Annotated in this window: 34 protein-coding genes and 1 pseudogene; 18 read left to right on the top strand and 17 right to left on the bottom strand. The window is 70.8% G+C overall.

Annotated features, from left to right (window positions below; all coding sequences use genetic code 11):
* Positions 1 to 79: 79 nt before the first annotated feature.
* The 7 genes from pglX (at position 80) to ACLQ24_RS12685 (ending at position 8,679) form a co-directional block, all read left to right on the top strand.
* Positions 80 to 3,574, top strand: coding sequence for a BREX-2 system adenine-specific DNA-methyltransferase PglX (gene pglX / locus ACLQ24_RS12715; RefSeq protein ID WP_425891419.1), 3,495 nt, complete (start codon positions 80 to 82; stop codon positions 3,572 to 3,574).
* 106 nt (positions 3,575 to 3,680) lie between these two features.
* Complete coding sequence (locus tag ACLQ24_RS12710; protein ID WP_425891417.1) at positions 3,681 to 3,881, top strand: hypothetical protein; 201 nt, start codon at positions 3,681 to 3,683, stop codon at positions 3,879 to 3,881.
* A 1-nt stretch (position 3,882) separates the two neighbouring features.
* Positions 3,883 to 4,422 (top strand): DUF6879 family protein, encoded by a 540-nt coding sequence (locus ACLQ24_RS12705; protein ID WP_425891415.1) that lies wholly within the window; start codon positions 3,883 to 3,885, stop codon positions 4,420 to 4,422.
* A 38-nt stretch (positions 4,423 to 4,460) separates the two neighbouring features.
* Positions 4,461 to 4,994: a GNAT family N-acetyltransferase gene (locus ACLQ24_RS12700; protein ID WP_425891413.1), complete on the top strand. Its 534-nt coding sequence runs from the start codon at positions 4,461 to 4,463 to the stop codon at positions 4,992 to 4,994.
* Entirely contained in the window at positions 4,987 to 7,155 is a 2,169-nt protein-coding gene (locus ACLQ24_RS12695; protein ID WP_425891411.1) for an ATP-binding protein, read from the top strand. Before ACLQ24_RS12700 ends, ACLQ24_RS12695 begins: the two co-directional genes overlap by 8 nt.
* 55 nt (positions 7,156 to 7,210) lie before the next feature.
* Positions 7,211 to 7,543, top strand: coding sequence for a hypothetical protein (locus ACLQ24_RS12690; protein WP_425891410.1), 333 nt, complete (start codon positions 7,211 to 7,213; stop codon positions 7,541 to 7,543).
* 302 nt (positions 7,544 to 7,845) lie between these two features.
* Positions 7,846 to 8,679: an exonuclease domain-containing protein gene (locus tag ACLQ24_RS12685; protein WP_425891408.1), complete on the top strand. Its 834-nt coding sequence runs from the start codon at positions 7,846 to 7,848 to the stop codon at positions 8,677 to 8,679.
* A gap of 92 nt (positions 8,680 to 8,771) precedes the next feature.
* Here the strand turns inward: ACLQ24_RS12685 and ACLQ24_RS12680 are convergent, their stop codons facing one another.
* From ACLQ24_RS12680 to ACLQ24_RS12650, 7 genes are all read right to left on the bottom strand, one after another.
* Entirely contained in the window at positions 8,772 to 9,419 is a 648-nt protein-coding gene (locus tag ACLQ24_RS12680; RefSeq protein ID WP_425891407.1) for a hypothetical protein, read from the bottom strand.
* Positions 9,416 to 10,054: a hypothetical protein gene (locus ACLQ24_RS12675; protein ID WP_425891405.1), complete on the bottom strand. Its 639-nt coding sequence runs from the start codon at positions 10,052 to 10,054 to the stop codon at positions 9,416 to 9,418. Before ACLQ24_RS12675 ends, ACLQ24_RS12680 begins: the two co-directional genes overlap by 4 nt.
* Positions 10,055 to 10,072: 18 nt before the next feature.
* Positions 10,073 to 10,333 carry a hypothetical protein gene (locus ACLQ24_RS12670; protein ID WP_425891403.1) on the bottom strand — a complete coding sequence of 87 codons (261 nt, stop codon included), beginning with the start codon at positions 10,331 to 10,333 and terminating at the stop codon, positions 10,073 to 10,075.
* 91 nt (positions 10,334 to 10,424) lie between these two features.
* Complete coding sequence (locus ACLQ24_RS12665) at positions 10,425 to 11,135, bottom strand: hypothetical protein (RefSeq protein WP_425891402.1); 711 nt, start codon at positions 11,133 to 11,135, stop codon at positions 10,425 to 10,427.
* Between the two features lie 76 nt (positions 11,136 to 11,211).
* Positions 11,212 to 11,475, bottom strand: coding sequence for a hypothetical protein (locus tag ACLQ24_RS12660; RefSeq protein ID WP_425891400.1), 264 nt, complete (start codon positions 11,473 to 11,475; stop codon positions 11,212 to 11,214).
* 340 nt (positions 11,476 to 11,815) lie between these two features.
* A complete protein-coding gene (locus ACLQ24_RS12655; protein WP_425891398.1) occupies positions 11,816 to 12,022 on the bottom strand; it encodes a DUF397 domain-containing protein in 207 nt (68 codons plus the stop codon).
* A 14-nt stretch (positions 12,023 to 12,036) separates the two neighbouring features.
* Positions 12,037 to 12,873 (bottom strand): helix-turn-helix domain-containing protein, encoded by an 837-nt coding sequence (locus ACLQ24_RS12650; protein ID WP_425891397.1) that lies wholly within the window; start codon positions 12,871 to 12,873, stop codon positions 12,037 to 12,039.
* A 265-nt stretch (positions 12,874 to 13,138) separates the two neighbouring features.
* Between ACLQ24_RS12650 and ACLQ24_RS12645 the strand changes: the two genes are divergently transcribed.
* The 7 genes from ACLQ24_RS12645 to ACLQ24_RS12615 all read left to right on the top strand — a co-directional run bounded on the left by ACLQ24_RS12645 (position 13,139) and on the right by ACLQ24_RS12615 (position 25,848).
* A complete protein-coding gene (locus ACLQ24_RS12645; RefSeq protein WP_425891395.1) occupies positions 13,139 to 13,453 on the top strand; it encodes a DivIVA domain-containing protein in 315 nt (104 codons plus the stop codon).
* Positions 13,450 to 13,707, top strand: coding sequence for a hypothetical protein (locus ACLQ24_RS12640; protein WP_425891393.1), 258 nt, complete (start codon positions 13,450 to 13,452; stop codon positions 13,705 to 13,707). Before ACLQ24_RS12645 ends, ACLQ24_RS12640 begins: the two co-directional genes overlap by 4 nt.
* Complete coding sequence (locus tag ACLQ24_RS12635) at positions 13,704 to 15,746, top strand: hypothetical protein (RefSeq protein ID WP_425891391.1); 2,043 nt, start codon at positions 13,704 to 13,706, stop codon at positions 15,744 to 15,746. Before ACLQ24_RS12640 ends, ACLQ24_RS12635 begins: the two co-directional genes overlap by 4 nt.
* A gap of 117 nt (positions 15,747 to 15,863) precedes the next feature.
* Positions 15,864 to 19,700, top strand: a complete 3,837-nt coding sequence (locus ACLQ24_RS12630; RefSeq protein ID WP_425891389.1) for a phage resistance protein — start codon at positions 15,864 to 15,866, stop codon at positions 19,698 to 19,700.
* Positions 19,701 to 19,743: 43 nt separating this feature from the next.
* The gene (gene pglZ / locus ACLQ24_RS12625) at positions 19,744 to 22,446 is read left to right on the top strand and encodes a BREX-2 system phosphatase PglZ (protein WP_425891387.1); all 2,703 of its coding nucleotides are present in this window, start codon (positions 19,744 to 19,746) and stop codon (positions 22,444 to 22,446) included.
* A complete protein-coding gene (gene brxD / locus ACLQ24_RS12620; protein ID WP_425891385.1) occupies positions 22,443 to 23,747 on the top strand; it encodes a BREX system ATP-binding protein BrxD in 1,305 nt (434 codons plus the stop codon). The genes pglZ and brxD overlap by 4 nt, the downstream gene beginning before the upstream one ends.
* Before the next feature lies 1 nt (position 23,748).
* A complete protein-coding gene (locus tag ACLQ24_RS12615) occupies positions 23,749 to 25,848 on the top strand; it encodes a DEAD/DEAH box helicase (RefSeq protein WP_425891383.1) in 2,100 nt (699 codons plus the stop codon).
* 10 nt (positions 25,849 to 25,858) lie between these two features.
* Here the strand turns inward: ACLQ24_RS12615 and ACLQ24_RS12610 are convergent, their stop codons facing one another.
* Both ACLQ24_RS12610 and ACLQ24_RS12605 read right to left on the bottom strand, forming a co-directional pair.
* Entirely contained in the window at positions 25,859 to 26,713 is an 855-nt protein-coding gene (locus ACLQ24_RS12610) for an alpha/beta hydrolase (RefSeq protein WP_425891382.1), read from the bottom strand.
* A gap of 335 nt (positions 26,714 to 27,048) precedes the next feature.
* Positions 27,049 to 27,960, bottom strand: a complete 912-nt coding sequence (locus ACLQ24_RS12605; protein WP_425891380.1) for a L,D-transpeptidase — start codon at positions 27,958 to 27,960, stop codon at positions 27,049 to 27,051.
* Positions 27,961 to 28,169: 209 nt separating this feature from the next.
* Between ACLQ24_RS12605 and ACLQ24_RS12600 the strand changes: the two genes are divergently transcribed.
* Together ACLQ24_RS12600 and ACLQ24_RS12595 are read left to right on the top strand one after the other, a co-directional pair.
* Positions 28,170 to 29,762 carry a hypothetical protein gene (locus tag ACLQ24_RS12600; protein WP_425891378.1) on the top strand — a complete coding sequence of 531 codons (1,593 nt, stop codon included), beginning with the start codon at positions 28,170 to 28,172 and terminating at the stop codon, positions 29,760 to 29,762.
* The gene (locus ACLQ24_RS12595; RefSeq protein ID WP_425891377.1) at positions 29,762 to 31,225 is read left to right on the top strand and encodes an NADH-ubiquinone oxidoreductase-F iron-sulfur binding region domain-containing protein; all 1,464 of its coding nucleotides are present in this window, start codon (positions 29,762 to 29,764) and stop codon (positions 31,223 to 31,225) included. The genes ACLQ24_RS12600 and ACLQ24_RS12595 overlap by 1 nt, the downstream gene beginning before the upstream one ends.
* Positions 31,226 to 31,421: 196 nt before the next feature.
* Here the strand turns inward: ACLQ24_RS12595 and serS are convergent, their stop codons facing one another.
* From serS to ACLQ24_RS12570, 5 genes and pseudogenes are all read right to left on the bottom strand, one after another.
* Positions 31,422 to 32,705, bottom strand: a complete 1,284-nt coding sequence (serS, locus tag ACLQ24_RS12590) for a serine--tRNA ligase (protein ID WP_425891375.1) — start codon at positions 32,703 to 32,705, stop codon at positions 31,422 to 31,424.
* A 96-nt stretch (positions 32,706 to 32,801) separates the two neighbouring features.
* Positions 32,802 to 33,932, bottom strand: a complete 1,131-nt coding sequence (locus ACLQ24_RS12585) for a MerR family transcriptional regulator (protein ID WP_425891373.1) — start codon at positions 33,930 to 33,932, stop codon at positions 32,802 to 32,804.
* A gap of 154 nt (positions 33,933 to 34,086) precedes the next feature.
* Positions 34,087 to 34,809: pseudogene (locus ACLQ24_RS12580) on the bottom strand (saccharopine dehydrogenase family protein); the annotation flags it as partial.
* Between the two features lie 51 nt (positions 34,810 to 34,860).
* Positions 34,861 to 36,003, bottom strand: coding sequence for an alcohol dehydrogenase catalytic domain-containing protein (locus ACLQ24_RS12575; protein ID WP_425891371.1), 1,143 nt, complete (start codon positions 36,001 to 36,003; stop codon positions 34,861 to 34,863).
* A complete protein-coding gene (locus ACLQ24_RS12570) occupies positions 36,000 to 36,449 on the bottom strand; it encodes a hypothetical protein (RefSeq protein WP_425891370.1) in 450 nt (149 codons plus the stop codon). The genes ACLQ24_RS12575 and ACLQ24_RS12570 overlap by 4 nt, the downstream gene beginning before the upstream one ends.
* A gap of 67 nt (positions 36,450 to 36,516) precedes the next feature.
* Between ACLQ24_RS12570 and ACLQ24_RS12565 the strand changes: the two genes are divergently transcribed.
* Complete coding sequence (locus ACLQ24_RS12565; RefSeq protein WP_425891369.1) at positions 36,517 to 39,507, top strand: LuxR C-terminal-related transcriptional regulator; 2,991 nt, start codon at positions 36,517 to 36,519, stop codon at positions 39,505 to 39,507.
* Between the two features lie 34 nt (positions 39,508 to 39,541).
* Here the strand turns inward: ACLQ24_RS12565 and ACLQ24_RS12560 are convergent, their stop codons facing one another.
* The 3 genes from ACLQ24_RS12560 to ACLQ24_RS12550 are packed head-to-tail and all read right to left on the bottom strand — an operon-like array spanning position 39,542 to position 41,331.
* Positions 39,542 to 40,090 (bottom strand): DsbA family protein, encoded by a 549-nt coding sequence (locus tag ACLQ24_RS12560; RefSeq protein ID WP_425891367.1) that lies wholly within the window; start codon positions 40,088 to 40,090, stop codon positions 39,542 to 39,544.
* A complete protein-coding gene (locus ACLQ24_RS12555) occupies positions 40,087 to 40,584 on the bottom strand; it encodes a redoxin domain-containing protein (RefSeq protein ID WP_425891365.1) in 498 nt (165 codons plus the stop codon). Before ACLQ24_RS12555 ends, ACLQ24_RS12560 begins: the two co-directional genes overlap by 4 nt.
* Before the next feature lie 60 nt (positions 40,585 to 40,644).
* Complete coding sequence (locus ACLQ24_RS12550) at positions 40,645 to 41,331, bottom strand: BON domain-containing protein (protein WP_425891364.1); 687 nt, start codon at positions 41,329 to 41,331, stop codon at positions 40,645 to 40,647.
* Between the two features lie 426 nt (positions 41,332 to 41,757).
* On the opposite strand from ACLQ24_RS12550, the gene ACLQ24_RS12545 reads away from it, so the two are divergent.
* Positions 41,758 to 44,150 (top strand): xyloglucanase (locus ACLQ24_RS12545; protein ID WP_425891362.1); only part of this gene is annotated, 2,393 nt, incomplete at its 3' end.

Raw genomic sequence — 44,150 nt, 5'->3', positions numbered from 1 at the left:
CACCATCGACATCGCCACCATCAAGATCTGGCTCCGCGACCTCGCCCGCGAAACCTGATCCACAAGACACGGCCTAGCGGTGATCGAGCTGAAGGCGTTGCAAGCGCAGGTCAGGACCCTGGTGGACGATCTGCGCCGGCAGGTCGCGGAGGCGCCGGGCCTGCGGGCGGAGCTGCGCCAGGAGTACGCGGCGGCGAAGGACGCCCAGCGGGTCGGCGGCAGCTTTGAAACCTGGCTCGATGACGTGCTCGACCAGGCCGCGGTGGCCTGGGTGCTCGGCTGCGTGTTCGTCCGGTTCTGCGAGGACAACGCGCTCATCGAGAAGCTCTGGATCGGCGGGGCCGATCCGGCCGCGCCGGCCGAACGGGCCGTGCAGCACCGGCAGGCGTACCTGATCGCCAACCCCCGGCACAACGACCGGCACTGGCTGCGGGAGGCGTTCGGCTACCTGGCCGAGCTGAAGGCCACTGGCAAGATCTTCGACAGAAAGCACAACCCGCTGTGGCGGTTCGACATCTCCGGCCCGGCAGCCGAGGAACTGAGCGACTTCTTCCGGCGCGGCGCGGGCGCTGTCTCGCTTCGTCGCGACGACCTGAACACTCGGTTCCTGGGCGACCTCTACCAGGACATGTCGACGCACGCGAAGAAGACGTACGCGCTGTTGCAGACGCCGGAGTTCGTGGAGGAGTTCATCCTCGACCGCACGTTCGAGCCGGCGGTGAAGGAGTTCGGCCTCGCCGCGACCAGCGTCATCGACCCGACCTGCGGCTCCGGCCACTTCCTGCTCGGCGCGTTTCACCGGCTGGTGGGTAAATGGCGGGAGCGGGAGCCGGCCACGGACGTGAAGGTGCTCGCCGAACGGGCCCTCGGCCAGGTGACCGGTGTCGACATCAATGGGTTCGCGGTGGCGATCGCTCGCTTCCGGCTGCTGATCGCCGCGATGAAGGTGTGCGGGCTGACCAAGCTGGAACGCACGCCGGCCTGGCCGATCCGCGTGGCGACCGGCGACTCGCTGCTGCCATGGGGAGCGTTCAGCTCCCGAGCGCAGGGCGATCTACTCGCCGAGATGGAGGGCAAGGAGGTCTTCGCGTACGAGAGCGAGGACGCCGACCTGCTCAAGGACTACCTAGCCGAAAACCAGTACACAATTGTGGTGGGTAACCCGCCCTATATCACCGTCGCGGACAGCGCCCGCAATGGCCTCTACCGCGAGATCTACAAGACCGTCTGTTGCCGGCAATACGCGCTGACCGTACCCTTTGCGAAGCGTTTCTTTGATTTGGCCAAGCGGTCAGACGAGCACGGCGAGGGTGCTGGGCACGTTGGCCAAATCACCGGAAGTTCATTCATGAAGCGCGAGTTCGGTAAGCATCTGATCGAAAAGTACTTTGCCCACGAGGTTGAATTGACGGAGGTGATCGACACCTCCGGTGCCTACATTCCTGGTCATGGCACTCCCACAGTAATCCTAGTTGGTCGGCCCAATAGCCGCCGCCGTTCCGGCACTGTCCGGGCGGTACTCGGTATTCGAGGCGAACCGTCTCAACCTGCGTTCGCCGCCAAAGGTCTAGTATGGACAGCTGTCGTTGAACAAGTCGCTGTTCCAGGTTCCGAGTCGGATTGGGTTACTGTTGCCGACCTGCCCCGTAGGCAGCTAGCCAATTTCCCGTGGAGTCTTGCCGGCGCAGGTGCCATGGACGTCAAAAGATTCATTGAGAAGAACTCGTCAGGCAAGCTTGGTTCGATGGTCGAGGTTATTGGACTTGTAGCCGAAACGCGGGCCGACGACGCTTATCTGATTGGGCGCTCGATGGCTCGCAGGCTGCGGGGCGATACGCAAATTGCGCCGTTCATTACTGGCACTGCAATTAGAGACTACGTGGCAGATGAAGGCGACAGTATTGTATTTCCATACGACGTCAACGGTTCGCCTGTTGCGGGTCGGGCTGGGTTAAGGCTGCTTTGGAGGTATCGACTCCCACTAAAGGCGCGTCGCGCGCTTTCTGGAACTCAGGAGGAGCGCGGCCTGGCCTGGTTTGAATATTCGGATTTCCACCCAGCAAGGTGGGTGGTGCCTATGAAAATATCATTTTCTTTCGTTTCTACACATAACCGGTTCGTGTTTAATCGTGGCGGAGATATTTTCAATCGCGCCGCGCCGGTGATTTTGCTTCCTGAAGGCGCGGCCGAAGATGAATACTTGGGGCTTCTTGGGGCTCTTAACAGCTCGGCTTCCTGCTTCTGGCTCAAACAGGTCTGCCATGACAAGGGTATTCGTGGCCAGGGTGGTGGTTTCACGAGCGATGACTGGGAGCACTTTTATGATTTCACGGGGACTAAGGTAAGTGAATTTCCGCTGCCTTCGGCGTACCCGTTGGGGCGGGCTCGGGAGATTGATCAGCTGGCGCAGCGGCTCGCTAGCTTGAGCCCGGCGGCGGTGGCCGCTTCGGGGGTGCTGAGCCGGCAGCGGCTCGCGGAGGCTGAGACGGAGTACCGCTCGGTGCGGGCGCGGATGATCGCGTTGCAGGAGGAGTTGGACTGGGAGGTCTACCGGCTCTACGGGCTGATAGACGAGGATCTGACCTGCGATAACCCGCCGGAGCTGGCGTTGGGGGAGCGGGCCTTCGAGATCGTGCTGCACACCAGCGGGGCGCAGACCGAGTGGTTCAACCGGCACGGGTCGAAGCCGATCGACCGGCCGCAGACGCACTGGCCAGCGGAGTACCGGTCCCTCGTGGAGCGGCGAATCGCCACCATCGAAGCCAACCGGCACATCGGGCTGATCGAGCGGCCGGAGTGCAAGCGGCGCTGGTCCACCGACGGGTGGGAGAAGATGCAGTCGGCGGCGCTGCGAGAGTGGCTGCTCGATCGGTTGGAGTCCGCGGAGCTGTGGGCGGGGCAGCCGAAGCCCTTGTCGGTGGCGCAGCTCGCCGACCGGGTCAGTGGCGATCAGGATTTCCGGGCGGTGCTGGACCTGTGGGTCGGGCACGACAGCTACGACCTGACTCGCACGCTGGGGCAGTTGCTCGCCGACGAGCATGTGCCGTACCTGCCGGCGCAGCGTTACAAGCCTGCCGGGCTGCGCAAGCGCGCGCAGTGGGAGCGGACCTGGGCGTTGCAGCGTCGGGAGGACGCGGGGGAGAAGGTCACCATCGAGGTGCCGCCGAAGTACGCCTCGGCGGACTTCGCCCGGCCGTCGTATTGGAAGGCACGCGGCAAGCTCGATGTGCCGAAGGAACGGTTCATCTCGTACCCGCAGGCGGGGCGGGACAACGACGGCAGTGAGCTGCTCGGCTGGGCCGGATGGGATCACCTGGCGCAGGCGCAGGCGCTCGCCACCGTCTACCTGGACCGGAAGACTCAGGAGGCGTGGCCGGCGCACCGGTTGCTGCCGCTGCTCGCCGGGCTGGTCGAGATCGAGCCGTGGCTGCACCAGTGGCACTCGGGTTTCGAGCCTGGGTTCCCCGGATCACCGGCCGAGTTCTTCACCGACTTCATCAACGCCGAGCTGGCCCAGCTCAGCTCCGACCGCTCGGCGCTGGCGCTGCTGCGGGGTGTGCCCGAGTTGCCGTGAACTCCGGCAGGCGGCTCGCTGGAAAGTCGTTCAGATGTGGAAGTCTATTGATTCCCCGCATGCGCCTAACTACTATGCGTAGTTGCCGACCTCTGGAGGAGGAACGATGAAGCTTCGCTTTCTGAAGACGTCGAGCAACTCTGGCTCCTGCCCCACCCTCTACGAGACCGACGAGGGCGACATCGTGGTGCAGGGCTACCAGTTGACCGATCCTGAGGCGCTCGCGCAGTTGCGCGACGTGCTGCCCAACGAGACGTTCGTCGTGGTGCCGCGTGAGCTGATGTCCTGGTTCGAGCAGAAGGGCTGAGATGGGGTCGGTCGTCACTGATCCAGACGCCTTCCAGCGCCTGTTCGAGGACTTCCAACATGCGGCCTTCAAGCTGGAGGTTCGCCGGTCATACGGCCTCGCGTCCGAGGACGAGCCATTCCAGACGTTCCTCGGCGGGGGAGATCCGGGCATCGAGTGGCTTCGGTCGTGGCTGGACCTGATGGAAGCGGAGACCTCGAAGGGCAAGAGGGTGGAGCGGGTGCGGGTCATTGACGAACCCCCGAGCGACTATCTGCGTTTCGAGATATCAGTGACGCCACACAATCTGACAGCGGGTGAGGACATCCGATACCTTGCCCGTGCACGCGCGGCTGAGCTGGCGCTGCCGGAGTACGACTTCTGGCTGTTCGACTCGCAGGTCGTTGCCTTCCTGCACTTCACCGACGATGACCGGTTCGTGGGCTTCAGCACCACCGAAGATCCCGCCGAGGTGTTGATGCACTGCCAGTGGCGGGACCGGGCCTGGACGAGAGCCACCCACTTCACGGAGCTCCCCGCGACCGTGACGGCTGCGAGCTGATTGGCGGTTCCGTGTTCTCTGGATGGTCGGGCAGCCTGGTGAGGCTCCGCGCCATCGAGCCCGAGGACGACGGCTACTACCGAGAGTTCGCCGCGGACGTCGTCGGGGCGCGTGCCGTCTACATGGCCGAACCACCGCGTTCGCGGGGACAACTGCGCAAAGATGTAGAACGCCTCAGCCTGTCCGAGGTGAGCGACGACTGCTTCGCTCTCGCCATCGAGCGAATCGACGACACCGGAATGATCGGTGCCATCTCGACTCATCGCACGAACGCGCGCACCGGCACCTTCAGCTACGGCCTCGCGATCAGCGCGGCACACCGCAGGCGGGGGCACGGCACAGCGGCAGCCCGAATCCTGCTGGCGTACATGTTCGCCGAGCGCCGCTACCACAAGTGCCTCGTCGAGATCCACGCCGACAACGCCGCCTCCCTGCGGCTGCATCACAGTCTGGGATTCACCCAGGAAGGACTACTCAGGGAACAGGAGTACCTGGCGGGTCGCCACCACGATGTTGTGCTCATGGGGCTGATCGGCCGTGAATTCCTGTCGGACATACAGCCCCATGACTGACGACAGGGGCCCGGTCGAGAACGACTTTTCCGGCCACAGCGCGGCGGTGGTGCAGGCCGGCCTCATCCAGGGCAACGTGAACCTGCGCACGGTTACGGAGGTGCCGCTGCCGTCGCCGCGGCAGCTGCCGCCCGCTACCAAGGGCTTCATCGACCGTGAGGTGCACATCCGGCAGCTCGACTCCCTGCTCGACGAGGTCGAACTGATCACCGATGAAGCGCAGCTGCCGGTCGTAACCATCTCGACGATCTCCGGCAGTGCCGGGGTCGGCAAGACCGCGCTGGCCGTGCACTGGGCCTATCGGGTTCGGGAACGTTTCCCCGACGGCGACATCTATATCAATTTGCGCGGCTACGATGCTGTGCCGCCGCTGACTCCGCACGAGGCCCTGGACGGGTTTCTCCGCGCCATGGACGTACCCGCCGAGAAGATTCCGCGGGACCTGCACGGTCGCGCCGCGCTCTACCGATCGTTGACCACCGGCCGGAAGATGCTGATCCTCCTCGACAACGCCGCCACCGCCGAGCAGGTGCGACCGCTCCTTCCGGCCTCGCCCAGCTGCATGGTGATCATCACGAGCCGCAGTCGGCTCGCCGGCCTGGCCGTCCGCGATGGTGCCATCCGTGCCGTACTGGACGTGTTGTCGAGCCAGGACGCGACGCGGCTGCTGAGCGTGACGATCGGATCGGAACGCGTGGATCGCGAACGAGTACCAGTAGCTAGGCTGGTCGAACTCTGCTCCCACCTGCCGCTCGCCCTGCGGATCGTCGCCGACCGGGCCTGCCTCGACGACGAAATGCCTCTCACGGAGTTGGTCGAGGAACTTGCGGCTGAGGAGAGCCGGCTTGATGCGCTGACCGTCGAGGACGACGAGCTGTCGGCCGTACGGACTGTCTTCTCTTGGTCGTACAAGGCGCTGAACGCGGAGACGGCGCGGGTCTTCCGGCTGATCGGCATTCACCCCGGAGCGGACATCGCCATGGACGCTGCGGCCAGCCTCACCGGACTCGCACCGCAGTCCGCGCGCCGCCATCTGGAATCACTGGTTGGGCTACACATGTTGGCCCGCACCGGGCCCAACCGATACCGCCTGCACGACCTATTGAAGCTGTACGCCGCGGAGCGGGCGAACCTCGACGAGAACTCCGACGCCGTGCACGCAGCGCGGGAGAGACTGCTGCACTGGTATCTGCATCACACCTATGCGGCCTACCGGGCGATCCTCCCGCAGGGTCGGTCCCTGCCTGGGGTTGACGACCCTCCGAGGCAGTCGCTCGACGAAGCCCTGCGGTGGTGCGAGAAGGAGCGGCTCAACCTTCTCGACGTCATCCGGACCGCGTCCGGGTGGGGTCAGCACCAGTTCGGGTGGCAGCTTGCGCTCGCTGGGATGGCCTTCTTCGAACTGCGCTCCTACTGGAGGGCCTGGGTGGACAGCCACCTCATCGGGCTCCAATGTGCCCGCTACCTGGGCGACCGCCTGGCCGAAGGCTGGCTGCTGCTCAGCCTCGGTGACGCCTGGTGGGATCGGGGGGACCTCGACGAGGCCCTGCGCAGCTACACCGATTCCCTGCAAGCGGCGCGGGACGTCGATGACCTGTGGACTGCCGGCTTCGCTGTGCGTGGCTGCGGGCTGGTCTACGAAGACCGTGAAGAATTCCAGGCAGCCACTCGACACGCGCAGGAGGCACTCGACACCTTCGGCCGGATGGGAGAAAGACGAGGCGCGGGCTTGGCGCTCATGAGCCTCGGCAACGCGCACCGCGGCGCCGGGCGGTTCGCTGAGGCGCTGGCCTCATACCGCGAAGCGATGCAGGTCTTTCAACGTCTGGACAACCGATGGAGTCAGGGGCTGGTTGAGTTTCATCGCGGTCAGACGCTGCTCCGCACAGGTGACCATGAGGAGGCGTTATCCGCGCTGACCTCGGCAGCGGCACTCTTTCGAGAGCTGGGCGACCGTCGGCACGCGGCCCTGGCCCGGTCGTACGAGGGTGAAGCGCACCTCAAGCTGCACGACCGACGTGCCGCTCGGGAGGCCCTCGCCGATGCCCTTCTGACGCTGCTGGAACTCGACGATCCGGTAGCGGTGGACGTGCAGCGACGACTGAAAGATGTCGGCTGGTTAGAGCCTGATGCCGGAGCGAGCCGGGGAGAGCTAGATTGATGATCCGATTCTCGCGGCCATCGCGGTGGCCTTGTCGACCCGGGCCGCAGAGGGCATGGCCGACGCAGGAAAAACGGCGTTTGCCTCGTTGGTGCGCCTTGTTCGCCGCAAGGCCGGGGACCACTCTGGCCTACGGACCTCGATTGAGGCCGAGCCGACGTCACCGACATCCGATGACCGAGCTGTTGCTTTACGGCGAGCACTGGTCGACGCGGCCGCGCAGGATCCGCTCTTTGATCAAGAGGTACGCCGGCGCTGGGAGATCTTCCAGCAGACAACCCTGAGGGCCGACACGGTGACCAACACAGTCTCGGGCCGCGTCGCCGGACCAGTGGTGCAGGCGCGCGACATCTTCGGCGGAGTGAACCTGGCGCCACCTCCGCAATAGCGCCACGAGCCGTAATCCCGGCAAGACGGCGCAGCGTGAGTCGGGGTTGAGGCTATGCCTCATCCGGTACGCGCGCTATCGACCACACGTGGGTCGCGACACCCGGGCTGGTGGCCCGCAGGCCCAGCGTCTCAAACGTCCGTCCGCAAGGGTCAATGATCCGGCCCGAATCGTCGAGGCCGGTGGGGTCACCTACTCGAACTCTATGAACCAAGATCTTCAGGCGTACCGATCAACGCGTAACTCTCTCGCCTGTTTCCTGGGGGAGGTAGCGCGACGAGACCGCCGGGAGACCCCTCATCGTGATCAACAAGTTCGCGGGACGCTGTGGCAAGTGCGGGCAGCGAGTGGCAGCCGGAGCCGGGCAGGCGATCAGGCTCGGCGGCCGCTGGAATTCGTACCACCACGATTGTGTGCCGATCCAGGCGGCGCCGCCGGTGGGGAATCACCGTGGGTGGCACGACATGCCTGTCGTCGGCTTCGACATCGAGGGCACCGACGGCGAGCCCCAGGACACGCGGATCGTGTCCGCGGCCTTGGTCTACGCCGACGGTACGACCATGACCTGGCTGATCGATCCGGGGGTGCCGATTCCGGCGGACGCCATCGCGATCCACGGCATCACCGACGAGATGGTGCGCGACGCTGGGGCGGCACCCCGTGAAGCGCTGGCCGAGCTGAGCACCGAGATCGCCAAGCTGATCGTGGATGGCACACCGCTCGTCGCCTTCTGCGCTCACTACGACGTCACGGCGCTCCACACCGAGTTGGCCCGGCACGGCCTGCCGGCGATGGAATGGGAGCGAGCCAGCATCATCGATCCGTCGATCCTGCACCGGGAGGTCGAGCCCGACTGGTCCGGTGGCTGGCGGCTGGGCGACCTCTGTAGGTACTACGAGGTCGAGTTGACGACCGCCCATGACGCCGCGAGCGATGCGCGGGCGGCTGCCGAGATGGCGGTTTCGATCGCGGCCCGCCATGCACGGATCGCCGGCACGCGGCCCGACGATCTCCACCGGGCACAGGTCACCTGGTACGCAGAGCAGAAGCGAGAGCTGCAGGCCTACTACGACAGGCAGGGGCGGGACGAGCAGGTGAGCCTGGCATGGCCGCTGGAGACCAAGCGACGCCGGTAAGCGTCGAGCTTCGAGCGCCCAGCGGCGACACTGCTGCAAGTGCGCCGGCAGCGAGCGGACCAGTCACCCGCGCGGCCTCCGGGCCGCGCGGGTCAAATGCCTATCCGGTACGCCTCGACGCCGTCACGGCAGCGGCGGAGGGCCACCGTGCAGTCCTGGATGTGGCCGCGGGCCTCCGTCAGTTGGCCATTGGTCGCACCGACAACCGCTGGTCGTCCGCCCGCAAGCACCGCACTGAGAGCATTGTGGGTCGCCCACATCTTGCGGTGCAGTTCGTCAAGCCGCCTCGACGCCAGACTGAGCTGCGCGACGACCCGATCGAGCCCGCCGACGACCTGCCCGACGAGGCTGGCGGCGGCGTTGCCGCTCGATACGGGGGCGGCCGCACGAACTGATCTGCCGGTGCTGCCGGTGTGCCGCCAGCTTCGTCTGGCAGTGAATCCGGGTGCGACACGGGACTCCTGCTGCTCGCGGCGCTCGCGCAAATGGTCGAGGCTCGCCGCGATGACGCCCTTGCCGATGCTGCCGATCGTGCTGCCGACGATCGCGCCGGTGATCACCGATGCAGACGGTGGGAGACCCCAGCGGCTACTGATCAGGCCGACGAGAGCGCCGAGCGCTGCGCTTGCCTGTTGCAGGAGCGTGCCCCCGCCCTCTTTGGCTGTCTCGAACCCCACCCGCCGCGCGAACGAGCGCTCTGGTCGCTCACCGGCTCGATAATGACGCCGACGCCAGCTCATCTGGGAACGGTGTCCAGGAAGCCGCAGCTCGTCGAGATCATGAGTGGCAGGTTGACGGCCACCTCGCGGGCAATGCCTCCCGGTGTCAGGCCGAGGGGCTCCTCACCTTCCTCCAGTTCCTCTCGGTCAGCCCGCGCGTAATAGTCGCAGGCGTCCCAGAGACTGTTGCTCTGGAACGAGAAGGACCAGAGGCCGTAAACGCTGTTCGGCAGCGCGAGGATGGGTTGGTTGGCGAGGCCGACACGGTGCAGGTGGGGCTCGTCGGGGGTCGATCCGAGGCCCTGGCCGAGGGGGAGCAGTTTGTGGCGGCGGAACACTGGTTCGAGGTCGCCGTCGGTGTCGAACTCGACGAGGAGGCCTCGCCCGATCAGGTCGTCGACGAGTTGGGCGGCATCCGGTTCGGGGCGGGGGGCCGTCTCCAAGAGCCGGATCAGGGACTCTCGATTGACCTCCAGCTTGGCGTGGCGCTCCGCATCCACGAAGGAGGCTGCCCAGACAGCGGCCTCGGTTTCAGTCAGCTCGACCAGGTCGTCGCCGAGGTGGATTTCGTAGCACTCCGGGGTGGGGTCCGCCGGCCGGACGTAGCGGTATCGAGGACCCATCGACAGGCCAGCCGGAATGATGACGCGAGACATGGGCTCTCCCCTTCTTCCTCAGATGCCGGCGGTATAGCGCGCCACCATGTTCGCGGTGTCCGAAGCAAGATCGGATGCAGTGTTGAGCTTCGTCCTGATCTCTTTCAGGCTGCTGATCGCGGCAGCGATCTGCGGATCTCCGGTGCCACTGGTGACCGACATGAGCAGAGCGAGGTCCTGTTCCAGCTGGGCGCGCACGGCCTGAATTTCTGCCACCTGCTCCTTCGTCGCGACAGCGAACCGGTTGACCCCGGCTTTGATCTCCTCGATCGACGCCACGGCAGCCCTCCCCGTCGATGCAGGCTCATCCGCAGCGACCGTACCCGACCGCGTACGCTGCGTCAGTCCCCATTCATCGATGGGCTTATTGCTACAAGGACACGATGGTGACGTGGTAGTTGCCGGGGCCGACTGACCTGTCGAGGGTGCGGACGATCCGCTCGGGGTTGTCGTGGGGGCCTTGCTGGAAGTAGGGCTTGCCGTTCAGGCCGAACGTGATCCGGCTCGGCGGTTCCCACGTTCCGAGGTAAGGCGCGGCGCTGTAGAAGTCACGATGCGGGTCGAAGCCGAGGCTGTGGGCGTAATCGACGGCACCGAAGGTCAGGTGTCGGGCAAGCTCGATCGGTGCCTCGATCGGCCCGGAGTCGTAGGCCTGGAAGTAGTCGTCCACGAAGTAGGGCCACGCGGCCGCTTCCGTGGTGGTCGGCGGCAGCGCGTTCTTGACGCCGAGGCAGTAGGTGTCGACCAGGAACCCGCAGATGGTCACGGCGTCGCCGTCGGCGCGGGCGACCACGAGGCTGACCAGGCCGGCTCCCATCGCCATCTTGGGCAGCTTCTTGTCGTCGATCCAGTCGGCGGGCCGCTGCGCGATGGTCAGGCCGTTGCTCCACTGGCGGCTGATCCAACAACCCACGAGCGGCAGCTCAGAGGGGTGGACGCGTTTCGGCCGCGCAGCGGCGACGCCCCGTACGAGGTTGGTGGCCACGGCACGGGTGATGCCAAGCTCCCGGGCGATCTGCTTGGGCGTCCGGCCCGCAGCCCGGAGTGCCTGCGCTTGCGTCGTCAGCTCGTTCGATTCCACCGGGCAGATTTTGGTGCCGCCCCGACAGAGCGTCAAACCCGCCACGCCGTTGCCAGTGTGCCGCCGATGCTCACGGTCAGCCCAGCACGCTCATGTACTGCTGTGCGGCTTGGCTGCTGCCCTGCAAGGTGGTCGCGGCCTCGATCAGCCGCTGCTTGCTCTGCTCAGCGCGGGCGATGGCCTCGGCGAGCGTCGGGTGGCCGGTGCCGGCGGCCACTGCGCGCAGCCGGACCAGCACCTGCTCGGTGCTCTCGATGGCGGCCCGGATCTGGTTGGTCGTCGTGTTGCTCTGGTCGGCTGCCTGAGCGAGCGCGGCCTTCACTTGCTCGATGCTGGACATGCCGTCCTCCCGGTCGACTGCGTGCGCTCCATGGACGTACGTTCCGTGGAGGGACGAACACTAACCGAAACCAGGAGGCGTCGGCAGCCCCGTCAATGTCATCCCCACAACTCCATGATCGACGGATCAGGGGGAGTGGAGGGCGGCGGATGAGGGCCGGAGCTGAGCAGGGGTGGGAGGGGTCCCGACGAGCGTGATGACACACGGGCATCAATATGCCTCAGAGTCATCACGCTCAAAGTCATCATGCCGAGGCGGTCTGCTGGCCGAGTTGGCGTCGCTGTCTGGGCAAACGCCTCGAGGGGATGCCGACAGGCGGCATCCCCTCGAGAAATTGGCGTCAGTTGCCGAACGTCTCCTGCTTGACGTTGGCGACGAAGGCCGACCACGCGGTCGGGTCGAACGTCAGCACCGGGCCGGCCGGGTCCTTGCTGTCACGGAGCCCGACGGCCCCGGGAAGGTTGTCGGCAACCTCGACGCAGTCGCCGGAGCCGTTGCTGCGGGTGCTCTTCCGCCAGGTCACGCGGGCCACGTGGGTCTCTTCCATCGCGCGCCGTCCTCTCATCGCTCGTCGATCACCCCCTGGATCAGGTCGCGCGACTCGCGAGCGCTGGCCGCCGTGGCGACCAGGTGATCGAAGGTGCGGCTGTATTCCCTGACCTGTTGGCCTTCGAGGTAGAGGCTACCCGCGCGGGTCTCGATGTAGACCACCCCGGGGTCGGCCGGCTCAGGAAACGCGAGCACGCTGAACGCGCTGCTCATCGAGCCGTATTCGCCGGCACCGAAGGTCAGGATCTGGACGGTGTTGCCGGGTCGCCCCGCGTCGTCGATCAGTCGGCGCAACTGCGCCTTGAATGCCTCCGCTCCACCGATCGGTCGTCGTAGCGCCGCCTCGTCCAAAACCACCCACAGCTTCGGTGGGTTGTCGCTCGCCTGTCGGCGCATCCGCAGCTCGACCCGGCGATCGACCTCCTCATTGGGGGCGTCCGGGTGTTCGGCCTGGATCACGGCGCGGGCATAGTCGGCGGTCTGGAGTAGACCCGGGATCAGTTGCGGCTGGAAGGCGCGGATTTCGGATGCTTCGGCCTCCAACCCGACGTAGACCTCGAACCAGTCCGGCAGCACGTCGTCGTACGCCTGCCACCAGCCGCGCTTACGGGCGTCCCGAGCGACCTGAGCGAGTGCGTCGACCTCCTCGCCCTCGACCCCATAGAGCTCAAGGAGGCCGCGGGCGACCGGTGGCAGCACGGAGACCTGGGCATTCTCGATGCGGCTGAGCGCCGACTTCGAGATGCCGATTTCCTTCGCCGCCTGGTCGGCGGTCATCCCGGTCTGCTCACGCAGGCGGCGGAGGGCTGCGGCGAGGCGCCGTCGACGGACGGTCGGGCTTCCAGTCATGTCGACCAGTGTGGACTGAGCGAACGCGACACGCAATGACCTAATTCCCAATCGGGAGTTGCGTAAAGGGACTAGAGCGTTGCACGATGAGTGAGGTTCCGGGTCGCCTGGGTGACCGTTTCTGGGCGTGCGGCCAGGAAGCGCCCTGCTGTCGTACTGCTGGTCGTGGCTGCGGTGGCAGGTGCCGGGGTGGGTCCGTCGGTGCCGACGGATCGGCGGGCCCATCCGTTTACAGGTCTATCTCGACGGTGAGAGGCAGGTCGTCATGCGCGTCTTCTTCCGGCATACCGGGCGTCGGCAGCGGTCGGTCCACGGGCCGACCAGCTACCGGTCTGCGGCCTACCACCCGTTGCGGCCGTGGCAGGTACGCGAGAAGCAGTTTCGCCCGACCCCGCTCGGTCGGCGCGGCGTCGAGCCCGGTGAGGTGCAGGAATTCCTCGATCGGGTCGCCGGTGACCTGGCGGTCGTCTATGACGCGCTCGCACAGAGCCGTCGGGAGACCGAGCGGGTCAAGGAAGCGCTGCGCCAGTGGCAGTCGGCGCAGGCGCACGCCCGCAACGAGCGAAGCCAGAGCCGATGAGCGATCGCTGGGTCATCCATCTGCCCGTGGTCGCCGGTGACCTGCCGTCCGCCCAGCGGCTCGCCCGCGTGGTCGCGCACTGGGCGCACGTCCTGCCGCAGCTCGACCCGGCGGGCACCACCGTGTCGGCCGAGGACGACCAGAACGTACGCCACTGGGTCTTCTGCGACCGCAAGCTGCCCGAGGGCCGGCGCTGCCTGCTGCGGGCCGACCACGACGGTGCCTGCTCCCGGCGGGCGGTGCGACGGCGATGACCGGCGTACCCGTGATCACCTGCCCGGACTGTGGCGGGCTCGCCTTCGAGGTCCAGCGGTGTCACTGCACCAGCGGTGGCGACCGGCTGCTCGTCGAGTGGGACGCCCAGGCGGATGAGCCCTACGCCGACTGCCAACTCTGCGGCGGCGACGGCAGCGTCGCGGTGCCCTGTCGGGACTGCGCCCAAAGCGGGCGGCGGCGGGCGGAGTTGGTGCTGACCGTGGTCAACCTCGACACTGGGCTCGCCGCGTCCCGGCGGTTGCGGGCCGGCGGACTCCCGCCGCAGCGCGATGCGGACGGCAGGTGGCAGGTGCCGTTGGCGCCGATCGTGTGGGAGTTGGCCGGCGGCGTAGGTGCCCGCAGCCTGCGCGACCGCTGGCAGCTCGACGGCGAACTCCGACATTCGACGCTCTGGTTGCCCCGGGGGTGGCGACCCGACCTGCCCGCCACGCAGCGGCACGCCATCGAGGCCGAGGTGCTGGCCGGGTACGACAGCGACCCGTGGCGAGTCTTCGTCGGGCGGTCCACCGACAAGCCGCCGATGCCAGACCCGGGGCGTCACCTGGGTCAGCTCTGCGCGCTGGCCGACCTGCTGCACCTGGACCTGGTATTGGAGGTCCGTCGGTGCTACGGCGAGGCCACCTGGGACGTCCGCTACGAGTTGCCCGGCGGGGAAGTGCCGATCGAAGCTCAGGCGAGGGGTGTGGACCTGCCCGCCGCCGTCACCGCCACCACGGTCAACGCCGCGATGCGTCGGCTCGACGAGCGGGGGCGCAGTGTGCCCGCGTACACCGTGCGGCCGGTCTCCGGCGAGCCGGCCGGGCCGGTGGCGACGGACCTTGACCTGGTGGAACGCCGGCTTCTGTCCGATTTCTCCATGGACGTGCCCGGCGCGCAGGCGATCTGGCGCAACGGCCGGTGGTGGCACACCCGGCTGCGCGAGGGCGGTGGCGTCGAGATGCTGCACGAACGGAACACCGGTCAGGTCTCCCGGCGCGAGGTGACCACGCTGCTGCGGGCCTGGGAACCACCCGACCCGGCCTGGTGGGGCGAGCCGGTCGACTGGCACGAATGCCCCGACTGCCGGCCGGACAGCCGGCTGCGCCGCTGCTACTGCCGGGTCGGCTCCGCGGCTGCCGACCCGGACTGCATCCACTGCGTCGGCACCGGGATGGCGCCCTCGGCGCTGAACTGCCACACCTGCCTGGACAGCCGCCGGATCTACTCGGCGTTGACAGTCACCGTCACCGACCTGTCCCACGCCGTGCACGCACTGTGGCGTCCAGCCGCCGGCGAGCCGGCGACGCTGGTCGCCACCCAACCCGGCGGCAAGCCCGTCTACCAGCTGCGCGACCACTACCGGGTCGCGCGTCTCGCGGCCATCTTCGGGGTACGCCCACCGGACCTCACCCCCGTCGGCGACGTGCTGGGCCACGGGCTCGACCAGAACCTCTGCGACGGCACCGTCACCGTTGACGGCCCGGGGATGGACCCGGCCGGCTGCTACGTCTCCTCGGCCGCGCGGGGACGCTCCGGTGCCCGGCTGATCGTGCTGGCCCGGGTGCCGGACGCCCCACCGCTTGCCGATTTGATCCGGTTGGCTCTCGGCCTCGATCTGGCCCTGGCGGTCAGCGTCTGCGACTACCGGCTCAACGAGGCAGACCCGCTGCTCGTGCACGGCGACTGGTGGGGGGTGCAGATCGTCCGCGCCGACACACCCGTCGAGTCGGATCCGGCGCTGTCGAGGTCCCTGGAAGCGGCCATCGCCGGCTGTCTCGAATACCTGGAGAACGCCCTACTCGCCGCCGTACCCCGGGACCCGGAGCAGCCGGTGCCCGCACCCGGGCTCGCCGACCCGCCGGTCGTCGCCGACCCGACGGTGCTGCTCAGCCGGCTCGGGCAGCACTACGCCGGCCAGGTCATCACCGCCCGCCTCACGCGGACTGGGTGTCAGCTCTGGTTGGCCGAGCGGGACGGTGTCCGCCCGCTCGCCCGAGCCGCCACGGTCGCGGACGCGGTCGCCGCCCTGCGCCTGTGACGCGTTCGCCTCGTCCGGGCTGCGCCCGGCGGCTGGGATGAGCGCTGGTCACGCCTTAGGATCGGCGGGTTGCCGGTGACACCGGAGGCACGGGGAATGGCGGTGCGAGGAGCGGTGATGACCCTGTTACGGGACGTGATCGAGATTCCGACGTCGGTCGGTGACGGCGACTTCGTCGTCCGTGCCGCTGAGGGCGCGGACCTGCGCCGGTACGTCGTCACCGACCAACTCCGGGACAACTTCGCCGAGGCGCTGCGCCGCATCGGCCACGCCGTCACCACCGGCCGCTCGCAGGCGATGTTCCTGCACGGGTCGTTCGGCTCCGGCAAGTCGCACTTCATGGCCGTGCTGCGGGAGATACTTCAGCACAACCCGGCAGCGCGGGAAGTACGCGGCCTGGCCGAGCCGGTCCTCGCCGCCGACTCCTGGCTGCGCGACCGGAAGCTGCTCAACCTCACCTTCCACATGCTCGACGCGCGCTCGGTTGAGCAGGCGATCCTGGAGGGCTACCTCAACCAGATAACCGCCCTGCACCCGCAAGCACCCGTTCCCGCCGTACACCGGTCGGACGCGCTGCTCGACGACGCGGCGCGGCTGCGCGACCGGATGGGCGACGAGGCGTTCTTCGCGGCGCTGCACGACGCCGGCGGCGCTCCCGCCGCGGCCGGCGGCGGCCTCGCCGCGCACATCGCGCGGGCTGCCGGCTGGACCCCGGACATGTACGCCGCGGCGGCGGCCGCGCCGCCCGGCACCGAGCAGCGGGACCGGCTGGTCAGCGCACTGACCAGCACGTTCTTCACCGGTGCCGTCCGCAGCGGGGAATACCTCGACCTGGACACCGGCCTCGCGGTGATCACCCGGCATGCCAAATCCCTCGGGTACGACGCGATGGTGCTCTTCCTCGACGAGCTGATCCTGTGGCTCTCCACGAAGATCAGCGACCACGTCTTCGTCAACACCGAGGGTGCCAAGCTCAACAAGCTCATCGAGTCCGCCGACGCGACCCGGCCGTTGCCGCTGATCTCGTTCGTGGCCCGGCAGCGCAACCTGGAGGACTTCCTCGGCCCCCAGGTCGGCGGCACCGAACGGGAAGCCCTCGCGCACGTCATGCGCAGCGTCCAGGGCCGGTTCGGTGAGATCGCCCTCGCCGACACGAACCTGCCCGAGATCACCGAGAAGCGGCTCCTCAAGCCGCTGACCGATGAGGGTCGGGCAGTGCTCGACAACGCCTTCGCCGCCGTCAAGGGCAACCGGGAGGTGTGGGACGCGCTGCTGCTCGGCGCCCAGTATGGTGACGCCGGCATCGGCTCCGACGCCGCCGCGTTCCGCAAGCTCTACCCGTTCTCGCCGGCGCTTGTCGCCACCCTGGTCGCGCTGTCGCAGGCCTTGCAGCGGGAACGTACCGCGCTGAAGGTGATGACCGAGCTGCTCGTCGCACGGCGGGACACTCTCCAGGTCAACGACCTGATCGGGGTGGCGGCGCTCTTCGACCCTCTCGTCCTGCACGGTGAGCTGCCCGACCGGCCCAAGCTCAAGCAGCTCTTCCAGGCCGCCCGCACGCTGTATGTGCAGAAGTTGCGGCCGATCCTGCTCAACCTCAACAGCATCAACGAGGAGCAGGCCGCCACCCACCAGCAGTTCCAGCTCGACGACAAGCTGATCAAGACGCTGCTGCTCGGTGCGCTGGTGCCCGAGGTGCCGGCCCTGCACAGCCTCACCGCCGCCAAGCTGCACGCGCTCAACTTCGGCTCGATCACCTCGCCGATCCCCGGCTACGAGCGGCAGATCGTGCTCAACCGGCTCAACCGGGTCGCCGACAGCGCCGGTGAGCTGCACCTGACCACGACCCCCGACCCGGTCGTCACCCTCAAGCTGCACACCGTCGACTACGACAAGCTGCTCGACCTGGTCCGCGAGGACGAGGCCAACAACACCGGCGTCCGGCAGCAGCTCATTCGGGAGCTGGTCAGCGCCGAGATGGGCATCGCCGGCAGCGAGGGCCAGCTTGGCGAACTGCTCCACTCCCGGGCCTGGCGTGGCCGGTCGCACACCATCCAGGTCAAGTTCGGCAACGTCCGCGACCCCGACACGATGCCGGTCTCCGCGCTGATTGCCACCGGCGACGCATGGCGGATCGTCATCGACTACCCGTTCGACCCGCAGGGCTACGAGCGCAGCGCCGACCGCGCCCGGATCGAGCGCCTGGAGCGGGGCTCGAAGACCGTCTTCTGGCTGCCCTTCTATCTCACCGATGAGCTGCTGGGTAAGGTCGGTCAGCTCGCGAAGATCAACTATCTGCTCGGCAACGGCACCGGCGACCGGCTCAACTCGCTCGCCGCCGACTGGCCCCTCGCCGACCGGCAGCAGGGCCGGGTCTACCTCCAACAGCGGCAGACCCAGCTGCGCGGCACGCTGATCAGCGCCCTCATGCAAGCGTACGGGTCGGCAACATCCCGCGGCTCCGACGTGCAGGACGACACCATCGGCGTGTTCCACACCCTCGCCGAAGGTCTGCACGTCGGCGACCCCCGCGGCGGCACCCTGACCGAGGCGTTCACCAACCTCACCGGCGAACTTCTGGCCTGGTCCTACCCGGGCCGTCCGGCCATGCCGGACGACGAGAAGCCCGTCACCCGCAGCGAGATGGCGAAAATCATCGAGTACGCCAGGCAGGCCGCCGCCGACCCCGCCCGGGGTGTCAGCGTGCCCAACCCGGCCGACCAGCGCATCCTCCGCCGCGTCTGCAACAACCTGCGCCTGGGCGAGCTGATCGACGGCCGGTACGTGCTGAACATGACCACCTGCCGTTGGAGCAAGCACCTGCTCCAGGCCGCCGCCAACGAGGGTTACACCGACCACTTCCCGGTGCACGTGCTGCGTCGGCTCATCGACGAGCCCGCCGCGTTCGGCTTCGACCGGGACCTGCAAAACCTGATCATTCTGGTCTTCGGCCTGGAGCAGCAGCTCGCCTGGTACCAACACAGCGGCAAGATCGATGTCACGAACGTTGCCGCCGTTCGGGACGGTGAGATGGAGCTGCGGCACCCGCCGATGCCCGACGAACAGGCCTGGAACGCGGCGGTCCTCCGGGGTGCCGCGCTCTTCGGCGGCGTGCTGCCCGCCTGGCGGACGCCCGCCAACCTGGGCGAGCTGGCCGGCACGCTGCGTCGGGCGGCGGGCGCGCGGCAGAAGCCCGCCGGTGACCTCGTGCAGGCCCTGGAAGCCCACGCCGACGTGCTGGGGCTCGACAGGTCGGCGCTCACGGGTCGGCTCGCCACCGCCCGGCGGGCGGCCCGGCTCGTGACCGACCTGGCCGTCGAGCGCGACGATGTGGTGCTGGTCGAGACGTTGGCGCGCGCCGACCTCGGCGACGTCGACGACCAGGCCGTCGGCGAGGTGCTCAGCCAGGCGGGAGACATCACCAAGGCGTTGGCCCAGGGCCACCAGTGGCCCCTGCTCCAGGCGATCGCCGCCCGCGCCGGCCACGACGACCGGGCACGAGTGATCATCGAGCAGTTGCAGAGCGTCGGCCGGCACGAACAGCACGGACAGGACCTGGTCGACGCCCTCCAATCGGCCTCTGCGGCATCTGCGGCACTCCTCGCCGCCGACCAGCCGAAACAGCCGACCGCGCCGGCGAGTGGCAGCGATGCCACCGTGAACGGCTTCGGCGCGACCCCGAGCGCCACCGGTTCGGTTCCGGGTGTCGCGGGCGCTTCGGTGCCGACCCAGCAGCCTGGTCGGACCCCCGAAACGGCGGCGCTGCCTGGCGCAGGCAGCGTCGAGGTAGGGGGCGCGAGGTCGACGTCGGTGCCGGGTGGCAGCGGGTCGGTCGGCGTTGCTGCCCGGCGGCACGAGGTCAGCGACGTGGCCAGCTGGGAGAAGATCGCCGCCGAGATCGCGGCCGAGGTTGCCGCAGGACGGCGCGTCACGGTCAGTTGGGAGACCCAATGACCGGGACGCGCACCTCTGCCCCTCGTCGCGCGGGGACGCAGTCGTGAGCGCGCCCGTCGCCGCAGCCCAGCCGGACGCAGTCCGCCGCAAGATCGAAGCGTGGCTGGCGGAAAACGACCGCGCGGAGACCATCGCGCTGACCGCCCGACCCGAGTGGTCGGCCGAACCGGTGCTCACCATCGGCGACACCCCGGTCCGGGTGGTCCCATGTCCCACCCCGCTGGCCGCCCGCGCAGCCCTGCACGACCGGTCCGACGGTGAACGGCTGGTGCTGCTCACCGAGCTGACGGACAGCGAGTTGGGCGACGGGCTCCTCGCCCACCTCAGCAAGCAGACCGTCCGCAAGATCGACCCGTGGGATCTGGTCCGGCAGATGTTCGGCGGGGTGAACGCCCTCGACCCCACCCTGGTCCGGGTCGGCCGCTGGGTCGCCAACGCCCTCACCGACCACACCCCGGCGGACGGGTGGCCCGCCCCACCCGGCGCGATCCTCACCCGTGACCACGCGTTGCGCAGCCTCACCTCGGAACTGCTCGATCTGCCGCCCGCCGAACTGGACGACAGCGGGTTGGTGCAGTGGAGCACCGACGCCCGGCGGCAACTGCGCTTCACCACGCTGCCGGACGCCGTCGCCGACGGCATCACCACGTACCTGACCGGGACCGCCGGCCGTGCTGCCGTTCCGGTCATGGCCGCCGTCCGGGCCGGGCACGGGGTCGACGTCATCGCGCTGGGGCTCCTGGCCGGGCTGCTCTGGCCCGCCCCCACCGAGAAGGTCGCCGAGGTGGAGGCGGCGGTCGGCCGTACCCGCCTGGAACCCCGGTTCGGTGGCCTTCGGCTCACGTCACACCAGGCCAAGGCACTGCACGAGGCGGCAGAGGCGTGGGTCTACCGGACTGTCGACTCCGGGCCCACCGGACGAGACGAGGCGATGCGGATGCTGCGGCGGGCGGAAGCGATCGCCGCCGACGTGGGCATCACCGGTCTGCTCGGGGCGTCGGCCGTCCTGCCCAGCGGCTTTGTCCAACGGCTGCGTGCCTTCGCCGACGCCGTACGGCTCGCCGTGCCAGCCGGAACCACGGCGCTGCCCGCTGCCGTTGCCCGCGCGCAGTCGGCACTTGCCACCGTAGAGGCACACCGGGCCGCCGATCCCCGCCGAGTGGAGACCGCCCGGATGGCCGTACGCCTGCTGCGCTGGCTGCACACCACCGACGGTCCCGCACCGGCCACCCTGCTCGACGCGCTGCACCGGCAGGTCCGCCAGGACGGCTGGGTGGACCGGGCACGGCTCGACGTCTTCACCGGCGACCCCGACCCGCAGGTCGCCGAGGCGTACCGCCTGTTGCACCGTGCTGTCGACGTGCGCCGATCCCGCCACGACCAGCAGTTCGCCACGCTGCTCGCCGCCGCGACCAGCGCCGAGACCGAGCCCGGCGCGCTGCTGCGCGTCGAGGACGTGCTCGACCGTGTCGTCCAGCCGGTCCTTGACCACGGCCGCCGGGTGCTGCTGCTCGTCATGGACGGCATGGGTGTCGCCGCCGCCACCGAGCTGGCCGAGTCGGTCACCCGGACCGGCGCCTGGGTCGAGCTCAGCCTTGACGGCGGGCCGCGGACCGGGGCGCTGGCGGCACTGCCGACCGTCACCGAGGCCAGCCGATGCAGCCTGCTGAGCGGACGGATCGCCGCAGGCCGTCAACAGGCCGAACGGAAGGCATTCCAGGAACGCTTTCCCACCGGCCGACTGCTGCACAAAGCCGCATTACGGGCCGGTGCCGGGGCAGCCCTGGACCCCGAGGTGCTCGCGGCCCTTGACGACCCGTCGATCCCGTTGGTCGCCGCCGTTGTCAACACGATCGACGACGCGCTGGACCGCAGCGAACCGGGCACCACCGTCTGGGGGGACGACACCATCACCGCCGTCGGCGACCTGCTTACCTCTGCGGCGGACCGGGTGGTCATCCTCGTCTCCGACCATGGCCATGTCGTGGACCGTGGCCCAGACGGGGTCACCCTGCCCAGCGGTAGCGGCGAAAACCGGTGGCGCCCGCCGACCGAAGCGGCCGGAGACTCCGAGGTGGCCGTTACCGGCAGCCGGGTGGCGCTCGGAGCCGGTTCCATTGTCCTGCCTTGGCGGGAAGACGTGCGCTACGGGCCGCGTAAAGCGGGCTACCACGGCGGCGCTTCCCCCGCCGAAGCGGTCATCCCGCTGCTCGTGCTGAGCGCAGGCGACGACCTCGCCGTACCCGGGTGGGCGGGCGCGCCGGTGGCCAGCCCCGACTGGTGGCGCGAACCGCTGCCGGAGACGCCACCGGCGTCGGCCCACCCGACGCAGGCGACCCGACGTCGTGCACGTCGGCCGGTCGAAGAGCCGCCGACCGGTCTCTTCGACCTCGCGCCAACAGGTGCGGCTGCCGTTTCTCAGCCCGAGCACGCCGCGCCTGACCTCGTGACGGCGCTGCTCGCCAGCGACCGCTATGCACAGCGGCGAGACCCTCGCCTGCCGCTGGCCGACGAACGGGTCGCCGCGCTGCTGGGCACACTGATCGCCAGTGGTGACCGGGCGACCCTGGACACTCTCGCCGCTCGATCCGGCGTACCAGCACACCGGATCAACGGCACGGTCACCGCGTTGCGCCGGCTCCTCCAAGTCGAGGGCTACCCGGTGATCACCGTCGACGCGGACGGCCGGACCGTCCACCTCGACCGCAGGCTGCTGATTGAGCAATTCGAGCTGGAGCAGCGGTGACGGTGGAGATTTCCGCTCGTCGCCGCCGGGACATCATCGACGCGCTACGCCGGGGTGCCGTCCCGAGCAACGGGCTCGACGCGCTCGCGGTCGGGCTCGACCGGTTCACCGCCGCACTGGACGACGACCTCGCGCGGGTCGCCGACGGCGGCAGTGTCTTCAAGGCAGTCCGGGGCGAGTACGGCGCTGGCAAGACCTTCTTCACCAGATGGCTGGCCGAGCGCGCCAAGCGGCGAGGATTCGCCGCCGCGGAAGTCCAGATCTCGGAGCTGGAGACGCCCCTGCACCGGATGGAGACCGTCTACCGACGGCTGGTCGAACACCTCAGCACGGAACAGTTCATGCCGAGTGCGTTCCGTCCCGTCCTCGATGGTTGGATCTTCGCGTTGGAGGAGGACGTGCTCGCCGCCGGTACGGTCGCAGAGGACGACGCGCCGGGGCTCGACCGTGCGGTGAACGACCTGTTGGAGCGCCGGCTGGGCGACATTTCCCGCAGCACGCCGAGCTTTGCTGCGGCTCTGCGCGGTTATCGGGCTGCCAGCGCTGCCGGTGACCACCTCACCGCCGACGGGCTGGCGGCATGGCTCGGTGGTCAGCCGCACGTCGCGGCCTCCGCCCGGCGCGCTGCCGGGGTCAAGGGTGACCTCGACCATTACGGCGCGCTGAGCTTCCTGCAGGGTCTGTTGACCGTTCTGCGCGACAGTGGGCACCATGGGCTGCTGCTGGTGCTCGACGAGGTCGAGACCCTGCAACGGGTACGCTCCGACGCCCGGGACAAAGCGCTGAACGCTCTCCGACAGCTCATCGACGAGATTCATGCTGAACGATTCCCGGGCCTGCTGTTGGTGATCACCGGAACACCCGCGTTCTTCGACGGTCCGCAGGGCGTTCAACGCCTGCCACCTCTTGCGCAACGGCTCGCCACCGACCTTGGCCCCGACCCGCGCTGGGACAACCCCCGGGCCACCCAGCTCCGACTGTCCGGCTTCACCATCGACGCTCTGGTGGAGCTCGGCACCAGGGTCCGAGACATCTACGCCAGCGCCCAGGTCAACGCGCGAGTCGACGACGAATACCTGGCCACCCTGGCCCGCGCCGTGACTGGTGCCCTGGGCGGGGAGGTCGGAGTGGCACCCCGCGTCTACCTCAAGAAGCTCGTCGCGGACGTCTTCGATCGGGTGGATCAGTTCGCCGACTGGGAACCACTGCGGCACTACGCACTGACGGTGCGAGCCGACGAGCTGACCGAGGTGGAACGCAATGCCGCCGCTCGGGCTGACGACATCGAACTGACGATCTGACATGCTGCCCGACCTGGATCCGGTCGTGGTGCACCACGTGGTCAACACCCTCGGCTGGCGGGATCTCCGCCCCCTGCAGCGGGCTGCGGTTGAGCCGGTGCGCGGCGGTCAGGACGCCCTCCTGCTGGCACCGACGGCAGGAGGAAAAACCGAGGCGGTGATGTTTCCACTGCTGTCCCGAATGGCTGAGCACCAGTGGACCGGCACGTCCGTTCTCTACCTCGCCCCGCTCAAGGCGCTGCTCAACAACCTGCAACCCCGGCTGGAACAGTACGCCGGGTGGCTCGGACGGCGGGTGGCCCGGTGGCACGGGGACGTCGGCGCATCACAGCGGCGGGCGGTGCTCTTCGAGCGGCCGGACGTCCTGTTGACCACCCCTGAGTCACTGGAAGCCATGCTGGTCAGCGTCAACGTCGATCACCGACAGTTCTTCGCCGGCCTGCACGCGGTCGTCGTCGACGAGGTGCACGCGTTCGCCGGAGACGACCGGGGCTGGCACCTGCTGGCCGTCCTGGAGCGACTGACCCGGGTGGCCGGCCGACCGCTGCAACGGATCGGCCTTTCCGCGACCGTCGGGAACCCGAACGAACTGCTCGCCTGGCTCCAGGGCGCCGGTGGTGGCAACCGCCCGGCCCGGGTGGTGGCGCCCGACGTGGCCCAAACCGTTGGTCGTCCGCCGCCTGGCGAGATCGAGTTGGACTACGTGGGATCACTTGTCAACGCCGCTGCCGTGATCGCACGTCTGCATCAGGGCGAAAAGCGCCTCGTCTTCTGCGAATCCCGGCAGACCGTGGAGGAGTTGGGGCAGCTACTGCGGGCACAGGGGGTCACGACGTTCCTCTCCCACGCGTCCCTCTCCGTCGACGAGCGTCATCGGGCGGAGCAGGCATTCACCGAGTCCCGGGACTGCGTCATAGTCTCGACCAGCACTCTCGAACTCGGTATCGACGTCGGCGACCTGGACCGCGTGATCCAGATCGATTCGCCAGCGACTGTGGCGTCCTTCCTGCAACGGCTCGGGCGCACCGGTCGTCGTCCTGGAAGCAGTCGAAACTGCCTGTTTCTGACAACCGGCGGTCAGCCCCTCGTGCAGGCGGCCGCTCTTCTCCTGCTCTGGTCACGTGGATGGGTGGAGCCGGTCACCGCGCCTCCGGAGCCTCGACACATCGTCGCTCAGCAGCTGCTCGCGCTCTGCCTGCAGGAGCATCGGATCGGGGACGAGACCTGGGCCCACGCCTGGAACGGGTTCGGCCCATTCGGGGAGACCGCCCGGCCGATCGTGCGACACCTGGTCGAGCACGGCTACCTGGAGCAGGACGACGGCATGCTCTTTATCGGATCCGCGGCCGAAGCACGGTTCGGTCGTCGTCACTTCATGGAGATGACGGCCGTCTTCACCGGGCCGCCGGAGTTCACCGTCCTCCTGGGGCGCAGTGAGCTGGGCCGGATCGACCCCAGCCTGCTCACCGAGGAGGTTCAAGGTGAGCGCCGGCTGTTGCTGGGCGGCCGGAGCTGGCGGGTCACGTACATTGACTGGCGCCGGCGGCGATGTTTTGTCGAACCCACCGATGGTGGGGGACGCGCCCGTTGGTCGGGCACCGGCTGGGCGTACCGCGGCTACCCGCTCTCCCAGGCGATGCGGGAGGTACTGCTGGCAACAGACCCGCCCGTCGCGCTGACCCGCCGCGCGCTGACCCGGCTCGCTCAGGAGCGCGAGGATAAGCTTCACCTCGTGCATCCCGGCGGCACTGTCATCCTCCGCGAGGACAACGGCGACCTTCGCTGGTGGACCTGGGCGGGTTTCCGAGCGAACGCGACGCTGACAGCGACCCTCAGCGAGGTCGTCGACCCGGTGGAACGATTCGACGGCAACAGCATCCGGCTGCGGGAAAATGTCACGCCCGCCAGTTGGCGGACGCTCACCGCCGACGCGGCCACCCGACTCTGCCTGCCGGAGATCAACGACAAGGCTCTCGACGGTCTCAAATTCGGGGCGGCACTGCCCAGGCACATGGCGACGGCGACGCTCGCCGCGCGCCTGGCCGACCTGGACGCGGCGGCATCGGTGTTGGACGAACCTGTCCGCTTTGTCCAGCTGTGATGAGGCATGTTCAGCGGCGGGGCGTCTCGCTGGCGATGGTCGCCTCCCGGGGCAGCGCTGCGGCCCGCAGCGACCAGTCCAGCGCGTAGTCGGCGATCTCCTCCCAGCCGGGCGCTCCGACCGTGAAGTGCGACCGGCCGGGAAACTCCTCGTACGCGGTGAGGGCCCGGGACTTCTGGTACAGCCCCGCGTTGGCGCGGACCACCGACGCCGGCACCACGTGGTCTTGACCGCCGGCCATCAGTAGCAGCGGCGCGCGGTCGACGCGTCCGGTGTCGACGCGGGCAGGTGAGCGGGGGTCGACGTTGGCGAACGCACCCTCGAAGAACACCCGTCCCGCGCCGGGAACGGCGTAGCGCTGCCAGGCCCGGTCGGACTCCTCGCGGCTGAGCGTGTTGCCGAAGGTGTAGGCGAAATCGTCCTGGGTGAACGGGACGGCCTTGCCGCGGTTGGCGGGGCTGCGCAGGATCGGGAAGCCGGAGCGCAGCTGGCTCAACGGCACCTTGAGCACCCCCTTGATCGCCGCCGGATGCACCCCCACCACCGCCGCGCCGAGGCCCCGGTCGGCGAGGACCTGGGCGAAGAGCCCACCGAACGAGTGACCCATGATGATCGGCGGTCGCGGGAGTGCCCGGATGATCCGGTCGTAGTGGGCGACGATCGTGGCCATGCTCTGCTCGGCGATCGGGCTGGGATCGTCGCGCAACTGCTCCACGGACCGGTCCATGCCGGGCCAGGCGGGGGCGATGACGTGCATGCCGCGCTCGGTGAACCGATCGGCCCACCCCTCCCAGCTTCGCGGGGTCATCCAGAGTCCGTGGATCAGCACGACCGTGTCGACCTGGCTCTGCGGTGTGGCACCCATCGTGTCCTCCCGGTATCGCCGCGTCCGGCGGCGCGCTTACCCGCTGCCGTCCCCGCAATGCCTAGCGTCGGGGGGTGATGACTCAGGGGCATATTGATGACTCAGCGGCATCACGCTCGTCGCGGTCCTCGCCCGCCTGCCCCTCACTCTCCGTGCCCCTCCGGGCCTGACGGCCTCACCAAGACCTTCGGTACGGTCGCCGCGGTCGACGGGCTGAGCCTGCGGGTGCAGTCCGGTGAGGGTGGCGTTCCCACGGTCCGCGCTCGCCGCGGCGGGCATCGCGGCGGAGGTGCCGGCCGAGAACGGTTGGCTGCTCGGCGAGTGAGCGGCCCGGCTCAGGCGGTCGGCGGTGGGGTGGCGAGCTGGTCGACGACCACCAGGCTGCTGCCGGGCCGGACCTCGGCGAGCAGTTCCCGCTGGCCGCTGCGGGTGACCCGGATGCAGCCGTTGGTGGTGTTCTCGCCCAGGTCGTCGTCGTTGTGCCAGGAGTGCAGGCCGATGTGCGCGCCGCGCAGCCCGGTGGGCACCGCCTCCGGGTCGTCGGGGATCGAGCCGAGGGCGTAGATGTCCACCCCGCCGTACACCTCCTCGGGCGGCGGGGTGCGACCCAGGATGAAGGTGCGTCCGAGCGGCGTCTCCTGCCCCGACTGGCCGAGGCTCGTCTCCCACGAGCGCACCGCCTTGCCGGCCCGGTACCAGGTGAGCCGGTGCACCTTGCGCTCCACCACGATCTGATCGCGCAGCGCCACGGTGTCGAACCCGCCCGGGGGCAGCCAGGCCAGGCGTCGGTTGGCCGAGGGCAGCAGGACGGCCGTCCAGCCGGTTCGCCGCTGGGCGATCGGCACGGTCAGTTCGACACCGGCGAGCGTCGGTTCGAGAAAGGCCAGCGGCCGGCCTCCCGGGGCGTCGTACGCGGCGATCCGGCGGGTCGGGTGTACGCCCTCGGTCAGCGGCGCGATGTCCATCGTGGCCGGGTCGGCCGGGAAGCCCTTCGGCGCGGGGTCGTAGTCGAGCACCGGCAGCCCGTCCGGGGCGGGTGCGGCCGGCGGGACCGACTCCTGAAGGCTCTGCTCGATACTGCTCGGAGTCGGGTCGGCGGCCACCACGTGCTGGCCCTCGGGGGCCGTCGAGTGTGGGGTGAGAGCCTGGCCGACCAGCAGCGCGGCGACCAGCAGCACGGGTACGGCGACCGCGCCGACGATCCAGCCGGCGCGACGACGGTACGGGGATATTCGGTCAAACGGCACCAAACTACTTTATGGGGGTGGATGGTCCAGGACCCCCGGTTCGGCGATACCCGCCGGCCGGATGGGCATGCGTCACTGCGCGTCACCTAGGCGGGCGCGCACAACGCGCCGCGACTCCACTTGGTTCGATCGCGGGCCCAGAATTTTTCCCGCCGGATGATCCGCGCGCCCCGCCGGTCCGTACTGGATGGGGGAGCAGGGGTCGGCCGGTGGTACGCCGCCGCGAGACGATCGAGGAGCAGATGGCCCGGGCAAAGCAGAACCAGAAGGCCGCCGAGGTCCGGACCAGCACCAGCAGTCGGGGGGTGCGGATCCGGTCCCGCTCAGCGACCATGTTGCTGATCGCGTCGATGCTCGCCGCGTTCTGGGCGGCGACCATGCTGACCGGCGCCGGTCAGATGGCGTACGCGTACGGCTTCTTCTTCACCGAGTTCTTCGCCGGCGTGATCGCCCTGGTGTCGCTGAGTCTCACCGTGATGCTGGGTCTGGTCGCCACCGACCGGCTGGTGCTGAACATCTCGCACCGCGTACTGATGCAGTCCGCGCACCGCGCCACCGGCGTCCTGGGCGTGGCCGGACTGTTCTTCCACGTCCTCACCAAGATCGCCACCGGTCGGGCGGCGGCGACCGACTCGCTCGTGCCGTTCATCGGCGGCCGGGGGCTCTACGTCGGCCTCGGCACGGTGGCCGCCCTGCTCATGGTCAGCGTGATCTGGACCGGCATCATCCGGGCCCGCTTCGCCGGCGTCGGTCCGAAGTGGCTCTGGCGGGCCCTGCACTCCGCCGCGTACCTCGCCTGGCCCTTCGCGATCCTGCACGGCCTCAACGCCGGTCGGGCCGCGGCGTCCTGGGTGGTGCTCAGCTACCTCGCCTGCGTCCTGCTGGTCGTGCTGGCGCTGCTGGTCCGGCTCTCGGTCACCATCGGCCGGCGCAGCCGCGAGCAGCACCAGGCCGCCGTGCGCAACGCGGCGCTGGCCGGGCGGGGCACCGAGGAGGGCCGCGGGCGCTCGCTGCTGGCCGGACTGGGCCGCCGCCGCGAGACCAGCGAGGACAAGCGCCCGGCCTGGGCGGAGTCCACCACCGCCACCTGGACGGCACCGGCCGGCCCGCGGCGGCGCGGCCCCGAGCGGTTCACCGTTCCGGTGGTGCCCGAGCCCGGATCGCTGGTCGAGTCGACCCGGCCCAGCCGGCGTCGCCGGGACGAGGAGCCGGCGGCCCGGCAGGACGTCGACCGGTCCACGCGCGGCCGGCGCGACGAGGTGGAGACGACGGCGACCCGCCGCTCCGCGCGCCGCAGCGCGGACGAGGAGACCACCTCGACCCGTCGCCGTCGCGCCGAGGAGCCGGCGGCCGAGCGGAGCAGTCGTCGGTCCCGCTCCGAGGACGAGGACGCCCGCTACTCGGCGCCGCCCCAACGGGCCGTCGAGGAGCCCGAGGAGCCGTGGGACAGCCCGCGCCGCTGGCAGGCCGCCGGTCCGGTCTCCGCCGGCCCGATCTCCGCCGAGCCGATCTCCGCCGGCCCGATCTCGGGTGGTCCCATCTCGGCGGCGCCGCGCAGCGGCAGCGGCCGGCACAGCGCCGAGGACGACCTGCCGGAGGAGCCGGACTACTGGCGTCCGCCGGTCCGGTACGTCCCCGAGGAGGTGCCGCCGCCCGTCGACGACACCCCGACCCTCGTCGACCTGGCGTCGCGGCGAGCCCGACGGGCCGCCGGCGAGGGCCGGTCCGCCAAGCGCCGCAAGGCCAGCGCGGACGCCGTGGACGGGGCGTACTGGGCCGGACTGCGGGGTGAGGCGAAGTGATGCGGACGGCCGTGCCCCCGGTGGCCTGCGTCGGTGAGCCTCGACTGACCGCCGGCTTCGCCGAGTTCGGTCGCCTCGACCTGGCCGCGCACGAGGAGGTGCACGGGCCGATCGGCCCGATGGAGCCGGCGCAGCTCCTCCGGCTCGCCGAGGGCATGCAGCTCAAGGGCAAGGGCGGCGCGGGCTTCCCGTTCGCCCGCAAGCTGCGCGCCGTGCTGGAGTCCTGCGAGCGGCAGGACCTCGCCGCGGTGGTGGTGGTCAACGCCACCGAGGGGGAGCCGGCGAGCTGGAAGGACAAGGTGCTGCTGACCCGCGCCCCGCACCTGATCCTCGACGGCGCGGCGCTGGCCGCGTACGCGCTGGACGCCGACGAGATCGTCATCGGCGTGGCGGACGACGGGGTCGGCCGGGACTCGCTGATGGATGCCCTCGACGAGCGTCGGATGCCGGTTCCGACCACCATCGTCACCGTGCCGCACCGGTTCATCTCCGGCGAGGGCGGCGCCTTGGTCAACGGGATCAACGGGCTGCCACACATCCCGCCCGGCACCAAGAAGCGCTCCAGCGACTCGGGGGTCAGTGGCCTGCCCACCCTGCTGTCCAACGCCGAGACGTACGCCCAACTCGCCGTCGGCGCGCGACTCGGCCCGTACGAGTACGCGGCGCTCGGCACCGACGACGAACCGGGCACCGTGCTGCTCACCGTGACCGGCGCGGCGGCCCGTCCGGCCGTGGTGGAGTGCACCGCAGGCATGCCGCTGCGCGACGTCCTCGACCTGTGCGAGGTGCCGGACGTCCAGGGCATCCTGATGGGCGGCTACCACGGCAAGTGGATCACTCCGGAGGCGGCGGAGAAGGCCGAGGTCTCCCGCAAGGGCCTGGCAGCGGTCGGCGGCACCCTCGGCGCCGGCATCATCATTCCGGTCGGGGTCGACACCTGCCCGCTCGGCGAGGCCGCGCAGGTGGTCCGCTACCTGGCCGGCGAGTCCGCCGGCCAGTGTGGCCCGTGCAAGATGGGCCTGCCGGACCTGGCCCGCGCGGTCGACCTGGCCGTCGCCGGCAGCCAACCGGCCGACGTCGTCCGCGCCGCCGCGGGCGAGGTCAAGGGCCGGGGCGCGTGCAGCCACCCCGACGGTACGGCCCGGTTCGCCCTCTCCGCGATCGAGGTCTTCGCCGAGGACCTGCGACTGCACAGCACCGGCGACGGCTGCGGCCGGCGGGTCAAGGGCGTCATGGGGCTGCCCGGCGCGCCCGACGCCAACCCGCAGAAGCTCACCCTGGACTGGTCCCGCTGCGACGGGCACGGACTCTGCGCGCACGTGGTGCCGGACTTCATCCGGCTCGACGGCAACGGCTACCCCGCGTTCCCGGCCACACCCGTGCCGACCTGGCTGCGCGAGGGCGCCCTCAAGGCCGTCAAGGTCTGCCCGGAACTCGCCCTGCGCCTCGCCAAGGCCGAGTAGGGAAAGGCACTGCTCGCCGGCCGCCGACTGCCCGCGCCGGGCTGGACCGCGCGAGCGCCCCGGCTGACCCGGTCGTGGCCGTCGGTGGCGCTGTTCGTCCCACGCCTCTCCCAGTCGCATCGATCATGAAGTTATTGCCACGACACGCCGAGTTGGCGGGCAATAACCTCATGATCGACAGCGGTACGGGCGGCGGTTAGCGAGGGGACAGGCGGTCTGTTCCCAGGCGGTCCTGGAGGACCTCGGGGACCAGGACGCTGCCGTCGGACTGCTGGTACTGCTCCAGGATGGCCGGGAAGAGGCGGCTCGTGGCCAGGGCGGAGCCGTTGAGGGTGTGCACGAAGCGGGTCTGCTTGCCACCCGGCTCGCGGTAGCGGATGGCCGCCCGGCGGGCCTGGTAGTCGCCGGCCCAGGAGACCGACGAGACCTCCTTGTACTTGCCGGTGCTCGGCATCCACACCTCGATGTCGAGGGTCTTCTTCATCGACGCGCTGGCATCACCGGCCGAGAGCAGCGTGCGCTGGTAGTGCAGGCCCAGCCCCTCGACCAGGCTCTCGGCGTGGGCGAGCATCTCCTCCAACGCCGCGTCCGCCTGCTCCGGCAGGGTGAACTGGAAGATCTCCACCTTGTTGAACTGGTGCCCGCGCACCGTGCCGCGCTCGTCCGAGTGCGACCCGGCCGACTCCCGGCGGTAGCACGGCGTGTACGCGAACGCCTTCAACGGCAGCTTCGCGGTCTCCAGGATCTCGTCCTGGTACGCGCCCAGGATCGCCGTCTCCGACGTGGGCAGCAGGAACTGCCCGCGCGGCGCGGAGGCGGCGTCCAGGTGGTAGACGTCGTCGTAGAACTTGGGGAACTGACCGGCGGCGAACCCGGCCGAGTCCAGCAGGAGGTGCGGCGGGAGCAGGAACTCGTACCCGGCCCTGATGTGCTGGTCGACGAAGTAGTTGAGCAGCGCCCACTCCAGCCGGGCGCCGATCCCCGTGTAGATCCAGAAGCCGGAGCCGCCGAGCTTGACGCCGCGCTCGTAGTCGACGAGACCGAGCGCGCGGGACAGCTCCACGTGGTCGCGGACCTTCTCGATCGCCGGAGGCGCACCGAAGGTCTTGACGACCCGGTTCGCCTCCTTGCCGCCGGCCACCACGTCGTCGCTGGGCAGGTTCGGCAACTCGCTCATCGCGTCACGCAGCCGGGCCTGCACCTCGTCCAACTGGGACTCCAGCTCGGCGAGCTGCTTACGCTCCGCCTCGGGGGCGGTGACCTGCGGCTCGGTGCCCGTGCGCTTCGCCTGCGCGTACGCCCGGGCCTCCGCCTTGCGGCGCTGCCGCTCGGCGTCGATCTCCGTGATCAGGGCGCGGCGTTCCTGGTCGAGTCGCTGGATCTCGTCCAGGGAACGGGTGACCTCGGCGGGATCCAGTCGCTTCGCCAGCGCGGTCGCCACCGCCTCGCGGTCCTTCCGGATCAACTCCATGTCGAGCATGCTGCTCCGTACGCCTCCGTCCGGGGTTCACTGGTGAACCATCAGATGCTACCGTCGCGCACGTTTCCACCCGGCTACGGGGAGCGCGAGGGGTTTCTACAACCGGATCGGCATCAACACGGAGAAGGTGTCCTCGTCGTCCGGGCGGCGTACGGCCAGCGGGGCGATCGGCCCGTCCAGCTCCAGCACCAGTTGTGGGCCGCCGGCCGCGTCCAGCGCGTCGAGCAGGTACTCGCCGTTCACCCCGAACCGCAGTCCGTCGACCGGGTCGGCTGTCGCGTCGGCCTCCGGGTCGGCTGTCGGGCCCGACGCGGACAGCTCGGCGGGGTGCAGCAGTCGCAGGCCACCCGAGTCGTCGAGGCCCAGGACGGAGACCGCCAGCGGCGTGCCGGCGTACTCGCGGGCCAGCGTGGGGGCGGCCGGGTCGCGCAGCGCGGCGCGCAGGGCCACCACGTCGACCGGGATGCGGTACGCGGCCGGCCGCGCGCCGACGGCCTCGCGTAGCAGCCGCCGGTAGTCCGGGAAGTCGTCCGGCAGGGCGGTGCCCGTGAGCGTCCGGCCGGCCACCGTCACCCGCAGCTCGGGGCCGGCCACCGTCAGCCGTACCGGCCCGTCGTCGGTGTCCAGCAGCCGGCGCAGCCGGTCGACGAGGTCCACCGGCACCAGCACCCGCGCGGGCGGCCCGTCGACGGCCGCCCCCGCCCGGGCCAGCGCGAGGCGGTGCCGGTCGGTGGCGACCAGCCGCACACCGTCCGGCTCGACGTCGAGCAGCATCCCGGACAGGGCCGGCAGCTCGGGGTCGACGCCGACGGCGAAGCGCACCGCGTCGAGCGCGGCGGCCAGGCCGACGGGGGAGAGGAGCAACGTGGTGACCACGGCTCGGACCGGGTCTACCAGGGTCCGCAGCCGCGTGATCTCGCGGCGGGCGTCGGCGAGCCCGTCGGCCAGCCGGCGCAGGTGCGCGTCGAGCAGCCGGTGCACCTCGGCCGGCTCGGCGCGTACTGCGGCGGCGATGTCCGGCACCGGCATGCCGACCCGGCGCAGCCCCGCGACCAGCCGGGCCGGGGCGATCTGCTCGTCGGTGTACCAGCGGTAGCCGGTCACCGGGTCGACCAGGGCCGGCGTCAGCACGCCCGCCGAGTCGTAGAAGCGCAGCGCGCTGACGGTCAGGCCGCTGGCCCGGGCCAACTCGCCGATGCTGTGCAGGTCGCTCACCACGTCGGGCATCCTGCCCCCTCGACCTGGTCGAGGGTCAAGCGGCCGGCCCCGAGCCCCGCGTCGAGGCCTGCGTCGCCGCGGCCATCTCGTCCCGCTTGAGCACCCGGAAGGTGAGCCCGGCGCGGACCAGCCGGTCGAGCAACGCGTCCCCCATCGCGGTGACCGGGTCGATGGTGGGCAGCGGCATGGTCCAGATGCCCAGCTCCGCCGAGCGGGCCAGCCGGCCGGGCACCGCGCGGACGCGGCGGTCGGTGGGGCGCGGCTCGACCGCCCGGCGGGCACGGGCGGCGCGGCTGGCCTCCCCGGTCCGGGCGAACGCGGTCACCACGGAGTGGTAGGTGCCGCCGGAGAACCGGGCGCCGGCGCGCACGTAGCCGTCCACGGTGATCGGTTCGCCGGCCGGTGGGTGCTTGACGGTGAACCAGACGCCCAGGTCGTGCGGGACGGAATCGAACCCGCAGGCGTGCACCAGCCGGGCGCCCCTGCGGGTCGCCTCGGCGTGGTGGCGGACGTACGTCAGGTCGACGAACTCCGGCTCGCCGGTGATGTCCAGGTAGTCGGTGCCGGCCCGGGCGCAGGCCGCGACCAGCGGCTCCCCGTGGTGGACGAACGGCCCGACGGTGCTGGCGACCACCCGGGCGCTCTGGGCCACCACGCGCAGCGACTCGGCGTCGGTCACGTCGGCGTGCAGCAGCGGCAGGTCGGCCCACGTGCTGTCGATCGCGGCGAGCCGGTCGCGTACGGCGGCGAGGCGACCGGGGCCGCGCCCGGCCAGCGCCCAGCGCAACCCGGGCGGCGCGTGCCGGGCCAGGTACTCGGCCGTCAGCCCACCGGCGAAGCCGGTCGCGCCGAACAGCACCACGTCGTACGCCCGCTCGCCCGTCATTCCCCGAGTCTGCCACCCGCCATCGCCCCGCGCCGATCCCGCGAACGCCGGTCACGGCGTGAACACGGCCCGCACGCACCCGTCGGCACGGTCGGCGAACAACGCGTACCCCCGCGGGCCGTCCCGAAGCGGGAGCCGGTGGGTCGCCAGGTGTTCGGTCCGCAGCTCGTCGCGGGCCATCCGGTGCAGCAGCATCGGTACGTCCCGCAGGTCCGGCCGACGTGCCCCGCGCACCGTGAGCCGCTTGTCGGTGACCGCGCCCAGGGCGAACGCGTCGACGAACCAGTCGGTCCCACCGAGCACCACCACCACGCCGTCCTTGCGGCAGGCGTGCACCGCCTCGCGTACCGGGTCCGGGCGGTCGACACCGGCAAACCGATCGGCGACCGAGCGGGTCGGCGGCGGACCGACCGCGACCACGCACACGTCCGGACCCCGCCCACCGCTGCGTTCGCACAGCTCCGCCGCCACGTCGGTGCGACGGTAGTCCAGCGGCTCCGCCCCGGCGTGCCGTTCGGCCATCCGCAGCCGCGCCTCGTACCTGTCGACGACGAGCACCCGGGCCGCGCCGCGCAGCACCGCCGCCCGGGCGGTCAACTGGCCAACCGCCCCGGCGCCCCAGACCGCCACGACGTCGCCGGGCCGTACCTCGCCCAGCTCAGCCGCCAGCCAACCGGTCGGCGCGGCGTCGGCGGCGAACAGCGCCCGGTCGTCGTCGACCGCGTCCGGCACCCGGAACGCGCCCACGTCGGCGTACGGCACCCGCACGTACTCCGCGTGCCCACCGGCGAAGCCGCCCGCCGCCCGGGGCCGACCGAAGCAGCCGGCATCCGAACGTCCCCAGCCCGGATCGACGCTGGCCACGTCGACGCCGGCGTTGTCGCAGCACGAGTGCCGGCCCTGGCGGCAGTACCAGCAGCCGCCGCACGCCACGCTCGCACCGACCACCACCCGGTCACCGACCCGGTGCCGCCGGATCGCCGGCCCGGTCTCGACCACCTCGCCCACGAACTCCGCCCCCAGCACGTCACCGGTGCTCAGCAGCGGGTCCCGTCCCGCCAGCAGCGGCAGGTCGCCGCCACAGGTGGCGCTGCGGCGGACGCGGACGATGACGTCCCGCTCGTTGCGCAACTCCGGGTCGGGCACCTCGCGTACCGCCAGCTCGTCGGCGGCCACCCAGCACAGCGCCCTCACCCGCGGACCCTCAAGCGGTCCAACGCCGAGCGGTCCGCGCGCAGCACCTCGCCGGCCTCCACGCGCTGCTTGACCTGACGCAGGGTCCGCCGGACCAGCACCCGCGGGTCGTCGCCGACCAGGTGGGCGGCCAGCCCGGCCGCCGCGGTGGCACGGGGCAGTGGCCGGGCGGCGAGTTCGGTGCCCCGGTCACCCGGTGCCCGTCGCACCCGCACCTCCAGCACGCCGTCCAGGCGGCGCAACGGCTCCGGCCACCGGCCGCCGGGAAGCACCTGCTCCGGGGGCCGATCCACGGTCACCACCTCCCACCCGGCCGCGGTCGGGTTCCGGCCCGCGCCGGTCCGGTCGCGCCGCAGGGGTACGCGCAGAAGCCGTGCCGCCCCGGCCCGCGCGCCGCCGCCGAGGGCCGAGCCCGCCCGCGTCAACCGTCTCCTGCCTCGTCCCATCCGTCCTCCCGGTTCACGTGTCCCGATTGTTTGTCGGGCCCGGGTGAAGCGGGCTCGCCCGGAAGGGGTGAACCGGCCCGCGCCGGGTAACCGCTCGCGGACCGGGGGTGGAACGCGGCGGTGGGGGTGGGGCCGGGTGCCGGAACAGCAGGATCACGCGCGGGTCGGCACGGCGGCGGGGCGGCGGGACGAGCAGCCCCTGCTCTCGTCCCGGCTGACGCCGACCGTGCCACCCGAGCCGGTGGTGGCCCGACCCCGCCTGCTGCGCCGCCTCGACGAGGGCGGCGCGGGGCCGGTCACCCTGGTCGCCGCACCCGCCGGGTGGGGCAAGACCACCCTGCTCGCCTCCTGGGTACGGCTGACCGAGCCCGAGCCCGAGCCCGAGCCCGAGTACGCGTCGGCGCCGGCGTGGGTCTCGGTGGAGACCGGCGACGACGGCGACCGGCTCTGGGCGTACCTGGCTGCGGCGCTACGCACGGCCACCGGCGCGGCGGACGACGACCTGGTCGCGCCGCTGCCCACCGGCCCACCGCGCCCCGATCAGCTGGAACTGCTGGCGGCCGGGCTCGCCACCACGCCGCGGCCCGTGCTGCTGGTCCTGGACGACCTGCACCGGATCACCGACCCGGCCGCGCTGAGCGGGCTGGAGTTCCTGCTGCGGCACTCCGAGCAGCGGCTGCGCCTGGTGATCGGCGCGCGGGCCGGCCTGCCGCTGGCTCTGCACCGCCTCCGCCTCGCCGGCGAACTCACCGAGATCGGCCCGGACGACCTGGCCTTCACCGACGACGAGGTGGCCGACCTGCTGACCGCGCACGGCGCGCCGCTGCCGGCCGCCGCGGTACGCCGGCTGCGCGAGCGCACCGGAGGCTGGCCGGCCGCGCTGCGGATCGCCGCGCTGGCGTTGCGGGGGCAGCCCGACCCGGAGCGCTGGGTGGGGCAGTTCGGCGGCGACCAACCGGAGATCGCCGGCTATCTGCACGAAGAGGTGCTGGCCGCGATCGACCCGGCCGACCGGGACCTGCTGCGTCGTACGGCCCTCGCCGAGACCGTCTGCGCCGACCTGGCCGAGGCGTTGACCGGTCGTGCCGATGCCGGGCAGGCGCTGGCCGACCTGGCCGGGGCCGCTGGCCTGCTGCGCCGGGAGGACAGCCGCCCGCCCTGGTATCGCTGTGACCCGCTGCTGGCCGACCTGCTCCGCGCCGAGCTGGCCCGGCTGCCCAACGACGAGTTGCGGGAGCTGCACGCGCGGGCGTCCGACTGGTACGCCGACGCGGGGCGACCGGCGGACGGGCTGCGGCACGCCCTCGCCGCCGGCCGCTGGGACCTGGCCGCCGACCTGTTCGTGGCGCACTGGCCGGAGCTGACCCGCTACGACCACGATCCGGTCGGTGGCCCGACGCCCCAGTACCCGCCCCCGGACGCGGTCGCCGCAGACCCGGAGGTGGCGCTGGCCAGTGCCGCCGAGCGGGCCTACGCCGGTGATCTGGGCGCCGCCACCGGCCACCTGCGCACCGCCGCCGAGTACGCGGACGCGCTGCCGGTGCCGCGGCGGGACCGGTTCCTGCGGTTGGCCACCGCGTTGGAGCTGACCCTGGCCCGGCTCGCCGGCGACCTGCCACAGGCCCGTGCCGCCGCCGTCCGGCTGCTGCGCACCCGCGCAACCGCAGCCCCGCCGGCCGGCTCACCGGTGAGCTCATCGGCCGGCTTGGCGGGCGGCTTGGCGGGCTCATCGGCCGGCTCATCGGCCGGCTCATCGGCCGGCTCATCGGCCGGCTCATCGGCCGGCTCATCGGCCGGCTCGGCGGGCGGCTTGGCGGGCGGATCGCCGAGTGGGTTGTCGGCGGTCGAGGACGCCGACCTGCGGGCGTTCACCGGGACCGCGCTGGGCCTGGTCGAGATGTCCGGTGGTGGCTTGCCCGATGCACGGTTCGTCCGGGTGCGGGCGGCGGCCCGGGAGGCGGGCCGACCGCGTACCGAGCTGGTCGCCGCCAGCCGCGCCGCGCTGCTGCTCGCCGTCCGCGGTGACCTGCGCGCGGCCGAGCAGGCGGCCCGCGACGCGCTGGGCATGCCACCCTGGCGGGGCTCGTCCTGCCGGCTCGACTGCGGCTACGCGTACCTCGCTTTGGCGGTGGTGGCCCTGCACCGCGACCAGCCCGAGGAGGCCGCCGCGAACCTCGCGCTCGCCGGCCCGGCATTCGGCGAACTCGACACGCCGGGTGCGCTCGGCGAGCCGGTGGCGGTGGCCGTCTTCGCGCTCTGCCGTGCCACTCTCGACCGGGACTCCGGTGACCCGGCGGCCGCCCAGCGGCTGCTCGTACGCGCCCGGGACGCTCTGCCCCCCGAGCCGGCCGCCGCCGAACTGTCGAGCCTGCTCCGGGCCGCCGAGGCCGAGACCCGCATCGCGCGGGGCGACCTGGATGGCGCCCGGGCCCTGCTGGCCGGGGCCACCGGCGCCACCGGCGCCACCGGCGACGCCGGCACCCCGGCGCTCGACGTGGCCCTGTCCCGGGTGGAGCTGCGGGCGGGCGACCTCGGCGCCGCCGGCCGCGCCCTGCCGGACTGGCAGGTGTCGCCGGCCGCCGCCTGGCCCCTGCCGGTACGCGTGGACGCCGGCCTGCTGGAGGCGGTGCTCGCCGAGCGGGCCGGAGACGTACGCCGGGCCGGCCGCGTCCTGGAGCAGGTGCTCGACCTGGCCGGCCCGCAGGGCTGCCGTCGGGCGTTCACCCGGGCCCAACCGTCGGTGCGGGACCTGCTGGCCGCCCATCTCGACGCGGGCACCGCGCACTTCTCGCTGGTCAGCGACCTGGTCCGGGGCGTCGAGGAGAGCGCGCCCCGGCCGGCGGTCGAGTCGGTCGGCCTGCTCGACGAGCCGCTCACCGAGCGGGAGCTGACAATCCTGCGCTATCTGCAGAGCATCCTGTCCAACGTGGAGATCGCCGGTGAGTTGTCGCTGTCGGTCAACACGATCAAGACGCACGTGCGGAACATCTACCGCAAACTCGGCGCGACCCGCCGGCGTGAGGCGGTCCGGCGGGCACGCGAGCTGCGGCTGATCTGAACGGCGGGCCGCCGCCCCGATCAGCCGACCCGGGTCAGGCGTTCGCCGCCGCGTCCACGGCCGCCAGCAGGTCGGGCAGGTCGTACCCGCCGTCGTGCCGGACGTCGTTGACGAAGAGGGTCGGCGTGCCGTTGACCCCGCTGCGGATTCCGCCGACGAAGTCCCGGCGTACCCGGTCGGCGTACGTCCTGCGCTCCACCTCACCGTTTAGCTCGTCCGTCGGCAGCCCGAGCTGCTCGACGCCGAGCGAGAGGTGCACGGGATCCAACTGGTCCTGGTGCTCGTACAACCAGTCGTGTATCTCCCAGAACTTCCCCCGCGCAGCGGCCGCCTCCGCCGTCTCCGCGGCCCGCTCGGCGTACGGGTGGATGTTGGAGATGGGGAAGTAGCGGTAGACCAGGCGTACCGTGTCGGCGCGCTGGCGCAGCAACTCGTGCAGGTTCGGGTATGCGGCGCCGCAGAACCGGCACTGGAAGTCGCCGTACTCGATGATGGTCACCGGGGCGTCGGACGGCCCGCGGACATGGTCCTCGACGGTCACCGGCTCGCGCAGCCGGGCGGTGACCTGAAGTGGCGTGGTCATCCGGCCATCACCTTCCGCTCTCGATCGAGGTTGTCGAGCGCGTCGAAGATCCCGTCCGCGCCCGGGTTGACGTCCATCGGGGAGAGGTAACTCCACGCCACCGTCCCGGCCCGGTCGAGCACCACCAGCGCGCGGGCCGACTCGCCCTGCGGGGTGTACGCGCCGTACCGGCGGGCCACCTCGCCCTTGGGCTCGAAGTCGGACAGCAGCGGGAAGGTGATGCCCCGGCTCTCGGCGAACGCCCGGTGTGACCAGATGCTGTCCACGGAGATGCCGAGCACCATCGCCTGGTACTGGTCGAAGACCGATGCCGCCGCCTGGTAGAGCGACATCTGGTCCCCGCAGACGGGGCTCCAGTCGGCGGGGTAGAAGACGAGGACGACCGGGCGACCCCGGAACTGCTCGGGCCCGGTCCGGCGCCCGTCCGGAGTGCTCGCCAGGGTGAAACCGGGCGCGGGACGCCCGGGTTGGATCAGCCCGTTCGGATCGCTCATGCCCCCAGCCTGCCCGCGGAGCGGGTGAGGCCGGCTCACCCGCGCCGGGTGGTTCCGCGCTCAGCGCAGGACCGGCGCGACCGCGATGTGGTTCTGGACCTCCCGGATGCCCGGCGCGGACCAGGCCACCTGCTCGACCTCGGCGCGTTCGGGCATGGAGTGCACCAATCCGGCGAGCACCGCGGTGTCGCCGTGCACCCGGACGGTGATCCGCTCGGCCTCGGTGGCGCCGACCCGGGCCAGCGCGTCCACGATCTTCTCGGCCAGGTTCACGCCGTCCGGCGACGCGTTCGGCTGGACGGTGATGCCGTTGCTGACACCCCGGACGCCGGTCAGCCGGCAGACCGCCCGCTCGGCGGCCCGGCGCTGGTACTCCCACTCGACCTCACCGTGCAGCGTCACCCACCCGGCCGAGACGGTGACCTCGAGCTTCTCGATGGGCACGAACGCGTCCCACTCCAGGGCGTTGCCGGCCGCGGCGGCCAGGTCCGGGTCGGCACGCTCGTCGCCGCCGCTCAACTGCACGGTCAGGTCGTTGGCGACCGCCCGGACCCCGGCGACGCGGTGCGCGGCGCGTTCCCCGGCCCACTTCTTGGCGTAGCTGTCCACCCGTCCGGTCAGCGTGACGACGCCCTCGGCGACGGTCACGCCGATCTCGTGCGGCTGCACCCGGGGTTCCCAGGTCAACTCGTCGAGGACGGCGGACTGGATGTCCTGGTCGGTACGCGTGATCGTCGCGGTGGCCATCTGCCCCTCCCTTGCGCTCGCGTGCCCTGCCCGGCGGACCGGGGCGAAGGCTGGGGCCGGCCGGCCCGCCGATGTCCGATCATGCCCACCGCGCGGGTGAGGTGTCCTCACCCGATGTGGGCGACGGGCCCGGGCGGACCTGCGCGCGCCGGGGGGTGACTTGGTCGTGTCAGCGACGTTGGGAGCGCTTCCATAGCGGTGTCGAATCGGTTAGGGTGAGTGCGTTCCTCGATCGCGGGAGCCTCGCGTCGGGTGGTTGGAGCAAGGGCAAGCTCCGATCCGTCCCCCGCGTCGTCGTCCGTCCCCCGGGCCTCGACGCGCCACTTGGTCGATCCGTCCCCCGTGCCGCCGTGCTCGTCCCCCGGGCCGCGACGCGTCACCCCGGTCGATCCCGACTCCCGGGTCCCCACCCCGAGAGGAACGCAGATGCCCAGATCGCTGGCCAGCGTGGTCGTGTCGGCGCTGACCGTCGCCACGGCCGTCGTGGCGGTCCCGCTCACCGCCGCGGCCTCGGCTCCGGCCGCCGCCGAGGCGTACACCTGGCGCAACGTCCCGGTCGGCGGCGGTGGCTTCGTGCCCGGCATCGTCTTCAACCCCACCGAGAAAAACCTGATCTACGCCCGCACCGACATCGGCGGGGCCTACCGCTGGGAGCAGTCCAGCCAGTCGTGGACGCCGCTGCTCGACTGGGTCGGCGCGGACCGCTGGGGCTACAACGGCGTGGTCAGCATCGCCACCGACCCGGTGCAGACCAACCGGGTGTACGCGGCGGTCGGCATGTACACCAACGGCTGGGACCCGAACAACGGCGCGATCCTGCGCTCGACCGACAAGGGCGCCACCTGGCAGGTCACCGAGTTGCCGTTCAAGAACGGCGGCAACATGCCGGGCCGGGGCATGGGCGAGCGGTTGGCCGTCGACCCCAACCGGAACAGCACCCTCTACTACGGCGCCGAGGGCGGCAACGGGCTGTGGCGCAGCACCGACTACGGGGCGACCTGGGCCCGGGTCACGGCCTTCCCCAACGCCGGCAACTACCGGGCCGACCCCAGCGACCCGAACGGCTACAACGGGCAGAACCAGGGCCTCACCTGGGTCAGTTTCGACAAGAGCACCGGCACCGCCGGCGCCACCACGCAGACGATCTACGTGGGTGTGGCCGACAAGGACAACCCGGTCTACCGCAGCACCGACGGCGGTGTCACCTGGGCGCGCATCCCCGGGCAACCCACCGGCTACCTGGCGCACAAGGGTGTTGTCGACCCGGTCGGCGGTCACCTCTACATCGCCACCAGCGACACCGGCGGCCCGTACGACGGCGGCAAGGGCGACGTCTGGAAGTTCACCCGGTCGACCGGGGCCTGGACGCGGATCAGCCCGATCCCCTCCACCAGCGCCGACGACTACTTCGGCTACAGCGGCCTGACCATCGACCGGCAGCACCCGAACACGCTGATGGTGGCCACCCAGGTCTCCTGGTGGCCGGACGCGATCTTCTTCCGCAGCACCGACGGTGGGGCGAGTTGGACTCGCATCTGGGACTTCACCAGCTACCCGCAGCGGTCCAAGCGCTACACCATGGACATCAGCTCGGTGCCCTGGCTGACGTTCGGCACCAACCCGGCGCCTCCGGAGGAGACGCCCAAGCTCGGCTGGATGAACGAGTCGGTGGAGATCGACCCGCACGACTCCAACCGGATGATGTACGGCACCGGCGCCACCATCTACGGCACCACCGACCTCACCAAGTGGGACACCGGTGGTCAGTTCACGATCCGGCCGATGGTCCGCGGCCTGGAGGAGACCGCCGTCCTCGACCTGGTCAGCCCGCCCAGCGGCGCGCCGCTGATCAGCGCGCTCGGCGACGTCGGCGGCTTCCGGCACGTCGACCTGGACACCATCCCGTCGATGCTGTTCACCCAGCCGGTCTTCACCAGCACCACGAGCCTGGACTACGCCGAGAGCAAGCCGGCCGTGCTGGTGCGCGCGGGGAGCTTCACCGACTCCGACCGGCCCAACGACAGCCACGTCGCCTTCTCCACCGACGGCGGGGCCACCTGGTTCCAGGGCACCGAGCCGTCCGGCGTCAACGCCGGCGGTACGGTCGCGGCGGCGGCCGACGGCAGCCGGTTCGTCTGGTCGCCCGGCGACGCGGGTCAGCGGGTGGTCTACGCGGTCGGCTTCGGCAACTCGTGGGCGGCGTCCAGCGGCATTCCGGCGAACGCGACCATCGAGTCCGACCGCGTCGACCCCAACCGGTTCTACGGCTTCAGCGGCGGGCGGTTCTACCTGAGCACCAACGGTGGTGCGAGCTTCACCGCGACGGCGGCGACCGGCCTGCCCACCTCCGACGTGCGGTTCAAGGCGCTGCCCGGCGGCTCGGGCGAGTTGTGGCTGGCCGGCCCGGGTGGGCTCTGGCGGTCCACCGACTCCGGGGCCAGCTTCACCAAGCTGGGCGGCGTCAGCGCGTCCGGCAACGTCGGCTTCGGCAAGGCGGCGCCCGGGCGGACCAACCCCGCCGTCTTCCTCTACGGCACGGTGGACGGCCAACCCGGCGTGCACCGCTCCGACGACGGCGGCACGACGTGGGTACGCATCAACGACGACCGCCACCAGTACGGCAACCCGACCGAGGCGCTGACCGGCGACCCCCGGGTCTACGGCCGCGTCTACCTGGGCACCAACGGTCGCGGCATCCTGGTCGCCGACCGCACCGGCGGCACGCCGACGACCCCACCCCCGACGACGCCGCCTCCGACGACGCCGCCCCCCACGACGCCGCCTCCGACGACGCCGCCCCCCACGACGCCGCCTCCGAC

It is taken from the genome of Micromonospora sp. DT4 (assembly GCF_049841675.1).
Taxonomy (GTDB): Bacteria; Actinomycetota; Actinomycetes; order Mycobacteriales; family Micromonosporaceae; genus Micromonospora.
The sequence above is the reverse complement of the archived record's forward strand: the minus strand, read 5'-3'. Positions and strand labels throughout refer to the sequence as shown.

Excerpts from the sequence above, each read along its gene's own strand:
- ACLQ24_RS12675 (WP_425891405.1), bottom strand. The coding sequence starts at position 10,054 with ATGTCTCGCGTCATCATTCCGGCTGGCCTGTCGATGGGTCCTCGATAC.
- ACLQ24_RS12710 (WP_425891417.1), top strand. The coding sequence starts at position 3,681 with ATGAAGCTTCGCTTTCTGAAGACGTCGAGCAACTCTGGCTCCTGCCCC.
- ACLQ24_RS12550 (WP_425891364.1), bottom strand. The coding sequence starts at position 41,331 with ATGGCCACCGCGACGATCACGCGTACCGACCAGGACATCCAGTCCGCC.
- ACLQ24_RS12705 (WP_425891415.1), top strand. The coding sequence starts at position 3,883 with ATGGGGTCGGTCGTCACTGATCCAGACGCCTTCCAGCGCCTGTTCGAG.
- ACLQ24_RS12680 (WP_425891407.1), bottom strand. The coding sequence starts at position 9,419 with ATGAGCTGGCGTCGGCGTCATTATCGAGCCGGTGAGCGACCAGAGCGC.
- ACLQ24_RS12555 (WP_425891365.1), bottom strand. The coding sequence starts at position 40,584 with ATGAGCGATCCGAACGGGCTGATCCAACCCGGGCGTCCCGCGCCCGGT.
- ACLQ24_RS12585 (WP_425891373.1), bottom strand. The coding sequence starts at position 33,932 with ATGCCCGACGTGGTGAGCGACCTGCACAGCATCGGCGAGTTGGCCCGG.
- ACLQ24_RS12630 (WP_425891389.1), top strand. The coding sequence starts at position 15,864 with ATGACCCTGTTACGGGACGTGATCGAGATTCCGACGTCGGTCGGTGAC.
- ACLQ24_RS12660 (WP_425891400.1), bottom strand. The coding sequence starts at position 11,475 with ATGTCCAGCATCGAGCAAGTGAAGGCCGCGCTCGCTCAGGCAGCCGAC.
- ACLQ24_RS12640 (WP_425891393.1), top strand. The coding sequence starts at position 13,450 with ATGAGCGATCGCTGGGTCATCCATCTGCCCGTGGTCGCCGGTGACCTG.
- ACLQ24_RS12690 (WP_425891410.1), top strand. The coding sequence starts at position 7,211 with ATGGCCGACGCAGGAAAAACGGCGTTTGCCTCGTTGGTGCGCCTTGTT.
- serS (WP_425891375.1), bottom strand. The coding sequence starts at position 32,705 with ATGCTCGACATGGAGTTGATCCGGAAGGACCGCGAGGCGGTGGCGACC.
- ACLQ24_RS12570 (WP_425891370.1), bottom strand. The coding sequence starts at position 36,449 with ATGGGACGAGGCAGGAGACGGTTGACGCGGGCGGGCTCGGCCCTCGGC.
- ACLQ24_RS12645 (WP_425891395.1), top strand. The coding sequence starts at position 13,139 with ATGCGCGTCTTCTTCCGGCATACCGGGCGTCGGCAGCGGTCGGTCCAC.
- ACLQ24_RS12635 (WP_425891391.1), top strand. The coding sequence starts at position 13,704 with ATGACCGGCGTACCCGTGATCACCTGCCCGGACTGTGGCGGGCTCGCC.
- ACLQ24_RS12595 (WP_425891377.1), top strand. The coding sequence starts at position 29,762 with ATGCGGACGGCCGTGCCCCCGGTGGCCTGCGTCGGTGAGCCTCGACTG.
- ACLQ24_RS12650 (WP_425891397.1), bottom strand. The coding sequence starts at position 12,873 with ATGACTGGAAGCCCGACCGTCCGTCGACGGCGCCTCGCCGCAGCCCTC.
- ACLQ24_RS12560 (WP_425891367.1), bottom strand. The coding sequence starts at position 40,090 with ATGACCACGCCACTTCAGGTCACCGCCCGGCTGCGCGAGCCGGTGACC.
- ACLQ24_RS12695 (WP_425891411.1), top strand. The coding sequence starts at position 4,987 with ATGACTGACGACAGGGGCCCGGTCGAGAACGACTTTTCCGGCCACAGC.
- ACLQ24_RS12610 (WP_425891382.1), bottom strand. The coding sequence starts at position 26,713 with ATGGGTGCCACACCGCAGAGCCAGGTCGACACGGTCGTGCTGATCCAC.
- ACLQ24_RS12655 (WP_425891398.1), bottom strand. The coding sequence starts at position 12,022 with ATGGAAGAGACCCACGTGGCCCGCGTGACCTGGCGGAAGAGCACCCGC.
- ACLQ24_RS12615 (WP_425891383.1), top strand. The coding sequence starts at position 23,749 with ATGCTGCCCGACCTGGATCCGGTCGTGGTGCACCACGTGGTCAACACC.